47 protein-coding genes and 8 tRNA genes (2 of these 55 cut by a window edge) are annotated in these 57671 nt (G+C 39.6%); 17 read left to right on the top strand and 38 right to left on the bottom strand.

Annotated elements, in window-relative coordinates:
- From nadD to DK865_RS05465, 8 genes are all read right to left on the bottom strand, one after another.
- A protein-coding gene (nadD, locus tag DK865_RS05500) for a nicotinate-nucleotide adenylyltransferase (protein ID WP_023581142.1) crosses the window boundary here: on the bottom strand, positions 1–423 show its 5' portion. It extends 249 nt beyond the left edge of the window; the window shows 423 of its 672 coding nt (coding positions 1–423); the start codon lies at positions 421–423; its stop codon lies off the left edge, out of view.
- Positions 416–1450 (bottom strand): DNA polymerase III subunit delta, encoded by a 1035-nt coding sequence (holA, locus tag DK865_RS05495; RefSeq protein WP_109391401.1) that lies wholly within the window; start codon positions 1448–1450, stop codon positions 416–418. Before holA ends, nadD begins: the two co-directional genes overlap by 8 nt.
- Positions 1447–1995, bottom strand: coding sequence for an LPS assembly lipoprotein LptE (gene lptE, locus DK865_RS05490; RefSeq protein WP_036912038.1), 549 nt, complete (start codon positions 1993–1995; stop codon positions 1447–1449). The genes holA and lptE overlap by 4 nt, the downstream gene beginning before the upstream one ends.
- Positions 1996–2007: 12 nt before the next feature.
- Positions 2008–4590: a leucine--tRNA ligase gene (leuS, locus tag DK865_RS05485; RefSeq protein ID WP_109391400.1), complete on the bottom strand. Its 2583-nt coding sequence runs from the start codon at positions 4588–4590 to the stop codon at positions 2008–2010.
- Positions 4591–4916: 326 nt separating this feature from the next.
- Positions 4917–5642 carry an amino acid ABC transporter ATP-binding protein gene (locus tag DK865_RS05480; protein ID WP_023581145.1) on the bottom strand — a complete coding sequence of 242 codons (726 nt, stop codon included), beginning with the start codon at positions 5640–5642 and terminating at the stop codon, positions 4917–4919.
- Entirely contained in the window at positions 5643–6317 is a 675-nt protein-coding gene (gene gltK / locus DK865_RS05475; protein WP_006537724.1) for a glutamate/aspartate ABC transporter permease GltK, read from the bottom strand.
- On the bottom strand, positions 6317–7057 hold the full coding sequence (locus tag DK865_RS05470) for an amino acid ABC transporter permease (RefSeq protein WP_069370058.1): 741 nt from the start codon (positions 7055–7057) through the stop codon (positions 6317–6319). Before DK865_RS05470 ends, gltK begins: the two co-directional genes overlap by 1 nt.
- A 114-nt stretch (positions 7058–7171) precedes the next feature.
- A complete protein-coding gene (locus tag DK865_RS05465; RefSeq protein ID WP_036912042.1) occupies positions 7172–8065 on the bottom strand; it encodes an amino acid ABC transporter substrate-binding protein in 894 nt (297 codons plus the stop codon).
- 365 nt (positions 8066–8430) lie between these two features.
- Here DK865_RS05465 and DK865_RS05460 point away from each other — a divergent pair, with 365 nt between their 5' ends.
- From DK865_RS05460 to DK865_RS05445, 4 genes are all read left to right on the top strand, one after another.
- Complete coding sequence (locus tag DK865_RS05460; protein WP_036912045.1) at positions 8431–8820, top strand: hypothetical protein; 390 nt, start codon at positions 8431–8433, stop codon at positions 8818–8820.
- Between the two features lie 84 nt (positions 8821–8904).
- Positions 8905–10944, top strand: coding sequence for a protein-disulfide reductase DsbD family protein (locus tag DK865_RS05455; protein ID WP_109391399.1), 2040 nt, complete (start codon positions 8905–8907; stop codon positions 10942–10944).
- Positions 10944–11675, top strand: coding sequence for a DsbA family protein (locus tag DK865_RS05450; protein ID WP_023581150.1), 732 nt, complete (start codon positions 10944–10946; stop codon positions 11673–11675). The genes DK865_RS05455 and DK865_RS05450 overlap by 1 nt, the downstream gene beginning before the upstream one ends.
- Complete coding sequence (locus DK865_RS05445) at positions 11675–12178, top strand: protein disulfide oxidoreductase (RefSeq protein WP_109391398.1); 504 nt, start codon at positions 11675–11677, stop codon at positions 12176–12178. Before DK865_RS05450 ends, DK865_RS05445 begins: the two co-directional genes overlap by 1 nt.
- Before the next feature lie 86 nt (positions 12179–12264).
- On the opposite strand, the gene lnt is transcribed toward DK865_RS05445, so the two are convergent.
- The 5 genes from lnt to miaB form a co-directional block, all read right to left on the bottom strand.
- A complete protein-coding gene (lnt, locus tag DK865_RS05440; RefSeq protein WP_036912051.1) occupies positions 12265–13791 on the bottom strand; it encodes an apolipoprotein N-acyltransferase in 1527 nt (508 codons plus the stop codon).
- 7 nt (positions 13792–13798) lie between these two features.
- Complete coding sequence (corC, locus tag DK865_RS05435; RefSeq protein WP_023581153.1) at positions 13799–14680, bottom strand: CNNM family magnesium/cobalt transport protein CorC; 882 nt, start codon at positions 14678–14680, stop codon at positions 13799–13801.
- 71 nt (positions 14681–14751) lie between these two features.
- A complete protein-coding gene (gene ybeY, locus DK865_RS05430; protein ID WP_023581154.1) occupies positions 14752–15219 on the bottom strand; it encodes an rRNA maturation RNase YbeY in 468 nt (155 codons plus the stop codon).
- A complete protein-coding gene (locus DK865_RS05425; RefSeq protein WP_036912056.1) occupies positions 15212–16273 on the bottom strand; it encodes a PhoH family protein in 1062 nt (353 codons plus the stop codon). Before DK865_RS05425 ends, ybeY begins: the two co-directional genes overlap by 8 nt.
- 28 nt (positions 16274–16301) lie before the next feature.
- A complete protein-coding gene (miaB, locus tag DK865_RS05420) occupies positions 16302–17732 on the bottom strand; it encodes a tRNA (N6-isopentenyl adenosine(37)-C2)-methylthiotransferase MiaB (RefSeq protein ID WP_023581155.1) in 1431 nt (476 codons plus the stop codon).
- Between the two features lie 205 nt (positions 17733–17937).
- On the opposite strand from miaB, the gene ubiF reads away from it, so the two are divergent.
- Entirely contained in the window at positions 17938–19125 is a 1188-nt protein-coding gene (gene ubiF / locus DK865_RS05415) for a 3-demethoxyubiquinol 3-hydroxylase (RefSeq protein WP_023581156.1), read from the top strand.
- A 54-nt stretch (positions 19126–19179) separates the two neighbouring features.
- Here ubiF and fghA read toward each other — a convergent pair whose 3' ends face one another.
- The 14 genes from fghA to nagB all read right to left on the bottom strand — a co-directional run bounded on the left by fghA (position 19180) and on the right by nagB (position 26315).
- The gene (gene fghA, locus DK865_RS05410) at positions 19180–20010 is read right to left on the bottom strand and encodes an S-formylglutathione hydrolase (protein WP_109391397.1); all 831 of its coding nucleotides are present in this window, start codon (positions 20008–20010) and stop codon (positions 19180–19182) included.
- Between the two features lie 53 nt (positions 20011–20063).
- Positions 20064–21176 (bottom strand): S-(hydroxymethyl)glutathione dehydrogenase/class III alcohol dehydrogenase, encoded by a 1113-nt coding sequence (locus tag DK865_RS05405; RefSeq protein ID WP_023581158.1) that lies wholly within the window; start codon positions 21174–21176, stop codon positions 20064–20066.
- A gap of 18 nt (positions 21177–21194) precedes the next feature.
- Complete coding sequence (gene frmR, locus DK865_RS05400; RefSeq protein WP_023581159.1) at positions 21195–21470, bottom strand: formaldehyde-responsive transcriptional repressor FrmR; 276 nt, start codon at positions 21468–21470, stop codon at positions 21195–21197.
- A 271-nt stretch (positions 21471–21741) separates the two neighbouring features.
- Positions 21742–21826, bottom strand: a tRNA-Leu gene (locus DK865_RS05395).
- A 50-nt stretch (positions 21827–21876) separates the two neighbouring features.
- Positions 21877–21951: transfer RNA gene (locus tag DK865_RS05390), tRNA-Gln, on the bottom strand.
- Between the two features lie 5 nt (positions 21952–21956).
- Positions 21957–22033, bottom strand: a tRNA-Met gene (locus tag DK865_RS05385).
- Positions 22034–22065: 32 nt separating this feature from the next.
- A tRNA-Gln gene (locus tag DK865_RS05380) sits at positions 22066–22140 on the bottom strand.
- A gap of 41 nt (positions 22141–22181) precedes the next feature.
- Positions 22182–22256, bottom strand: a tRNA-Gln gene (locus tag DK865_RS05375).
- Positions 22257–22297: 41 nt separating this feature from the next.
- A tRNA-Gln gene (locus DK865_RS05370) sits at positions 22298–22372 on the bottom strand.
- A 27-nt stretch (positions 22373–22399) separates the two neighbouring features.
- Positions 22400–22484 (bottom strand) — tRNA-Leu (locus DK865_RS05365).
- Between the two features lie 8 nt (positions 22485–22492).
- Positions 22493–22569, bottom strand: a tRNA-Met gene (locus DK865_RS05360).
- 408 nt (positions 22570–22977) lie between these two features.
- Positions 22978–24210, bottom strand: a complete 1233-nt coding sequence (gene nagC / locus DK865_RS05355; RefSeq protein ID WP_109391396.1) for a DNA-binding transcriptional regulator NagC — start codon at positions 24208–24210, stop codon at positions 22978–22980.
- A gap of 13 nt (positions 24211–24223) precedes the next feature.
- On the bottom strand, positions 24224–25384 hold the full coding sequence (nagA, locus tag DK865_RS05350) for an N-acetylglucosamine-6-phosphate deacetylase (RefSeq protein ID WP_109391395.1): 1161 nt from the start codon (positions 25382–25384) through the stop codon (positions 24224–24226).
- 124 nt (positions 25385–25508) lie between these two features.
- The gene (gene nagB, locus DK865_RS05345; protein WP_069370072.1) at positions 25509–26315 is read right to left on the bottom strand and encodes a glucosamine-6-phosphate deaminase; all 807 of its coding nucleotides are present in this window, start codon (positions 26313–26315) and stop codon (positions 25509–25511) included.
- Between the two features lie 479 nt (positions 26316–26794).
- On the opposite strand from nagB, the gene nagE reads away from it, so the two are divergent.
- The 4 genes from nagE (at position 26795) to DK865_RS05325 (ending at position 34125) form a co-directional block, all read left to right on the top strand.
- Positions 26795–28837 carry an N-acetylglucosamine-specific PTS transporter subunit IIBC gene (gene nagE, locus DK865_RS05340; protein WP_036912062.1) on the top strand — a complete coding sequence of 681 codons (2043 nt, stop codon included), beginning with the start codon at positions 26795–26797 and terminating at the stop codon, positions 28835–28837.
- Between the two features lie 197 nt (positions 28838–29034).
- Positions 29035–30702: a glutamine--tRNA ligase gene (glnS, locus tag DK865_RS05335; RefSeq protein WP_109391394.1), complete on the top strand. Its 1668-nt coding sequence runs from the start codon at positions 29035–29037 to the stop codon at positions 30700–30702.
- Positions 30703–31338: 636 nt separating this feature from the next.
- Entirely contained in the window at positions 31339–32733 is a 1395-nt protein-coding gene (chiP, locus tag DK865_RS05330; protein ID WP_109391393.1) for a chitoporin ChiP, read from the top strand.
- Positions 32734–33285: 552 nt separating this feature from the next.
- On the top strand, positions 33286–34125 hold the full coding sequence (locus tag DK865_RS05325; protein WP_109391392.1) for a DUF817 domain-containing protein: 840 nt from the start codon (positions 33286–33288) through the stop codon (positions 34123–34125).
- Positions 34126–34209: 84 nt separating this feature from the next.
- On the opposite strand, the gene fur is transcribed toward DK865_RS05325, so the two are convergent.
- The 4 genes from fur to ybfF form a co-directional block, all read right to left on the bottom strand.
- Positions 34210–34656, bottom strand: coding sequence for a ferric iron uptake transcriptional regulator (gene fur, locus DK865_RS05320; RefSeq protein WP_023581171.1), 447 nt, complete (start codon positions 34654–34656; stop codon positions 34210–34212).
- Between the two features lie 189 nt (positions 34657–34845).
- A complete protein-coding gene (gene fldA / locus DK865_RS05315; protein WP_109391391.1) occupies positions 34846–35373 on the bottom strand; it encodes a flavodoxin FldA in 528 nt (175 codons plus the stop codon).
- Positions 35374–35646: 273 nt separating this feature from the next.
- The gene (gene ybfE, locus DK865_RS05310) at positions 35647–35955 is read right to left on the bottom strand and encodes a LexA regulated protein (protein WP_036912278.1); all 309 of its coding nucleotides are present in this window, start codon (positions 35953–35955) and stop codon (positions 35647–35649) included.
- A gap of 149 nt (positions 35956–36104) precedes the next feature.
- Entirely contained in the window at positions 36105–36899 is a 795-nt protein-coding gene (gene ybfF / locus DK865_RS05305) for an esterase (protein ID WP_023581172.1), read from the bottom strand.
- A 460-nt stretch (positions 36900–37359) separates the two neighbouring features.
- On the opposite strand from ybfF, the gene seqA reads away from it, so the two are divergent.
- From seqA to DK865_RS05280, 5 genes are all read left to right on the top strand, one after another.
- Positions 37360–37911 carry a replication initiation negative regulator SeqA gene (gene seqA / locus DK865_RS05300; protein WP_023581173.1) on the top strand — a complete coding sequence of 184 codons (552 nt, stop codon included), beginning with the start codon at positions 37360–37362 and terminating at the stop codon, positions 37909–37911.
- 74 nt (positions 37912–37985) lie between these two features.
- On the top strand, positions 37986–39626 hold the full coding sequence (gene pgm, locus DK865_RS05295; protein ID WP_036912068.1) for a phosphoglucomutase (alpha-D-glucose-1,6-bisphosphate-dependent): 1641 nt from the start codon (positions 37986–37988) through the stop codon (positions 39624–39626).
- Between the two features lie 146 nt (positions 39627–39772).
- Complete coding sequence (locus DK865_RS05290) at positions 39773–40255, top strand: YehS family protein (RefSeq protein WP_036912071.1); 483 nt, start codon at positions 39773–39775, stop codon at positions 40253–40255.
- 554 nt (positions 40256–40809) lie between these two features.
- Positions 40810–41016, top strand: coding sequence for a YbfA family protein (locus DK865_RS05285; RefSeq protein ID WP_036912074.1), 207 nt, complete (start codon positions 40810–40812; stop codon positions 41014–41016).
- A gap of 221 nt (positions 41017–41237) precedes the next feature.
- On the top strand, positions 41238–41981 hold the full coding sequence (locus DK865_RS05280; RefSeq protein WP_023581176.1) for a type 2 GTP cyclohydrolase I: 744 nt from the start codon (positions 41238–41240) through the stop codon (positions 41979–41981).
- Positions 41982–42042: 61 nt separating this feature from the next.
- Here the strand turns inward: DK865_RS05280 and DK865_RS05275 are convergent, their stop codons facing one another.
- The 6 genes from DK865_RS05275 to DK865_RS05250 form a co-directional block, all read right to left on the bottom strand.
- Positions 42043–44118 carry an SWIM zinc finger family protein gene (locus DK865_RS05275; RefSeq protein WP_036912077.1) on the bottom strand — a complete coding sequence of 692 codons (2076 nt, stop codon included), beginning with the start codon at positions 44116–44118 and terminating at the stop codon, positions 42043–42045.
- Positions 44115–45272 (bottom strand): VWA domain-containing protein, encoded by a 1158-nt coding sequence (locus DK865_RS05270; RefSeq protein ID WP_109391390.1) that lies wholly within the window; start codon positions 45270–45272, stop codon positions 44115–44117. The genes DK865_RS05275 and DK865_RS05270 overlap by 4 nt, the downstream gene beginning before the upstream one ends.
- Positions 45259–47841, bottom strand: a complete 2583-nt coding sequence (locus DK865_RS05265) for a DUF5682 family protein (protein ID WP_036912080.1) — start codon at positions 47839–47841, stop codon at positions 45259–45261. Before DK865_RS05265 ends, DK865_RS05270 begins: the two co-directional genes overlap by 14 nt.
- Before the next feature lie 99 nt (positions 47842–47940).
- Positions 47941–49050: an ATP-binding protein gene (locus DK865_RS05260; protein ID WP_023581179.1), complete on the bottom strand. Its 1110-nt coding sequence runs from the start codon at positions 49048–49050 to the stop codon at positions 47941–47943.
- Positions 49051–49075: 25 nt separating this feature from the next.
- Positions 49076–52804, bottom strand: a complete 3729-nt coding sequence (locus DK865_RS05255) for a DUF4132 domain-containing protein (RefSeq protein WP_109391389.1) — start codon at positions 52802–52804, stop codon at positions 49076–49078.
- A gap of 375 nt (positions 52805–53179) precedes the next feature.
- The gene (locus DK865_RS05250) at positions 53180–54310 is read right to left on the bottom strand and encodes a multidrug effflux MFS transporter (RefSeq protein WP_109391388.1); all 1131 of its coding nucleotides are present in this window, start codon (positions 54308–54310) and stop codon (positions 53180–53182) included.
- 100 nt (positions 54311–54410) lie between these two features.
- On the opposite strand from DK865_RS05250, the gene DK865_RS05245 reads away from it, so the two are divergent.
- The gene (locus DK865_RS05245) at positions 54411–55172 is read left to right on the top strand and encodes an AraC family transcriptional regulator (protein WP_023581181.1); all 762 of its coding nucleotides are present in this window, start codon (positions 54411–54413) and stop codon (positions 55170–55172) included.
- A gap of 80 nt (positions 55173–55252) precedes the next feature.
- Here the strand turns inward: DK865_RS05245 and DK865_RS05240 are convergent, their stop codons facing one another.
- On the bottom strand, positions 55253–56536 hold the full coding sequence (locus tag DK865_RS05240) for a citrate synthase (RefSeq protein ID WP_023581182.1): 1284 nt from the start codon (positions 56534–56536) through the stop codon (positions 55253–55255).
- A 622-nt stretch (positions 56537–57158) separates the two neighbouring features.
- On the opposite strand from DK865_RS05240, the gene sdhC reads away from it, so the two are divergent.
- Together sdhC and sdhD are read left to right on the top strand one after the other, a co-directional pair.
- The gene (sdhC, locus tag DK865_RS05235) at positions 57159–57539 is read left to right on the top strand and encodes a succinate dehydrogenase cytochrome b556 subunit (RefSeq protein ID WP_129586864.1); all 381 of its coding nucleotides are present in this window, start codon (positions 57159–57161) and stop codon (positions 57537–57539) included.
- On the top strand, positions 57533–57671 hold the 5' end (the start) of the coding sequence (gene sdhD, locus DK865_RS05230; RefSeq protein ID WP_006537664.1) for a succinate dehydrogenase membrane anchor subunit. 206 nt of this gene lie beyond the right edge of the window; only the first 139 of its 345 coding nucleotides appear in the window; the start codon lies at positions 57533–57535; the stop codon falls past the right edge of the window. Before sdhC ends, sdhD begins: the two co-directional genes overlap by 7 nt.

The raw sequence follows: 57671 nt of genomic DNA, 5'->3' as shown, positions 1-57671 counted from the left end.
AACTAGCAAATGGCATACATCCAAAAGTTTATCCCACTGATGCCACGTATTAATTGAAAGCAATGAATCTTGACCAATAATAAAAGCTAAGGGTTGCTTATCACCAATTTCTTTTCTGAAGTCCCTTAATGTCTCAATAGTATAAGAAGGTGTTGGTTTCTCAAGCTCTCGAGTATCGACTTTAAATGAAGAATATGGCTCAAGAGCAAGTTGCACCATTTCAAGACGTTGCTGAGAAGATGCCTCGGGTTGAGGGCGATGAGGAGGAATATTGTTAGGTAGCCAAATCACTTCTTTTAAACCAATTAATCCTGAAAGTGCTTCAACTGGACGCAAATGCCCATAATGAATAGGATCAAATGTGCCACCATATAAAGCGATGGCTTGGTTAATTAAAGGTGTTGAGTGATGGGTTCTAGGCATGACTTACAAATCCTTCAGGTAATGCTTTTCCACAAAGTAATAAGCCCAGGGCACTAAGAGAGGGCCAAACAGTCTGTCCATAATCTTGCTTAATCGTAATTTCAATGGTTGCAAGTAATCGTATTGCTGTCAGCAATTGATGTTCAGATAAACGTTGTAGTGCGGCTGTGAATATTGGGCGCCGGTTCTGCCAAATTCGATGTTTATCAAATATCGTTTTTAATGACGCTGTTTTAGATTCACGATGTAGCATAATCAGCTGCATCAATTCACGTTGTAAAGTTCTGAGTAAAATAACCGGTTCAGCGTCTTCTCTTTTGAGTTGTTGCAAGATATGCCATGCACGTTGTGTTTTCCCTGCAAGTAATGCATCGACCCAGTGATAAGGGGTAAAATGAGATGCATCATTGACCGCTGCTTCCACTCTTGGGAGCGTTAACTTACCGTCAGGATACAACAGAGAAAGGCGTTCGATGGCTTGTGCTAGTGCCAGTAAATTTCCTTCATAACAGTAGCAAAGTAACTGATTACCTTGTTCATCCAGCGCTAACCCTTTTTGTTTTGCTCGGCGCGCAACCCAATTGGGTAATTTATCAAGTTCTGGAGTCAGACAAGAAACATAGGTTCCATGTTGGCTTAGTGTTTTAAACCATTCACTATTTTCTTGTGCTTTTGTGAGTTTATTGCCACGTAAAATCAACAATAAATCTTGATGTAATTCTTGAGATAGGCGAGTGAGTTTCTCTGACATTGCTGCATTGGGACCATTTTCAGGTAAATGCAGTAAAAGAGATTGTCTTTGAGAAAAAAGGCTTAGCGATTGACAAAGCGAGTAAATTTCATTCCAGTCCGTATTATTATCAAGGGTAAATTGATAATGTTCGATAAATCCTTGGGATTTAGCCACGGATTGAATAGCATCTTGAGACTCTTGGAGTAACAGTGGTTCATTACCCCAGAGTAGGTAACTTTGGCGCAGCCCCTCTTGGAGCTGCGCATTCAGTTGTTCTGGATATAAGCGGATCATTTGGCTGGTGAGATTATCTGTTTTGCCTGCTCAGCTTGTGCCGCTTTTTGGCGTTCAGCGTTGTGAACCACCAATAATTTACGCACTAATATTGCTGTCGCTTGTTCACGCATCTCTTGCTTGATAATGTCATTTTCAGCATCTTTCGCTAATGCTTCTAATGGGTTATCGAAGAATGGACGTGAAACCTGTGATGAAATTGGGTAAATCGTACCATCAGGCATAATCACTTGTGCATCAAGCAAAAATGTTAACTGACGTTCTGCTGATTTACCGTCTTGATACACAGAAACGGTCTCTTTACTTTCTGATGAACCGACAATTTTAAGAATAGGGATATTGGCTGTTGGATTTTCAACGAGCTGAACACCACTAAGTCTAAGTTGTTGACGCATGACACGAGATAATGGGCCATAAGGGTCACTAGAGCTAAGATAAAGCGTTTTTAATTCTGCTGGAACCTGAGTTTTACCTTGAAGGTGAAAACCACAGCCAGCGGTGATTAACACCGCTAAACCGAAAAATAGCGAAAGTAGATATCGCACTAGGCCTCCTTATCAGCCAACAACGATGTTCAGTAATTTTCCTGGCACATAAATGACTTTACGAACAGTCACATCTTCCAAGTATTTAGCAACACTGTACTCTTTTGTCGCCATTTCCTGAACATATTCTTTTTCTGAATTAGCCGGAACAGTGACTCGACCACGCACTTTACCATTCACTTGAACGATGATCAGCTTGGTGTCGTCGATCATCGCTTCTTCATCAGCAACTGGCCATGGTGCAACATCAACGTCCTCTTTTCCACCTAATGCTTGCCACATAACAAAACAAGCATGAGGGATGATTGGAGAAAGCATACGAACAATGGCTTCTAAGGCTTCTTGCATTAAAGCACGATCTTGTTCCGTTTCTTGTGTTGCGCGAGTTAATTTATTCATTAACTCCATAATGGCAGCAATCGCAGTGTTAAAGGCTAAACGACGACCTACGTCATCAGATACTTTTGCAATTGTTTTATGTAAGTCACGACGTAAGTCTTTTTGTTCGTCTGTCAGTGCAGACAGATCAAGAGACTGTGTCGCTCCTTTTTGAGTGTGTTCGTGTACTAGACGCCATAAACGACGTAAGAAACGGTTTGCACCTTCAACACTAGACTCTTGCCATTCCAGTGTTAATTCTGGTGGAGCAGCAAACATCATAAATAAACGAACTGTATCGGCACCATAACGTTCAACCATAGTTTGTGGGTCGATACCGTTATTTTTAGATTTAGACATTTTGCTCATGCCAGCATAAGTCAATTCATGACCTTCGCTGTCAGTCGCTTTAATGATGCGATTTTTCTCATCACGTTCAACAATAGCTTCTGCAGGAGATACCCAATGACGAGCACCGTCTTCACCTGTGTAATAGAACGCATCCGCTAATACCATGCCTTGACACAGTAAGCGTTTTGCAGGTTCATCTGAGTTAACTAAACCAGCATCACGCATCAGTTTATGGAAGAAACGGAAATACATTAAGTGCATGATAGCGTGTTCAATACCACCAATATACCAGTCAACAGGTAACCAATAGTTAGCCGCTTGCGGATCTAACATGCCTTTATCGTAATCAGGGCAGGTATAACGAGCGTAATACCAAGAAGATTCCATAAAGGTGTCAAAAGTATCAGTTTCACGTAATGCGGGCTGACCATTAATTGTGGTTTTTGCCCACTCAGGATCTGCTTTAATTGGGCTGGTGATCCCGTCCATTTTAACATCTTCTGGCAGGATAACGGGCAGTTGATCTTCAGGAACAGGAACAACAGTACCGTCTTCTAACGTTGCCATTGGAATTGGCGCACCCCAATAACGTTGACGAGAAACCCCCCAATCACGTAAACGGTAGTTAACTTTACGCTCACCAACACCCATTTGTGCCAGTTTATCTGCAATTGCATTAAAGCCAGTTTGGTTGTCTAATCCAGAGAATTCACCAGAGTTAATCAGGCTATTTTTCTCGGTTAATGCGCCTTCAGATAAGTCAGGTTGATTACCTTCAGCATCTGCAATAACAGCTTTAATTGGTAAGTTGTATTTAGTTGCAAATTCCCAGTCACGTTCATCATGACCTGGAACAGCCATGACAGCACCTGTGCCGTATTCCATTAATACAAAGTTAGCAACCCAAATAGCGACTTTCTCTTTTGTTAATGGATGAATAGCATAAAGACCCGTTGCAATCCCTTTTTTCTCCATTGTTGCCATATCGGCTTCTGCCATTTTCATGTTACGGCATTCATCAATGAAGTGTTGAACATCAGGATTATTTTGAGCTGCTTTTTGCGCTAATGGGTGACCCGCGGCAACTGCAACATAAGTGACGCCCATAAATGTATCAGGACGTGTTGTATAAACGGTCATTGTGTCGTTGCTGTCAGCAACATCAAATTTAATTTCGACACCTTCTGAGCGACCAATCCAGTTACGTTGCATGGTCTTAACTTGTTCTGGCCACTCATCTAACGTATCTAAATCGTTTAATAGCTCTTCTGCATACTCAGTAATTTTGATAAACCACTGTGGAATTTCTTTACGCTCAACAGGGGTATCACAACGCCAGCAACAGCCATCGATAACTTGTTCGTTGGCTAAAACCGTTAAGTCGTGTGGGCACCAGTTAACAGCCGAGGTCTTTTTATAAACTAAGCCTTTTTCATATAACTTAGTAAAGAACCACTGCTCCCAGCGATAATATTCTGGTGTACAGGTTGTGACTTCCCGATCCCAATCATAACCAAAACCCAGTTTCTTTAACTGGTTTTTCATATAATTGATATTTTCGTAAGTCCACGGCGCTGGCGCGGTATTATTTTTTACAGCGGCACCTTCTGCGGGTAAGCCAAATGCATCCCAACCGATAGGTTGTAAGACATTTTTACCTTGCATACGTTGATAACGGGAAATCACGTCACCAATGGTGTAGTTACGGACGTGTCCCATGTGTAGTCGGCCAGAAGGATAAGGTAGCATTGACAGGCAGTAATATTTTTCTTTGTTACTATCTTCTGTCACTTTAAATGTATTGTTCTTTTCCCAGTGTTCCTGGATAGTTTGCTCTATATCTTCAGGACGATATTGTTCTTGCATGGCACCGATAATCCTATGGTGAATTAATGGCTACCGGAGGGTAACCGCTATTATGAAATTAAGACTTGCATAGCATAGCTGATTTTGTCTAATAGCCACAACTATTGATCTCAATGAAAGCCACTGTTTGCATAACTTTTTCAATACAATTGCGAGATATCTTGGAAAGAGTTAACGCAAAAAGATAATAAATGCGTATTTTATGAAAAAATAATCGCGATATTGCGAAAAAAGAAGATTGTTTGATATTTAGTTGCGAGGTTAATCGAAATTATTATTTTGGGCTGACGTGCTAAAAAAGCACGCCAGCAGAGGGGATGTGAGGTTTAGTGTAGAATTTTAGCAAGAAAATCTTTTGCTCGCGCTGATTTTGGATTATCAAAAAAGTCATTTTTAGGTCTATCTTCCACAATTCGACCTTCATCCATAAAAATAATACGGTCAGCAACTTTTTTAGCAAAACCCATTTCATGGGTCACTACCATCATCGTCATACCTTCATTTGCAAGCTCTACCATTACATCAAGGACTTCATTAATCATTTCAGGATCAAGCGCTGATGTCGGTTCATCAAATAACATTGCAATTGGGTCCATACATAATGCGCGAGCTATGGCGACACGTTGTTGCTGACCACCTGAAAGTTGAGCGGGATATTTGTTGGCATGGCTTGCTAATCCTACGCGCTCTAATAGCTTTAACCCTTTCTCTTTTGCTGCCTCTTTCTCTCTATTAAGCACTTTAACTTGTGCCAGCGTCAGATTCTCAATAATAGAGAGGTGAGGGAAGAGTTCAAAATGTTGGAATACCATACCCACTTTTGCTCGTAATTTAGCAAGATCAGTGTGTTTATCATTGACTTTGATTTCATTAACAAGGATTTCGCCTTGTTGTATAGGCTCTAAGCCATTCACTGTTTTGATCAGTGTTGATTTACCTGATCCAGAAGGCCCACAGACAACAACAACTTCCCCCTTTTTAACTTCAGTGGAACATTCAGTCAGTACTTGGAACTGACCATACCATTTGGATACGTCTTTTAGGGAAATCATCTAGGTAGTCCTTTTTTTAAGAAAGTTCACTAACATCGAAGCGGCGAAGCTAATGACAAAATAAACAAAACCAGCAAAGAGGATCATTTCAACTTGTGTACCATCTCGTTCTCCAATATTTGCCGCTGTTCTGAAAAAGTCAGTAAGACTTAAAACATAAACTAAGGATGTATCTTGGAATAATACAATGCCTTGAGTTAGTAAAAGCGGGATCATGGCTCGAAAAGCTTGAGGTAGGATCACTAAACGCATTGTTTGTGATTTGGTCATACCTAATGCGAGTGAGGCTGAAAATTGTCCTTTGCTAACACTTTGAATACCTGCTCTTATAATTTCAGAGTAATAGGCTGCTTCAAATAAAGAGAACGCTATCATTGCTGAAATTAAACGGATATCACTTTTCGGTGAAAGTCCTAGAACATTTTGTAATATGTTAGGCACAATTAAATAAAACCACAGCAATACCATGACTAATGGAATAGAACGAAAGGTATTCACGTAAGCGGCAGCAAACCAGCTAATAGGCTTGAAGGTAGACAGACGCATAACAGCAAGCACTGTTCCCCATAAAATACCGACCACAATCGCTGTGATAGTGATTTTTAGTGTGATAGCCATTCCATCAACTAAAAATGGTAGGCTTGGAACAACAGAACTCCAGTCAAATTCGTACATTATTGACCCCCTGTTGTGCCAGGTAAGCGAACGCGTTTTTCAAGCCAATGCATTATTAGCATAATGATGACATTGATAAATACATAGGCGAGTGTGATTGCTGTGAATGACTCATACGCTTTGGCTGAATAGTCGAGAAGTTTATTCGCTTGTGCCGCCATATCGATAAGCCCGATAGTAGAGGCAATCGCTGAGTTTTTCACAAGATTGAGCATTTCGGATGTCATTGGTGGAATAATGACTCGGTATGCATTGGGTAATAAAACATAACGATAAGTTTGGGGTAAAGTTAAGCCCAATGCTAAGCCCGCGGCTTTTTGACCTCGAGGTAATGAGTTTATTGCGGCTCTCACTTGTTCACACATACGCGCTGCGGTAAATAAACCTAAGCAAAGTGCTGATGAGACAAAAAATTGCACATTTGGCGCTAAGTCCATTTTAAACCAATCGCCAATAGATTGAGGTAATAGTTCAGGAATAACGAGATACCACGTAAAGAATTGAACAATAAGTGGTACGTTACGGAATAACTCAACATAAACAGTGCCTAAGCTTGAAAGCCAGCGATTAGGGACGGTGCGTAAAATTCCGAATAAAGAACCAACAAGAAAGGCAATAACCCAAGCGCATAGAGATAAGGCAATAGTGACTTGGAAGCCAGAAATCAGCCATCCTAAGTATGTGGTGTTTCCGAATGGGGCTTCTTGGAAGAATATCCCCCAATCCCAATCAATCGACATGATTTCACCTCCGGTGAAAAAGAGGGGCAGGGAACGGCTGCCCCAAACTTCACTGATCTGTCTGTCCAACAGATACTTTATAATTATGTATTTTGCATCAACTACTTATGTTTTTTAATTCAATGCCTTATCATTTGGTGATGCAAATAATGCTTTCATTTCATCAGAGATGGTGAATTCTAGGTTAAGATTTTTAGGGGGGATTGGTGCATTAAACCAGCGATTGAACGATTTTTCTGCTTCACCCGATTTTTGTGCTTTAGCGATAGTTTCATCAATTAACGCTTTGAATTGAGTGTCATCTTTACGCAACATACAACCATAAGCTTCTTCAGATTGTGGGGTTCCTACAATTTCCCACTCACCCGGTTTTTTCGCTTTAGCACGTTCACCAGCCAGTAATGCGTCATCCATCATAAAGGCAACAGCACGACCGGATTCAAGTGTACGGAATGAGTCTCCATGGTCTTTTGCGCTGATAATGCGCATATTCATCTTTTTCTCATCATTTAATTTATTGAGTAACATCTCAGATGTTGTGCCTGATGTTACGACAACATTTTTACCAGACAAGTCAGCAAAATCTTTAATTCCACTGTCTTTTTTCGCCAGTAAACGTGTACCGACAATGAAAATAGTATTAGAGAAGCTAGCTTGTTGCTGACGAGCTTCATTGTTGGTTGTTGAACCACATTCAAAATCAAATGTACCATTTTGTAATAATGGAATGCGATTCTGAGAAGTAATAGGAATGAGGCGAACTTGTAAGTTTGGTTTGCCTATTTTGTCTTTTACAGCTTGCACAATTAGGTTGGAATAGTCTTGAGAATAGCCAACCACTTTCTGTTGATTATCATAGTAAGAGAAAGGAACAGAGGATTCTCTGTGTCCAACAATAATAATATCATTGTCATTGATTTTCTTTAAGGTGCCAGTGAGTTCTTCTGCCTGCACAGCTCCTGCAGCCCCTAAAATCATTAATGATAATGCTAGTTTACGCATGCGCATAATAACTCCTGTCGTGGTGATAAGTGATATTTGTGTTTTGCTTTGTGTTGCTTTTTTGTTTTAATTTGTTTTGATAATGTTAATAGATAGAACAAATAACATACCGTTGGGAAGTGCAATTTGTGAAATACGAGAGGTATCTCTCAATAAAAGAATGAAATCAAATATAGTTGATTATTTTTTTGGAAGTTGTTTTCAATATTTAAAATTATTGTAGTAGAAACCTTATAGAAATAAAGGGTAAAGATGGAAATTTGAGATAATGCGAAAAATAAACTAAGTAGGGATTTGTAAAGTTTGTCTTAAGGAGTTGTTTGTCTGTAGATTACCGCTAAGATAGCGGGTCATATTGATGAGGAACATCTATGAGTAATTGGCGGTCAGGTCGCTGGCTAGTGGTAATAACAGTTTTGCTGATTTTGTGTTGTATTGTTCAGCGTTCATTAGGTGCCCACATCATTAGTGAGCGCTTAGCAACGGCTGTTGCTCAAACACATTACCCACTATCAACACCAATTGCCGATGAGAAGAGCGGAACAGAGCACACTTATTCATTATCTACCTGTGAGTTAAGCGCCAAATCATTATTATCTGTTCCTCCATTAACAATAGAACCATTTTTTCATTCATGGGCTGTATTGCTATTGTTAAGCATGGCTGCCATCTATGTTTCGCGTCAGCGTAATCAGAAAAAACACCACCATCCACCTCCTCCAATCAGACTTCACCTTCATTATTGTATTTTGAGGGATTAGAAATTTCCTTTTAGCTAAAAGACTGCGCGTCTATTTTGGACGTGGCTCTATGTGTAGCGTTGTAGGAATTTTTAGGGAGTTGTTATGTTTCGTTCTTTTGTTATGGCGTTGATATTAACGCTATTTACTTTATCTACTTCTCAAGCCGCAGATACAGGCTGGTTAACTACGCCTGATAATTCTCATGCACAAGTTAGGGCGACAGCACAAAAGTCCCCAGCAGGTAACGTAAAAGTTTTACTTGAGGTACAACTTGAATCTGGATGGAAAACGTATTGGCGTTCTCCTGGAGAAGGTGGTGTAGCCCCTGAAATTAATTGGTCGCAAGATGTGAGTACAATGAATTGGCATTGGCCTTCGCCTTCAGCTTTTGATGTGGCCGGTATTCACACGCAAGGTTATGATAAACAAGTTATTTTCCCCATTGAGTTATCCGCGGTTCATGCTGATCGTTTAACGGGTGTTTTAACTTTATCAACATGCAGTAATGTCTGCATTCTGACTGACTACACTTTAGATTTAGATCTTACCGAACCTGTGCCTGCTGATTTTGAATGGCAATATAATCAGGCAATGGCCAAAATTCCTGTTGGAACAGGATTAATTTCTTCAGTTTCTTCGGAGTATCACAATAGTCAACTCACTATCTCCTTACAAAGAGAGCAAGGTGCTTGGGTTAAGCCTAATATTTATCTTGATCCCCCTGAAGGTATGCTTTATGGCATTCCAAAATTAAATCATCAAGATAAAAACCTATTTGTCACCGTTGATGTGACTGATGATTGGGGTGATGCTACCGGTGATATCTCAGGTAAGGTGCTTTCCTTTGTTATTACTGACCAAGATTTTTCTCGTCAAGTTAATGACACCATAGGGCATGGAAAAGAGGACATTATTCCACCGTCCAGTTCAGGTGTTGGGCTTTGGAGTATTCTTGCTTTTGCACTATTAGGTGGCTTAATTTTAAATTTGATGCCTTGTGTATTACCTGTGCTTGCGATGAAAATGGGATCAATTTTACATCTCGAAAATCGGGATAAAGGCGTTATTCGCAAGCAGTTCTCGGTTTCTGTTTTAGGGATTTTAGTCTCATTTTGGGCGTTAGCTCTGTTTATGACAGGCTTACGTTATAGCCAAGAAGCCTTAGGCTGGGGAATTCAATTCCAAAGTCCTTGGTTTATTGGTTTTATGGTATTAGTGACTGCTATTTTTACTGCAAATCTATTTGGATTATTTGAATTGCGTTTAAGTAGCAATATGAATACCAAGATGGCAACAGCGGGTGGACAAGGATATAGTCGACACTTTTGGGAAGGCGCATTTGCGACTTTACTTGCGACACCTTGTTCAGCGCCGTTTTTAGGAACCGCCGTCGCTTATGCACTTATTGCCCCTCTTAATGAACTATGGCTTATTTTTACTGCTCTAGGGATTGGAATGAGTTTACCTTGGATCTTAGTGGCAATATTTCCATCTATTGCCAAAGCACTACCAAAACCAGGTAAATGGATGAATCGTCTAAGAGTGGTTTTAGGCTTTATGATGCTGTTGTCCAGTATTTGGTTAGTTACATTACTTATTCCACACCTAGGAATGCCAATAGTTATGGCTATTTTCATTGCCATTACTTTGCTTTTATTGTTAGCAATTGCACGACATTATGGCAAAAAAACGGTATTTATTTCGGCTGTTATTGCTCTCTTTTTAGGTGGAGGCACCTATCTATTTGTGAAGCAACCAGCAAGCCAAACACTTGCAGGTCAAGATACGATAAATTGGCAACCTTTATCAGAAGAAGCGATACACCAAGCATTAGCCGACAATAAACGCGTATTTATTGATGTAACCGCAGATTGGTGTGTAACCTGCAAAGCAAACAAATACAATGTATTATTGCGAGATGAGATCCAAGAGGCACTTTCAGCGCCAGATGTTGTCGCATTAAGAGGGGATTGGACTAAACCCTCTGAGAAGATCACTCAGTTTTTAAAACAACGTGGTCAAGTCGCAGTACCTTTTAACCAAATTTATGGGCCTTGCCATAAAGATGGCGTGGTTTTACCCCCTATTTTAAATAAAGATTCAACATTGACAGTTCTTTCTGAGGCTAAAGGAGCCCAATAATGAAAAAAACACTTTCTGCACTGGTTATCTCTTCGTTACTTTTTGGTGCAAATGTGCAAGCTGCGGCGTTAAGTGCTGATCAGGAAAAAGAAGTTCGCGCGCTGGTTCGTGATACGTTAATCAAAAATCCAGAAATTTTGGAAGAAGCTATCACGGCATTACAAGCTCAAAAAGCAGATGAGCAACAAGCTCAATTCCGTACAGCATTAAATGCAGAGCATGATGCATTATATAATGATGCAGCAAGTCCTCGTATTGGTGCAAAAGACGCTAAGTTAGTGTTGGTTTCTTTTACTGATTATAACTGCCCTTATTGCAAACGCTTCGACCCATTATTAGAACAAATTACAAAAGATTATCCTGAAGTTGCTGTGGTCATTAAACCACTGCCATTTAAAGGTGAAAGTTCAGCAAAAGCCTCTCAAGCTGTGCTTTCAGTTTGGAAAGAAGATCCAAAAGCATTCTTAGCATTACACCAACGTTTAATGCAGAAGAAAACAATGCTAGATAACGCAAGTATTGATGATGCAATGAAAACAACCAATACAAGTAAAGTGAAATTAACAGATGAAAGCTTAAAGGCGTTACAAAATAACTTAGATCTTTCTCGTAAGTTAGGCATTCAAGGTACACCAGCAACGGTTGTTGGCGATATGGTTATCCCAGGTGCTGTTGATTACGCTCAACTAGAAGTGATTGTGAAAGAGCAACTGGCTAAAGTGAAAAAATAATGCGTAGTCGCTTACGAAAGTGGAGTAAAGAACTGCTTGTTCTGGTTGTCATTTTCGTTATAGCTTCTTTTGCTATGGATTGGTGGCGACAACCTACGCCACCGTCTTTAACAAATTTACCGGAGCTTTATACTGTTGATAATAAAGTTGTTTCTTTAGCTGAATTAAGTGCTGAAAAGCCCTTATTAATCTATTTTTGGGCAACTTGGTGTGGCGTTTGTAAGCTAACAACACCCGCAGTAAATTCGTTAGCGCAAGAGGGTTATAACGTGACATCTGTTGCGATCCGTTCTGGTGATAATGCAAAGTTAGAGCGCGGTATTCAGTCTAAAGGACTGCTCTTTCCTGTAATAAATGATAGTCGAGGCGATATTTCTCAGCAGTGGGAAATTAGTGCAACACCTTCATTTGTTATTGTTTATAAAGGGGAAATGGTGGGCTTTACGAGCGGTTGGTCATCTTCGTGGGGATTAAAACTACGTTTATGGTGGGCGGGTTTTTGAACGGCACACAAGCAATCATTTTAAGCTTTAATCGTTTAAAAATAACGGAATTCATTACTCTATGAATTCCGTTATTTTATTTTGCTTTACTCAATTCGGCGCTTAATAAAGGCGATGATAAAAAAGAATCCAACGATTATCCACAATGGTGTATTTCCCCATTTGTAATAAGGGGTTAACCCCGTTGTTGGGGTGATTTTTTCCGCTAAAGCACCTTCTTCAAACTGAGGAAGTTGAGAAATGACATCACCATTGGCAGCAATAAATGCAGTAATACCGTTATTCGTTGAGCGTAATAACGGTCTTCCTAACTCAAGAGAACGCATTCTCGCCATTTGAAAGTGTTGCCAAGGACCAATTGAATTACCAAACCATGCATCATTAGAAATCGTTAATAAGAACCGTGTATCCGGTTTAAAATTAGCACGGACTTGTTCACCTAAAATAATTTCGTAGCAAATAGCTGCGGTTATTTTGGCATCATTGACAGTAAGCTGAGGCTGCACATATTCACCTTGGCTTAATGATGACATCGGTAAATTAAAGAAAGGTGCAAGTGGGCGTAATAGTGATGCTAATGGTACATATTCACCAAAAGGAACAAGGTGATGTTTGTTATAGCGATCGGTTGCTGGATATTGATAAGCATAATGTTCACCTAATGTGATGACACTATTGTAGAAACGATAACCTTCTAATGTGGGTCGGGCATCAATAATTCCCGTCATTAAATGGGTATCTTGTTCTCTTAATTGCTTATCCAATTCTGCTAAAAAGCGTTGTTGCTGAATTTCAACATCTGGGATCGCAGATTCAGGCCAAATAATGAGATTTGCATTGCCAATAAAAGGGCGACTTAAGGTGAGATAGGTTTTTAAGGTGCTTTCTAATGTACCCGGTTCCCATTTTAAAGATTGTGCAATATTCCCTTGGATTAATGCAATTTCTTGCGTTTCATCAGGCAAAGGTTGATACCATTGATAGGACTTAAAGCTGATAGGTAATACTAATAAAAGCAGTGCAACGACAAGGCTGTAAATTGATTTACGATAGATTGTAAAGGCAATTAAACCACTAATCATGGTTAAGAGCAGCGTTATCATTGTGACACCAAAAATAGGTGCAATACCTTTTAATGGACCATCAATTTGGCTATAACCAAACTGTAGCCACGGAAAGCCTGATAATACCCAACCTCTTAAAAACTCAGTGATTTGCCATAGTGCTGGGGCGGCAAATACAAACCGCCACAGGGTTGGTTTTGGAAAAAATTTATTTAGCAATCCTGCAAATAACAGCGTGTAGAGTGATAAATAGAGTGCTAATAAAATCACTAAAAAGATATTTATCGCAAACGGCATACCACCAAAATCAGCAATACTGACGTAAACCCAATTTACACCGCTACCAAATAACCCAAATCCCCAAGCAAAACCAAGGAATGCGCCTTGACGAGTTGTACGATGAGTGATTATCAGTAATAAGCCAAGTAGTGAAATTAACGCCGCAGGCCAAAAATCAAATGGCGAAAATGCTAATGTGCCTATGGCACCGAAAAAAACCGCCAGAAGGGCGCGAACCCACTGGCGGTTTAAGAAAGAGATCTTATTCATTGATATCCTATGCATCATTACCTAGTTCAGGGATTGGCGCATCATCGGGGATATGCACATAAACCTGAATGATTTTACGGCTATCTGCCATAACAACTTTAAATTGGTAATTATCAATGGTAATAGTTTCACCACGAGCAGGAAGGTGACCAAAGGCTTGCATAACTAAACCGCCAATCGTATCAACTTCTTCATCGCTGAAATGTGTACCGAACGCTTCATTGAAATCTTCTATCTGGGTTAAAGCTCGAACTGAGTAAGCGTGACGACTTAACGGACGGATATCAATATCATCCTCATCATCATACTCATCTTCAATTTCGCCTACGATAAGTTCAAGAATATCCTCAATTGTGACGAGTCCAGATACGCCCCCGAATTCATCGATCACAATCGCCATATGGTAGCGTTGGGAGCGGAACTCTTTTAATAGGCGATCAACCCGTTTGCTTTCAGGCACAACAACAGCAGAGCGTAAGACTTTATCCATACTAAATGGCTCTGCGTCAGTACGCATAAACGGCAGTAGATCTTTTGCCATTAATAAGCCTTCAATATGATCTTTGTCTTCGCTAATGACTGGGAAACGGGAATGTGCTGAATCAATAATCACATCTAAACACTCATCAAGGGTTTGATTGCGTTTTAGTGTGACAATTTGCGACCGAGGGATCATGATGTCCCGAACGCGTTGTTCAGCAATATCCATTACCCCTTCAAGCATGTCGCGGGTGTCAGGATCAATTAATTCTTTCTGTTCAGAATCGCGGATAAGCTCCATCAGATCATCACGGTTTTTAGGTTCACCGTGGAACCACTGATTAAGCAGTGTGAGAAACCCTTTCTTAGGACCAGGGTTATCGTTACTCGAAGATTGGTCGTCGCTCATGGCGTTTTAACTATTTTTCCTCATTGAATGGTTAATTAGATATAGTATTTATCATAAAAATAAGAGAACTGTTACTCTTTTTCAATCAAATAGGGATCTGCATAACCTAAATTTTGTAAGATTTCTGTCTCTAAACCTTCCATTTCTTCGGCTTCATCATCTTCAATATGATCGTAGCCTAAAAGATGCAGACATCCATGAATAACCATGTGTGCCCAATGCTCTTCAACAGTCTTACTCTGCTCAACCGCCTCTTTTTCTACCACTTGGCGGCAAATAATCAAATCACCTAATAACGGCAATTCAATTTCAGGTGGTGCCTCAAAGGGAAAAGAAAGCACATTAGTCGGTTTGTCTTTTCCACGATAAGTGAGATTCAGTTCGTGACTTTCTGCTTCATCAACAATACGAATAGTCACTTCACTTACAGGTTGAAATTGCGGTAATACCGCTTCTAACCATGTCATAAATTGGGCTTCAGTCGGAAGCCCTTGGGTATTTTCGCTTGCTACTTGTAAATCAAGGATAACTTCACTCATGATTTTCTCTCTGAAGCTTCTCTTTTTCTGCTTTGATAGCTTGGCGGCGTTTTTGATCTTCCGTTTCCCAAGCTTCATAAGCGATAACAATTTTGGCAACCACGGGATGACGAACAACGTCCTCACTGTGGAAAAAGTTAAAACTTAAGTCATTAACATCAGATAAAACTTCAATGGCATGACGTAAGCCTGATTTATTGCCTCTTGGCAGGTCAATTTGGGTGATATCCCCAGTAACAACTGCTTTAGAGTTAAAGCCAATACGCGTTAAGAACATTTTCATCTGTTCGATAGTGGTGTTTTGGCTTTCATCAAGAATGATAAAGGCGTCATTTAATGTCCGTCCACGCATATAGGCGAGAGGCGCGACTTCAATGACATTACGCTCTATTAGTTTCTCAACTTTTTCAAAACCTAACATCTCAAATAACGCATCATAAAGTGGTCGTAAATAGGGATCGACTTTTTGACTTAAATCGCCCGGTAAAAAGCCCAGTTTTTCACCCGCTTCAACCGCAGGACGCGTTAATAAAATACGGCGCACTTCTTGACGCTCAAGAGCATCAACAGCGGCAGCAACAGCCAGATACGTTTTCCCTGTACCCGCAGGCCCAATACCAAATGTAATATCATGGGTTTGGATATTGGCAATATATTGTGCCTGATTCGGTGTTCGAGGTTTTATCACACCTCGCTTAGTTCGAATATTGGTTGATTTTCCAAATTCAGGAACATGCTCATCACTTTGCTCAAGCACACGGCTTTCTTTGATTGCAAGGTGAATTTGTTCAGGATCGATATCGGGGATCACGCCTTTAATTGGCGAGGTTTCCACATACAGGCGACGTAAAATTCCTGCTGCTGCATTGACACACAATGATTTTCCCGTGAGTTTAAAACGGTTATCACGATGATTAATCTCGATACCTAAACGGCGCTCAAGTTGCTTAATATTATCGTCAAATGGACCACATAGGCTCATTAAACGGGCATTGTCAGCTGGCTCTAAGAAAATTTCTTGGGTCGCTACCTGTGCATGTGCTATTACTGTCACTGATTATCCTTTTGTTAAATCTGATCAATTAAGGTTGGTAAACACCTACCCCTAATTCATCTTCTTTACGAGTACGAGCGATTACAGATTCTGGAGATTCGTGAATACGTAAATCCATTTGATCTTCTGTTCTGATAACTTTACCGCGTAATGAGTTGGCATAAACGTCAACAATCTCAACATCAACAAATTTACCAATCATATCTGGCGTACCTTCAAAGTTAACCACACGGTTATTCTCAGTACGACCTGAAAGCTCCATCACATTTTTACGTGAAGGTCCTTCAACTAGAATACGCTGTACGGTGTTTAACATTGCACGGCTAAAGTTCATCGCTTGTTGATTGATGCGCTGTTGTAGCAGATATAAACGTTGTTTTTTCTCATCTTCAGTGACGTCATCAGGTAAATCAGCGGCTGGTGTACCTGGACGTGCTGAATAGATGAAACTAAAGCTCATATCGAAATTAACATCTGCAATTAATTGCATCGTTTTTTCAAAGTCGTCTTGGGTTTCACCCGGGAAACCGATGATAAAGTCTGAGCTTATCAGAATATCAGGACGTGCTTTGCGTAGTTTGCGAATGATGCTCTTATATTCAAGTGCAGTATGGTTACGCTTCATTAATGTTAGAATGCGGTCAGAACCACTTTGCACTGGCAAATGTAAATAGCTGACTAATTCTGGTGTATCTTCATAAACCGCCACAATATCGTCAGTAAATTCGATAGGGTGGCTGGTAGTAAAGCGAATGCGGTCAATACCGTCAATTGCGGCGACTAAGCGAATTAATTCAGCAAAGCTACAGATTTGACCATCAAAAGTCGCGCCACGATAGGCGTTAACATTTTGACCTAACAAGTTTACTTCGCGCACACCTTGTGCAGCTAATTGAGCAATTTCAAAGAGCACATCATCACAAGGACGGCTAACTTCTTCACCGCGAGTGTAAGGAACTACGCAGAAAGAGCAGTACTTGTTACAGCCTTCCATGATGGAGACGAAAGCAGAAGGACCTTCAGCACGTGGCTCTGGTAAACGGTCAAACTTTTCGATTTCAGGGAAGCTGATATCAACAACAGGGCTTTTAGTCCCTTTAACCTGATTAATCATTTCAGGTAAACGGTGTAAAGTTTGTGGCCCGAAGATAATATCGACACACTGCGCACGTTGACGGATGTATTCACCTTCTTGAGAAGCAACACAACCGCCGACGCCAATGATAATATCGGGTTTATTATCTTTAAAATATTTCCAACGTCCTAACTGATGAAAGACTTTTTCTTGTGCTTTCTCACGGATAGAACAGGTATTTAGCAGTAGAATGTCCGCATCTTCGGCGACATCGGTTAACTGATAACCGTGGGTGCTTTCGAGTAGGTCTGCCATTTTGGATGAATCGTACTCATTCATCTGACAGCCCCAAGTTTTAATGTACAGTTTTTTTATCGTCGACATTGTGTAAATCCGGTATTTTCAGTGAGACAATAGCTAATCATTGGAAAACGTTGCGTGTAATAAGCCAATAAGGCGGTTATTGTAGTCATTTGTGTGGTCAGTGACTAGAGCAAGTCGGCGCTAATTCTCTATGGCGTTTAGTTTAATAGAAATAAACTGAAACAGCGCTTACCTATTATTTAAAGTAATGAGTTATGGCATAACAATGATGAGTAATGTAAAAAACGATTTTGATGCAATCATCGCGGGTGGCGGGATGATTGGCGCTGCTGTTGCAATTGGGCTGGCGCAAGAAGGATTGCGTGTTGCAATGATTGAACGACAGTCTCCAGCACCTTTTGATGCGTCATCTCATCCTGATATCCGTATTTCTGCGATTAGTTGCGCGTCCGTTAGTCTATTAAAACAATTAGGTGCATGGCAACATGTTTTAGCTATGCGTTCTGCGCCTTATCTTACCTTAGAAACATGGGAAGAAGAAAATGCCCATGTGGTTTTTGATGCTAAAAGCTTAGGTTTACCTGAATTAGGCTATATGGTTGAAAACCGAATTTTGCAATTAGCGCTTTGGCAAGAGGCTGAACGTTATAGCAATATCACTTTATTATGTCCAAATAGTCTAAGTAAAATGACGTATTTAGATAATAAATGGAAAGTAACCCTTTCTGATGGCTGTGAAGTGACCACTAATTTAGTCGTCGGTGCGGATGGCGCGAATTCTCAAGTCCGCCAATTTGCGGGGATTGGTAGCAATGGTTGGCAATATCGTCAATCTTGTATGCTGATCACCGTGAAAACAGAGTTGCCTCCTGAAAAAGGAACATGGCAACGTTTTTACCCGTCAGGGCCCCGTGCTTATTTACCCCTTTTTGATCATTGGGCCTGTTTGGTTTGGTATGACTCGCCTGACAGAATTAGAAAACTGCAAAATATGTCGATGACGCAGTTAGAAAAAGAAATTCAACATGCGTTCCCTGAGCGTTTAGGTAAAGTAACGCCTATTGCAGCAGGTTCATTCCCATTAACGCGTCAGCATGCAAGCCGTTATGTTGACAAAGGTATTATTTTGCTGGGGGATGCGGCTCACACCATTAATCCTTTAGCGGGACAAGGTGTTAATTTAGGTTACCGTGATGTGGATTGTTTCTTAGATTTAGTGGCTGATGCCAAAAAACATTTTGAGCCTTGGGATTCAATGGCGGTATTGAAGAAATATCAGCGTCGTCGTATGCCTGATAATTTAGTCATGCAAGCAGGTATGGACGTATTTTATCACGCCTTTAGCCATCAACTACCAGGTTTAAAAGTCGTTAGAAATATTGGTCTTTTAGCCGCTCAACATGCAGGAAAAGCGAAAGAAGCAGCATTACGTTATGCGTTAGGTATTAAGTAATTAGAAATGCGATGATCTGAGTTGGATATCAGCAATAAGATCATCGCATTGTTGTTACGCTTTTAAATGTTTGGCATGAAAAGCAACATGCTCACCAATAAAACTCGCCACAAAATAGTAACTGTGATCGTAGCCTTGATGTAAACCCAAACTATAAGTGAACTGCTTTTCATCACAGACGTTAGCAAATAGCTCAGGTTTTAATTGTTCTTGATAGAAGGGATCATCAAGACCGACATCAACACGCATCGGTAGCGGATTTTTCACTTCATTTAATAATGCAATGGTATCGTATTGTTTCCATAGTGCTGTATCTTCCCCTAAATACGCGTTGAAGGCTTTTTTGCCCCAGGGGACTTGTGATGGTGCAACTATCGGTGAAAATGCCGACATACTGCGATAACGCTCTGAATTTCGCAATCCAATCATTAATGCACCATGCCCCCCCATCGAATGCCCACTAATGGCACGTTGATGAGTCACTGGAAAATGCGCTTCTATCAGTGTAGGAAGTTCATCAACAATGTAATCATACATATTGTAATGAGTATTCCATGGCGTTTGTGTTGCATTGAGGTAGAACCCTGCGCCTTGCCCTAAATCATAAGCACTATCATCAGCAACACTTTCACCGCGAGGGCTGGTATCAGGTACAACTAAAATAATGCCATGTTGTGCCGCAAATTGTTGAGCGCCTGATTTAGTAATAAAATTTTGTTCGTTGCAGGTTAAGCCTGATAACCAATATAAAACAGGGTATTTTTGCTCTTCAGCCATAGGAGGAAGATAGATGGCAAATTTCATCTCACAATTTAACGTCTTTGATGTATGTTGATAGACTTCTTGCCAACCACCAAAGCAGGCGTGACGTTCAATCCTTTCCATTTTGACTCCTTTAAAAACAAAAACAAATCGACGAGGCATCGGTTTGAGGATGATTAATCGAAATGAATAACCGTTCGGATTGATTTACCTTCGTGCATTAAATCAAAAGCTTCGTTAATTTTTTCTAATGGTAGTTTATGGGTAACAAAAGGCTTAAGTTCGATATCGCCTTTCATTGCATCTTCAACCATACCGGGTAATTGGCTACGGCCTTTAACACCACCAAATGCTGTGCCTTTCCATGAACGACCAGTCACGAGTTGGAAAGGGCGCGTTGAGATCTCTTGCCCAGCCCCGGCGACACCAATAATAATCGATTGACCCCAGCCACGATGCGCACTTTCTAATGCCGCTCTCATGACATTAACGTTACCAATGCATTCGAAAGTATGATCAATACCCCATTGCGTCATTTCAACAAGGACTTGCTGAATGGGTTTGTCATAGTCATTAGGGTTCAAGCAATCTGTTGCGCCAAATTGGCGTGCTAATGCAAATTTTTCAGGATTGGTATCGATAGCAAAAATACGACCCGCTTTTGCTTGTCTTGCACCTTGAAGAACGGCGAGACCAATGCCTCCTAAACCAAACACAGCAACAGAGTCACCTTCTTGCACTTTTGCTGTATTGTGAACCGCACCAATACCAGTTGTTACGCCACAACCTAATAAGCAAACTTCTTCGTGATTAGCTTCTGGATTGATTTTTGCCAGAGATACTTCAGCCACTACAGTGTATTCGCTAAAAGTAGAGCATCCCATATAGTGATAAATAGGTTGTCCGTTATAAGAAAAACGCGTTGTCCCATCAGGCATTAACCCTTTACCCTGCGTTGCTCTGACTGCAACACATAAGTTGGTTTTGCCTGATTTACAGAATAAGCATTCGCCACATTCAGCGGTATACAGAGGAATAACGTGATCGCCCGGTTTAACACTGGTGACACCTTCACCGACTTCGACAACCACACCGGCACCTTCATGACCAAGAATAGCAGGGAATACACCTTCAGGATCATCGCCAGAAAGTGTAAATGCGTCTGTATGGCAAACACCTGTGTGACTAATTTTAATGAGCACTTCACCCGCTTGAGGTGGCATTACATCAACTTCAACGATTTTTAAAGGTTCTCCTGGTCCAAATGCGACCGCAGCACGAGATTTCATGGTGTATCCTTTTTGTTATTAACGCAGGTAAGTGCGGATAAGTGAAATGGCATCATCAACGGAATTTTTTTGATCTTCAGAAGAAGCGACGGCATCCATAAGACCTTCACGTAAATGACTTTCTAGCACACCTGCCATCAAGCCATTGATAGCGCCTCTGATGGCGGCAATTTGTTGTAATACCTGACCGCATTCATTTTCATTTTCAAGTGCAGTTTCTAATGCAAGAAGCTGGCCTTTTATTTTTCTTACGCGAGTTAACGCGGCTTTCTTTTCTGCTGGTGAGTGTGGCATACATAATCCTTAGATATACTATAGGGGAGTATAGTATTTAGGAGAATGTATGTACAGAGAGAGCAATAAAATGTGGAGTGATGAGAATAAATAAAAAATGATGCTGTAGAGAACCTGAGTTTTTGAACGCAAGGGAAGCAAAGGAATAAGAAAGAAGAGGGGAGAAATGATGTTTAGAGAACAGATTGGAAAAAGAAAGAGACAAAAACAAAAAAGACCCGCGATTGCGAGTCTTATCTGTTGATTTCGTGATAAACACGTTAGTAATCAATGGTGCGGGAGGCGAGACTTGAACTCGCACACCTTGCGGCGCCAGAACCTAAATCTGGTGCGTCTACCAATTTCGCCACTCCCGCAACAACTTGGAGAAAAAAAGACTCGCTCTGCGAGTCTCTCTTTTAAAATATGGCTGGGATACCAGGATTCGAACCTGGGAATGCCAGGATCAAAACCTGGTGCCTTACCGCTTGGCGATATCCCAAAAAATGGTGGCTATGACGGGATTCGAACCTGTGACCCCAACATTATGAGTGTTGTGCTCTAACCAGCTGAGCTACATAGCCGTATTGAATCTCGCTATCTTTCTTTTGAAAGATGGCTGGGGTACCAGGATTCGAACCTGGGAATGCCAGGATCAAAACCTGGTGCCTTACCGCTTGGCGATACCCCATCCGCTAATTCAATTGTCAACACGCTTATTTATCAGAAATATGGCTGGGATACCAGGATTCGAACCTGGGAATGCCAGGATCAAAACCTGGTGCCTTACCGCTTGGCGATACCCCATCCGCTAATTCAATTGTCAACACGCTTATTTATCAGAAATATGGCTGGGATACCAGGATTCGAACCTGGGAATGCCAGGATCAAAACCTGGTGCCTTACCGCTTGGCGATATCCCAACTGATAAATTCTTGACGAGGTTAAAATGGTGCGGGAGGCGAGACTTGAACTCGCACACCTTGCGGCGCCAGAACCTAAATCTGGTGCGTCTACCAATTTCGCCACTCCCGCAAAAAAGATGGTGGCTATGACGGGATTCGAACCTGTGACCCCAACATTATGAGTGTTGTGCTCTAACCAGCTGAGCTACATAGCCATCTTTTTTTGCATAACCTTCGTCGGCGTTGCGGGGCGCATTATGCGTATTACAGACAAATCCGTCAACTGCTTTTTGCATTAATTTTCGAGAAACGTGTCCGTTTGCTCGATGGTTAATCATTTTGTCGAAAAAAGATCCAAAAAACAACCTTGTTGATGAAAAATATCTCAAAGAATAAGGTGCAATGGTGTGTGAATAAAAAGAAAAAACAAAGCAGTAAGAGAAATGAGATTAAGTTAAAAAGGAAAAAGATGAAGAATAATAGGTATAAAAAAAGAAATGAGGTGAAAAACTCACGCTACATTTCTTTTTGTGGATATTAGTGATTGAATTTTAGACTTATTTCACAATACAGGTCAGAAAAGTATACATTCAACTCAAAAAGCATAATTTATCGACAATAAATTACTTTTCTAAGAGCTGTTGAAGTAATTCTCCATTGAGCATTGCGCGTTTAGTCAAGGCAAAAGCCCCTATGGCAGAACGATGATCAAGCTCTGATGTGACGACAGGAAGCTCTTCTCTGAATTCTTTTAATACTTGTGTATTAATACAACTTTGAATCGAGGGAAGTAAAACTTCAGCCGCTTCAGTCAATTCACCCGCTAAAACCACTTTTTGTGGGTTAAACAGGTTAATCGCGATCGCAATCGCTTTACCTAAGTGTAGACCCACTTGTTTGATGGTTTCGACGGCTAACGGGTCATTTTTAACTGCCGCTCGGCAAATATCTTGGATTTGGCACTGTGTTGGTGATAAATACTGGCTTGGATAGCCTTGCTCTAATTGATAGCGCACTTTGGCTTCGATAGCCGTATTAGATGCAATTGTTTCTAAGCAACCAAAATTGCCACAATGGCAACGTTCACCTAAAGGATCGATTTGAATATGACCAATCTCTCCGAGGTTACCGCGCTGGTTGAGCAGAATTTTATTATTAATAATCACACCCGCACCTGCACCACGATGTATCCGGACGAGTAGTGAGTCTTCACAATCACGCGTGGCACCAAAATAGTTTTCAGCGAGAGCAAGGCTTCGAATATCATGTCCCGCATAACAAGGCAGATTAAAGCGTTTTTCTAAACTATTTACCAAGGCCCAATTATCTACTTTCATATGAGGCATATAACGAACAATGCCTTTATTTGGATCAACAAGACCGGGTAAGATCACGGAAATTGAAATAAGCTCACGAATGCGACGATGATTTTGTTTAATAAAATCATCAATGGCATTGATGAGCAGGGCTTCAACTTCATTTTGAGTGCTCTGTTCTAAAGGGTAGTGTTGCTCAATGATGACTTTACCGCTCAGATCGTAAAGCGCGACAGTGGCATCATTACGCCCCAATCGGACACTGACTGTATTAAAATTACGGTGTTCAACAATAATAGAAATAGCGCGACGTCCACCTGTTGATGCCTGTTGATCAACCTCTTTGATTAAACCTCGTTCAAGCAACTGACGAGTAATTTTTGTCACACTGGCGGGCGCTAGTTGGCTTTGTTCGGCTATTTGGATACGGGAGATTGGCCCGTGTTGATCAATCAGTCGATACACAATCGCACTGTTAAGTTGTTTAACAAGATCGATATTGCCAATTTGCGTTTCAGTGTTGTTATGACTCATCAGCATATACATCCATTAGTTATTCAGTTATTTCGATACCATTGACAAACGTTGTGCAAAGATTGAAGTCCTTGTCGAAAGAAGTGAGGTTAGCAATTTTTCCAGCCTCAATTGTCCCCAATTCTTTCTCCATTCCAATTGCACGAGCAGGATAAAGTGTTGCCATCCGCAATGTTTCATCTAATGGAATACCTACATGGATCACACTATTTTTAATAGCACCAATCATGGTTAGTGATGATCCACTTAATGTGCCATCGGCATCGACACAAAGGCCATTACGATAATAGATGGTTTTACCTGCAAAAACGAAGCTATCCATCTCATTTTTACTAGGATCAAGTCCCGCTGGCGCAGTTGCGTCTGTGACTAAAAGTAGTTTGTCACCTTTCAGACGCTTACTGTTACGAATATTTGCCCATGAAACATGTAAACCATCGGCAATGATACCAGCATAAACTTCCGGTGTATCATAAATAGCACCTACAAGTCCCGGACCTCTGCCTGTAATATAAGGCATAGCATTGTAAAGGTGGGTCGATAATGAGATGCCATTACGGAATCCTTTACGGGCTTCTTCATAAGTCGAATTTGAATGACCCGCAGAAACAATGATACCTGCTTTGATTAATTGACGAACATACTTTTCATCAACCATTTCTGGCGCAAGGGTGATTTTGGCGATAACATCAGCATTATCGCACAAATAGTTAATCATCTGTGCACTTGGTTGACGAATGAATTGTGGATCATGAGTTCCTTTTTTAATCACATTGATATAAGGACCTTCTAAATGTAATCCCAACACTTTATTTTCATGTTTCTTCATATAAGCACGAGTTGCTTCAATGCCTATTTTCATCAATTCATCAGAACAGGTAATTAACGTTGGTAAATAGCTAGTGCAACCTAAACGTTCATTCGCTTTTTGCATAATGTCTAACGTTTCAACGGTGACATTTTCAACGGTGTCATTAAATTGCACACCACCACAGCCATTAACTTGTAAATCGATAAAACCAGGAGAGACAATTGCACCTTTCATATCACGGGTCGTGATATCTTTTGGCAGTTGATCCAGTGGGCAAACCTGCTCAATACGGGAGCCGTTAATAATAATGGCGTGGTTTTCTAAACGGTCGTAACCTGTATAAATAACCGTATTTGTTAAGGCAAACATACCTTTGTCTCCTGATAAGGGAAGTCTATCTAAAAAGCCGATATCAGCCAGCAAATTCTGGCTGATAAGTAAGAGAGTTTAGCCTTTTCCGCTACTTAATCAGTAGGTACTTATTTTACTAAACTTAGTCTTGGTATTTCTGACATTCTTGCGCTTCAATCTGTTGAAAATAACGCAATGTTTTTACTCGTAATTCCATGGTTGCAGGATCATCACACACTAAAATGGCTTTAGGGTGAAGTTGAACACAGGAAATCGTCCATAAATGGTTCACAGCGCCTTCTGTTGCTGCATGTACCGCTTGTGCTTTATTAAAACCGGTTGCCAAAATCATTAATTCTTCAGCATCTAATAATGTGCCTACACCAACCGTCAGAGCATATTTAGGAACATGATTAACATTATTGTCGAAGAAACGTGAATTTGCTAAACGTGTGTCTTCAGTTAGCGTTTTCATTCGAGTGCGTGAAGAGAGTGATGACGCAGGTTCATTAAATGCGATATGACCGTCGTTACCTACACCGCCCATAAACAAATTGATTTTGCCATAAGACTTAATTTTAGCCTCATAACGTTCGCATTCTGCTTGTGGATCTTCTGCATTACCGTTTAATAAATTGATATTTTCATCTTTAATATCAATATGATTAAAAAAGTTTTCATACATAAATGTACGATAACTTTGTGAATGATCTGATGGAATACCAACATATTCATCCATATTGAATGTCACAACGTGTTGGAAGCTGACCTTTCCTGCACGATGTAATTCAATTAACTCTTTATATGTCGCCAATGGCGTGCCACCAGTCGGTAAACCAAGTACGAAAGGGTGTTCTGCCGTTGGATTAAATGCGTTGATCTTCTCAACGATGTAATTTGCAGACCACTTACCAACTTGTTTTGCCGTGGATAGGGGGATTAACCTCATAGTAACCTCATAGAAAAAAGACAAATCTGATAACTCAGTAACGTGTTATTTCATCGTGTAATTATCAGTGGCTCATCTATACTCGTCATCCTTCAAGTTGCAAGGGTGTTGGCTACGCTCAGCTACCCGAATCACATACATGAGTATACTCATCGGGATATCTTTGTTTGCCGCCTACCTGCAACTCGAATGATTTAGAGTGTATAACACGAATTTCTTTTCATTTTTAGCTGATGATCGAAATGTCCCGCCAAAAGATATTTTTAATCATAAAATAAGCTTTCTGACTTAGCCAGCATTTCAGCTAAAAATTATACGATATTGGTGACTTAAATCACAAATTATGACTAATTAATTTGCGATACGAAATAAATTTTTTAGACTAAAAATGGAATTAAATAATTAGCTCATCAATTTTATTATAAAATATGAATGAGTATGAATAAGATCCCGCATAGGGGCTATCCAAGGGGGAGTTTGTGAATATTTTAAGTTATCTGCAGAAGATAGGACGGGCGCTGATGGTGCCTGTTGCTACATTACCTGCAGCAGCAATTCTGATGGGGATTGGCTACTGGATTGACCCAGTAGGCTGGGGTGGCGATAACGCGCTTGCTGCCTTACTTATCAAATCTGGTGCTGCTATCATCGACAATATGTCAGTCTTGTTTGCTATTGGTGTTGCTTATGGTATGTCGAAAGACAAAGACGGTGCAGCCGCTTTAACAGGATTTGTTGGGTTCTTAGTCGTGACAACACTTTGCTCTCCAGCTGCGGTGTCAATGATCAAAGGCCTACCTTTAGAAGAGGTTCCAGTTGCTTTTGGTAAAATCAATAACCAGTTTGTTGGGATCTTAGTTGGTGTACTTTCTGCCGAGCTTTATAACCGCTTTAGTAGCGTTGAACTGCCTCGCGCACTGTCGTTCTTTAGCGGCCGCCGTTTAGTTCCTATCCTAACCTCATTTTTAATGATCATCGTCGCCTTTATTTTAATGTATATCTGGCCTGTGATTTATGGCGGATTAGTCAGCTTTGGTGAAAGCATTAAAGATATGGGGGCATTAGGTGCGGGTATCTACGCATTCTTTAACCGTTTATTAATTCCAGTTGGCTTACACCATGCGTTGAATTCTGTATTCTGGTTTGACGTTGCTGGTATTAACGATATTCCTAACTTCCTCGCAGGTCAGCAAGCTATCGATTCTGGCTTAGCGACAGTAGGTGTAACAGGTCGTTATCAAGCAGGTTTCTTCCCTGTAATGATGTTTGGCTTACCGGGCGCAGCTCTTGCGATTTATCATTGCGCACGTAAAGAAAACAAAGCAAAAGTGGCGGGTATCATGATTGCTGGGGCATTTGCTGCTTTCTTTACCGGTATTACTGAACCACTTGAATTCTCCTTTATGTTCGTGGCACCAGTGCTTTATGTTATTCACGCATTCTTAATGGCGATTTCTGTTTATATCGCGGCAAGTATGGAGTGGATTTCAGGATTCGGCTTTAGTGCAGGTTTAGTGGATATGTTCTTATCTTCACGTAACCCACTGGCTGTTCATTGGTACATGCTGATTGTTCAGGGTATTGTTTTCTTCTTTATTTATTATGGTATTTTCCGTTTCACTATCACTAAATTCAATCTGAAAACACCTGGTCGTGAAGATGATGTAATAGGTGATGAAACTGCGGATGGTTATGATGAAGATATCAAAACAGCGCCCGCAAATAGTAAAGAAGGTGTTCAGCAAGAAGCTCGTCAATATATCGCGGCTATCGGTGGTTCTGATAACTTAACGGGTATTGATGCGTGTATTACCCGTTTACGTTTAAATGTAAAAGATGCCACGATTGTTAATGATGCCTATGCAAAACGCTTAGGTGCATCAGGTGTTATTCGTTTAAACAAACAAAGCGTTCAAGTGATTGTGGGGACGCGTGCTGAATTAGTTGCTAACGCGATGCGTGATGTATTGACTCAAGGGCCAGTGCCGGCTTATGAAGCATCTTCTACTGCAACAGTATCGACTGAAAAAGCACCTGTAAAACAAGCCAACACAGATGCAAAAGTATTACTCGAAATGATTGCACCTTTTAATGGTGAAGTTGTGGCATTGAAAGATGTGCCTGATGAAGCGTTCTCTAGTGGTGTGGTTGGTGATGGTATAGCAATCAAACCAACCTCTAACATCGTGATGGCACCTGCGGCAGGTACTGTTGTTAAGATTTTTGATACAAACCATGCATTTTGTATTGAAACTGATAATGGTGTTGAAATCATCGTGCATATGGGGATTGATACCGTTGCGTTAGGTGGTAAAGGCTTCAAGCGTTTAGTTGAAGAAGGTACAGACGTTAAAGTTGGTCAGCCTATCTTAGAATTAGATCTTGAATATCTAAACGCGAATGCTAAATCGATGATAAGCCCTGTCATTGTTAGCAATATCGATGATTTTGATAAGATTGCTGAACAAGTTGCAGGCGTTGTGGTTGGAAATAAAACCGTTATCTACAACGTGCTAAAATAAATTTTATATAGATATTTAATCCTCTATAAAGAGATGGTTAAATAAGACGATAAAACGGGGAGTCTTTCGAACTTCCCGTTTTTTTATCTCTATTTTGATAAATATCTCAGGGGTGTATTTAGCTAAGGTATTTATGAAACCTGCTTATTGGATTATAGTGGGTTAATTATGCGTTTTGCTTTGAGGAAAAAATGACCATGAATGAGGCAGATGCCCGCCCAACGAACTTTATTCGTCAAATTATTGACGAAGATCTGGCTACCGGGAAACATGATAGCGTTCAAACGCGTTTCCCACCTGAACCTAATGGCTATCTTCATATCGGCCATGCGAAATCAATTTGCCTGAATTTTGGTATTGCTAAAGATTATCAGGGAAAATGTAATCTACGTTTTGATGATACCAATCCAGTAAAAGAAGATATTGAGTACATCAACTCAATTCAAAAAGATGTTCAGTGGTTAGGTTTCCAATGGGAAGGTAGCATTCATTACTCCTCAGATTATTTTGATCAACTTTATCAATATGCGATTGAGCTGATTAATAAAGGTTTAGCTTATGTTGATGAGTTAAGCGCTGAAGAAATTCGTGAATACCGCGGTACATTAAAAGAGCCGGGTAAAAATAGCCCTTATCGCTCACGTAGCGTAGAAGAAAACTTAGCATTATTTGAAAAAATGCGTGCTGGTGGCTTTGATGAAGGTAAAGCGTGTTTACGTGCGAAAATTGATATGGCATCACCATTTATTGTCATGCGTGATCCTGTGCTTTATCGTATTAAATTCGCTGAACACCACCAAACTGGAAATAAATGGTGCATTTATCCAATGTATGATTTTACCCACTGTATCTCTGATGCTCTGGAAAATATCACACATTCTTTATGTACTTTAGAATTCCAAGATAACCGCCGTTTATATGATTGGGTGCTGGATAATATCACTATCCCTTGTCATCCTCGTCAATATGAATTCTCACGTCTTAACCTTGAATACACAGTGATGTCAAAACGTAAGCTGAATCAGCTTGTGACTGAAAACATTGTGAATGGTTGGGATGACCCTCGTATGCCAACGATTTCAGGCTTACGTCGTCGTGGTTATACCGCAGAATCTATTCGTGAATTCTGTCTACGCATTGGTGTGACGAAACAAGAAAACAACGTCGAAATGGCAGCTTTAGAATCTTGTATTCGTGATGACTTAAACGAAAATGCACCACGCGCAATGGCGGTTATCGATCCCGTTCGTTTAGTGATTGAAAATATGCCTGAAGGCGAAGAAATTCTTGTTGCGCCAAATCACCCGAACAAACCAGAAATGGGAACGCGTGAAGTCCCATTTAGCCGTGAGATCTATATTGATCGCGCTGACTTCAAAGAAGAAGCAAATCGTCAATATAAACGTCTGGTGCTAGGTAAAGAAGTACGCTTACGTAATGCTTATGTGATTAAAGCAGAACGTGTCGAGAAAGACGAACAAGGCGAAATTACGACCATTTACTGTACTTATGATGCAGAGACTTTAAATAAAGATCCTGCTGATGGACGTAAAGTAAAAGGCGTTATTCACTGGGTAAGTATTCCACATGCTATTCCTGCTGAAATCCGTCTTTATGACCGTTTGTTTAGCGTACCAAACCCGGCTGCAGAAGATGATTTCTTATCAACAATTAACCCTGAATCATTAGTTATTCGTGAAGGTTTTGTTGAGCGTAGCTTAAAAGATGCGGCTATCGAAAAAGCGTATCAATTTGAGCGTGAAGGCTACTTCTGTGCAGATAAGCTTTCAACCGCGGATAAACTTGTGTTTAACCGCACTGTGGGCTTACGTGACACTTGGGCGAAGATTTCTCAGCAAGGTTAATCTGATGTGCTTAGAGTCACATTAGTACTTTAATGAATAAAATGCTCGGTAATTATTTATCGAGCATTTTTTTTTAGCTATTCTACAGCTTAGTTCGTTTTGTTTTTCAGCGATTGATATTAAATAGCGGCTCATCTTAATTTGATTAGCCTCTTTTTTTCTTTTTTCGGTGATAAGTTTTCATTTATTTCATTTGAAATAGTTTATTCACTATCACTTTATTCTTTTGTTTTTTCATACCATCACGCTAAATAAAACTGTAATAAGAAAAGTGTGATTCATACCACATATTTTACATCGTTAAAAAAGGTCATTTATAAATACTGCTTATTATTCCTTTTTATAAAAACGAAATTTGAATCATTTAAAGATTGATTTATAAAGTGTATTTAAATCAATAAACTAGAATGGTTTCCTATCAATCCTTATAAAAGCAATAAAATGAAACGATCATTTGGTTATGTGCCCTTGGTCATATTTTGATAAAAATTCTTTTTTTTAGGTTGATAATTCGCGTCGCGAAAAATATGCTGTTTCTAACCTAATTTAGGTTTTTTCCCCACTTGGGGTTTTATATTTGGAAATAGGCATTGTGCTTATTTCTTTTTTAGTCAAAGTCAAAGAGGAAACAATGCTATGGTTATGCAACATGCTAAACCAGGCAGGGTGGCACTTGCCGTTATGGGCGCATTGCTTGTAACTGCACTACCTGCAAAAATGTCTCATGCTGAAGGGTTTATTGATGACTCAACCTTAACCGGTGGTCTTTTTTATTGGCAACGTGACCGTGATAGAAAAGAGTTAACACCAAATAGCCCTGATTACGGCAAATACAAAGCTAACTTACACCATTCTACTTTTAACGCTAATCTGGATTTCTCCTCTGGTTACCTTGGTGATTTTATTGGTCTTGATTTAGCTGCTTTTGGTGCGGCTGAATTGAATAACAGTGGTCCTGCAGCACCTAATGAAATCGGTTTTAGTGATGCCAAAAGTCGCTGGGATGAAAAATGGACTGGCGATCGCAGTGGCATGAGTGTTTATAAAGCGGCTGCGAAATTCAAATTAGGCAATTTTTGGGCTCAAGGTGGATATATTCAACCCAAAGGCCAAAGCTTATTACGCCCACACTGGAGCTTCTTACCAGGAACTTACCGCGGTGCTGAAGCGGGTGCTGTTTTCGATTTCGATAAAAGTGGTGAATTGTCTTTCTCTTATATGTGGACAGATGAATATAAAGCACCATGGTATCGGAATATGTACAACTTCCGTAAAGCTGATCTAGAAACCAATATCAGCTATCTTCACTCTTTTGGCGCCAAATATGATTTCAAAAATAGCCTAGTATTAGAAGCGGCATTTGGTCAGGCAGATGGTTATATCGATCAGTATTTTGGCAAAGTTTCTTATGATTTCCCAATTGCTGATAATGCATTAAGAACGTCTTACCAATTCTACGGTGCTAAAGATAAAGTGACTGGTGGTGGCGTTAATGATGTTTATGATGGGCTGGCATGGTTACAAGCACTGACTTTTGGTTATACCTATAATGTATTTGACTTCAAAGTCGAAGGAACCTGGGTTAAAGCTGAAGGTAATCAAGGTTATTTCTTACAACGTATGACGCCGGGTTGGGCAACATCTAATGGTCGCCTTGATGTCTGGTGGGATGGCCGTTCGGACTTTAACGCCAATGGAGAAAAAGCGCTTTATGCTGGCGTTATGTATGATCTGAAAAATTGGGATCTATCGGGTTGGGCGGTAGGGACTTCTTATATTTACGCATGGGATGCGAAGCCAAGTGGTAAAGCCATTTATGACCAAGGTCAGCGTATTAGAGAAAGTGCATGGAATGCGGATATTATGTATACGGTTCAAGAAGGTCGAGCTAAAGGTACTCTCTTTAAGCTTCACTATACCCGTTATGATAACCACTCTGATATTCCAAGTTATGAAGGTGGTTTTGGCAATATTTTCCAAGATGAAAAAGACGTTAAGTTTAACGTGATAATGCCATTCACTATTTTCTAATATCAAGATAAGGATAAAGTGTATTAATTGCACTTTATCCTAAATAAAACTAAAAAAACTAAATACGATTACGATAAGTAAAAATAAGTAGTAGAAGGTAGGGATGTGTTAATTAAGAAAAACCTTATAAATAAGCCTCGTTAATAAGGTGTAGTTGTTAGTAGCAGTAGTAAGAAGTCGATGAGTAGAAGCAAAAGAGTTGAAGTAAAAAGTAGTCATGAGTGGTGTTAAAATCGCAGTATGTAGTAAAAGTAATGAAGTAAAGTCGTCATGTCATGTCGTCTGAGATAAATGTGAGTGGGTTATGTTTATCTTCTGGCTTCAGTTATTTCGCAGAATTTGCGTAAGGTATTTACCCTAAGTAAAGGCAGTCAGAGTGGGTATCGTAGTGGGGGGTAAATACCTTTATTTTTTTATTCCTTTCTTTTTCGTCCTTTTCATCCTTGTACGTTTTTTTATTCTATGGCAAATTTCTTGCCATTCATTTTGTCTCACCTTATTTATTATTCTGCATTGAATGCTATTCGATAATGCAAGTTTTCAGGAAGAAGCATGTTAAAACGATTGGATGATTTTTTATTAGAGCCACCACTAAAGCCTTTTAAAGGTATAAAACGATTTATTGTTGAATTTCTTTTTTTTGGTGTGAAAGAAGCGCGTTCTTGTTTATTTGCGGGATTTTTCTTTTTTATTTTATTTGCAACACCAAGTAAGGGTGTCTTTGGCATACCTCGTTATGATGTGCTTCTTATTCTCGCTATTGCTTTTCAGTTATGGATGGTTTGGGGAAAGCTGGAAACATGGGATGAATTAAAAGCGATTTGTTTTTTCCACATTGTTGGCTTTGTGATGGAGTTATTTAAAACATCAGCGGCAATTGGTTCATGGAAATACCCTGATTTTGCTTATACGAAATTGTGGGAAGTTCCTTTATTTACAGGATTTATGTATTCGGCGGTAGGAAGTTATTTAATTCAAGCATGGCGTTTTTTAAAAGTTCGTATAGATAATTATCCGCCTTATTGGCTAGCAACATTAGTTGCTCTTGCGATTTATATTAATTTCTTTTCTCATCACTTTATCGGTGATTATCGATGGTACTTAACGGCGTTTATTTTAGGTCTTTATGCTCGTAGTGTGGTTTATTTTACGCCTTATGATACAGAGCGAAAAATGCCCTTATTACTTGCTTTTGTTCTGATAGGTTTCTTTATTTGGCTTGCTGAGAATTTCGGTACATTTTTTGGTGTTTGGCAATATCCTAACCAAATTGGTGCTTGGTCTGCTGTACATGCAGGCAAATGGGGCTCTTGGTCACTATTGGTCATTGTCACATTTACGATTGTGGTGCATTTAAAACATATCAAACACAGTATTAGTGTGGTGAAGTAGAGATATTTATATACCTAATATTGAGCAATAAAAAAGGAACTGTGAACAGTTCCTTTTTTTTACTGAGAGATTATCCAGAATGAATTATTTCTCATCATGTGCGTGGCTATCTTCTTTACAATTACCTTCAGCACAATGGCCATATAAATAAAGGCTATGATTGGAAAGTTTGATACCATGACGTTCAGCGATGTTTCTTTGGCGTAATTCAATTGCATCGTCTGTAAACTCGATAACTTTACCACAATCAAGACAAATTAGATGGTCATGATGGTGTTGTTGAGTTAATTCAAATACTGATTTGCCACCTTCAAAATTATGTCGGGTAACAATACCAGCATCATCAAATTGGTTTAAGACGCGATACACTGTTGCCAGACCAATCTCTTCACCGATATCAATAAGTTTTTTGTAGAGATCTTCAGCACTGACATGATGGCACTCAGGATCCTGGAGCACTTCCAAGATCTTTAAGCGAGGAAGTGTAACTTTTAACCCAGCATTTTTTAACGCTTTATTATTGTCGGTCATGCGGATTTAATCCTGTTGCTAATGGTGAATTTAATTTTTGTGCTCACAAATGGGTTTTATTCATTCATACTCGGGTGAATAAATAACCTCATTGATTATAGGCATGATATTTAAAAATAAACACCCCACCTATCACACTATCTTAGCACACCATTGAATAATTATCATTCTCAATATTGAGTATTTATATTATCCCAGAATTTCGTCTAGGCTCATTTCTTCTTTAATTTGAGCAACCCAAGCGTCAACACGCTCTTCGGTTAATTCTGGTTGACGATCTTCATCAATGGCAAGGCCGATAAAATGATTATCATCTGCAAGCCCTTTAGAGGCTTCGAAATGATAACCTTCTGTTGGCCAATGTCCTACGATAACGGCACCACGAGGTTCAATAATATCGCGGATAGTCCCCATTGCATCACAGAAATATTCTGCGTAGTCTTCTTGGTCACCACAACCAAATAGTGCAACAAGCTTACCATTGAAATCAATATCTTCTAGTGTTGGGAAAAAATCATCCCAATCACATTGTGCTTCACCATAATACCAAGTAGGAATACCTAGTAACAGAATATCGAACGCTTCGATGTCTTCTTGACTAGATTTTGCAATATCATGAACTTCGGCATTATCAGCGCCCAGTCTTTCTTTAAGCATTTTGGCAATATTTTCTGTGTTGCCAGTATCACTGCCGAAGAATATTCCTATGATTGCCATAAAGTGAGATAACCTCTTTTATTCTAAAATCGTTATATTTCAAATTGTAGCGTTATTGACTACGTATATTTTCACAAGTCACATACTTCTTGTATGTTTCTAGTGATTCATTCACTTGTCACCTAGCTACACTTCAAAATATTTAGAGTATATTTGTCTGTGTTTGAACAATTACTAGTGAAAGATAAGCATTGTGTTTTCATAATAGAAAACTAAAAACGTATTTTGACGAAAATAGCAGGCTAATTCTGTCGAATTTGTGTGGTTTATCTGCTAGCTATTCTTGTTTTGATGCATTTTTAAGGCGTGATTTTGCGCCAATTGCTCTAGTAATATTTCTTCAATAAGTTCACTGCGACTGACATTTCTTTCTGTCGCCAACTCATTGAGTGCATTTACAGCATCTTCATTTAATTTTAACTCAACTCGACGTAAGCCATTAACTCTATCACGTCTTAATTGATTACGTTTATTAATTCTAAGCTGTTCATCCCGAGAAAGCGGGTTTGTTTTAGGTCGCCCAGGTCTGCGTTCATCTGCGAACAAATCCAGTGTGGTGCGATCAGTTTGTTCTTTTGCCATAAATTTTGCTGTGAAAGGGCGTATACCAATGACTAAATTGCGAAACGCCCAATAATACCCCACATAGTGATGTCTCGCCACTGCTTCCTGAGTTTAAGCTATTGTGATTTGGTCTTTTTATCAACAGACGCTATTTTTAAGCACAATAATTATACATTCTCCTCAGCTTTCTCTAAAAAACGACGAATGGCCTTAATAACAGTATCCGGTTTTTCTGAATGTACCCAATGTCCTGTGTTTGCGACCACAAAGGCGGTTGCGAGAGGAAATTGGCGAGCTATGTTTTCACGATACTCATCTAAAATATAAGGTGATAAACCGCCACGAATAAATAATACAGGATGATGCCAAGCTGGTACCTCTTGCCAGCCAATAATATCTGAATAGGCATTTTTTATTGCAGGTAAATTAAATAGCCACTCACCATTTTTGAATGATTTGAGTAAAAATTGGATCACACCTTCCTCTTTAATAAAAGGGCGCATGATTTCCACGGCATCTTGACGGCGTGTCACTTGAGCTTTTGTTACGGCTTCAAGGGCAGCAAAAATGTTGTCATGGCGGCGAACATTATAAGCAACGGGTGACATATCAATCACAACAATATTGGCGATACGTTCAGGGGCTAATGCGGTCATCGCCATCGCAATTTTGCCCCCCATTGAGTGACCAATAATAATGGCTTTTGAGATCGCTAAACTATCAAGTAATGCAAGCACATCTTGCGCCATATCTTGATAATTCATACTTTCGTTATGAGGAGAGTGTCCATGGTTACGGACATCAATCTGTATCACCGTATTATCTTGACGAAGTGCACGACCTAACACGCCTAAATTATTGAGATCACCAAAGAGTCCATGGATCAAAACGATAGGTAAATGAGATGCAGGTGTCGTTTCAGGTTGGTGTAATTGATAATTTAATAATGTATTGAGTTTCATATTCATGACCAAGATGATTGCGATTTTCTTCTATGATGACATGCACAAGAGGCTAAGCCAACTTATCGCAATAATTTGAATGAGTAATGAAGCTCAGAAATAATTGATAAGAGAAATTTATAAAAAACTATAAAACCGCCATTGTATAGATATATATTCCAAACTTATTTAAAAAGTTGAAATCTTGACATTGCTCAAAAATAAATAATTGGAATTTTATATTATTTTGGGGCTGGGGTGGTGTGATATCGCAGAGTTTAAAACTGACTTTGGGTGAATAAGTTCAAAGAATAGAAGATGATACCAAGATAAACAATAGGATAAATACCGAACTTAGCCTTTAAAACGGTAGGATCTTGAATAGATCCTCTTTAAGTTATTGAAATTTTACCTATTTTGTTTTTAAAGATTATATCTTATAATCCTAATTACTTTTTTTTGAAAACAGTACTGGGTAGCAATGAAAAAGATAGAAATTGATGACGAACTTTACCGCTATATTGCTAGCGAAACTAGACATATCGGTGAAAGCGCTTCAGATATTTTAAGGCGTCTACTGAAGCTCGATGCCAAACAACCCGTACAACCAGTCGTTGTCACTGAGTCAGTACAAGCATCTGTTATTAAACAGGAAGCTGAACCTAAATCGATTACACCAGCAAAAAATCCGATCCGTGAAATGCGAGAACTGCTGTTATCTGACAGTTATGCAGAAAAAACAAAATCAGTTGATCGTTTTTTACAGATCCTTTCTACGTTATATAGCCTAGATAGCGCTACTTTTACTCAATCTGCTGAAACAGTACATGGACGAACACGTATCTATTTTGCTGGTGATGAACAAACATTACTCGATAGTGGACGTCATACAAAACCGCGCCATATTTCAGGCACGCCGTTTTGGGTTATCACTAACTCGAACACAGAGCGTAAGAGAACGATGGTACAAAGCATCATGCAGGATATGCAATTCCCTGCAAATGAGATTGATAAGGTGTGTGGAACTATCTAACCACTATTGTTAATTGATGCATTGCAAAGGCTTTTGTGTAAAGCGTGATTGTGATGTCAAATAGGAGAAGATTTGTGGCAATTCATCCAAGAGCAGGGCAGCATACTCGTCAAAGTGATCTTATTAATGTGGCGCAATTAACGTCTCAATATTATTCACTTAAACCACAAGCTAGCAATAACGCTCATCGTGTGAAGTTTGGTACATCTGGTCATCGTGGAAGTGCGAATCGCCATAGCTTTAATGAAGCACATATTTTGGCAATTGCACAGGCTATTGCTGAAGTACGTGCGAATAATGGAGTAACAGGACCATGTTATGTGGGTAAAGATACCCATGGACTGTCAGAGCCTGCATTTATTTCTGTTTTAGAAGTACTTGCTGCCAATAAAGTTAAAGTGATTATTCAAGAAAATAATGGCTATACACCAACACCGGCAGTCTCTTTTTCTATTTTGACATACAACGAAGCACATCAAGATATTGCTGATGGTATCGTGATCACGCCATCTCATAATCCACCTGAAGATGGCGGTATAAAATACAATCCATCAAATGGTGGTCCTGCTGATACTGATTTAACTTCAGTTATTGAAAAGCGTGCCAATGAACTGCTTGAGAACAATTTAGCAGGGATCAACCGTCTTTCTTATGATGAAGCATTAGCAAGTGGTTATATTCAAGCACAAGACTTAATCATGCCTTATGTCAAAGCGTTAGGTGACGTTGTTGATATGGAAGCGATTAAGAAAGCGGGCTTAAAATTGGGGGTTGACCCATTAGGTGGTTCTGGTATTGAGTACTGGAAACGCATTGGTGAATATTATGGACTTGATCTTGAATTAGTTAACGATCAAGTTGATCAGACATTCCGTTTTATGACACTTGATCACGATGGTGTTATTCGTATGGACTGCTCCTCACCATGGGCAATGGAAGGCTTATTACAGCTACGTGATAAATTTGATTTAGCCTTTGCTAACGATCCTGATTACGATCGTCATGGTATTGTGACACCTTCTGGTTTAATGAATCCTAACCACTATTTAGCGGCTGCAATTAACTATCTTTTCCGTCACCGTCCACAATGGGCGAAAGATGTCAAAGTGGGCAAAACACTGGTTTCAAGTGCAATGATTGACCGTGTTGTGGCAGATTTAGGTCGTGAACTAGTTGAAGTGCCTGTTGGCTTTAAATGGTTTGTTCAAGGTTTATTTAGTGGTGAGTTTGGCTTTGGTGGTGAAGAGAGTGCGGGTGCATCTTTCTTACGCTTCAATGGTAAACCTTGGTCGACCGATAAAGACGGTATCATTTTATGCCTGTTAGCTGCTGAAATGAAAGCAGTAACAGGTAAAGATCCGCAAGAGCATTACAACGAATTAGCACAACGTTTTGGCTCGCCAAGTTATAACCGTATTCAAGCATCAGCAACCCATGAACAAAAAGCGCTGTTATCACGTTTATCACCTGAAATGGTCACAGCAAGCACCTTAGCAGGTGATCCAATAACTGCACGTTTAACACATGCATCAGGTAATGGCGCCTCTATTGGTGGTTTAAAAGTCATGACCGATTACGGTTGGTTTGCGGCTCGTCCTTCTGGTACTGAAGAGGCATACAAGATTTACTGTGAAAGCTTCCGTGGTCCTGAGCATCGTGAATTAATTGAAAAAGAAGCTATTGAAATAGTAAATAATGTTTTTGCTAATAAATAAGTGAGTACGATAAACTATTTATAGAGAATACACTCTACCTAAAGGGAGAGTGTATTTTTTTAATGATTGAATATTTTTAGATCACAGCATTGATATCCATCATTGAGGTTGATTTAGAATTAAAAATAGAGTGGATAATCAATACAATGCAAAATAATTTTGTTTTACGAAGTGTACGTTACATGCTAGATCTCAGTGATGCACATGTTGTTGAAATCATGAAACTGGCTGATTTCACAGTCACAAAAGAGTTAGTCAATAGTTGGCTGAAAAAAGACGATGATCCTGAGTTTGTTGAGTGTGACGATAATGCGATGGGGCATTTTTTAAATGGTCTGATTTTTTATCGTCGTGGCAAAGATGAAAATTTCCCAGCACCTGAAGTAGAAAAGCGCATAACCAATAATATTATCTTAAAAAAGCTGCGCGTCGCTTTCGAATTAAAAGATGTTGATCTTCTAAAGATTTATGAGCTTGCAGACTTCCGTGTTTCTAAGCCAGAACTCAGTGCGGTATTCCGCAAGCCTGGGCATAAAAACTACCGTAACTGTGGCGATCAACTCGTGAGATATTTCCTTAAAGGATTAACCGAAACCCTACGCGGTAAAGGTAAAACGGTTAAGAAATAAATAGGTATATCTTAATTAAAATTATCTCCCTCTTTGATAGAGGGATTTTTTTCAAAAAAATGCTTTGTAATATGAGAACTCGTATTTAATCTTGAATTTGGTTGGTGTACATTGTACATTTATTGAAACCTCAATGTTTACTCAGCAAATCAAGCAATTGGCTACCGATGAAGAATAAGAACACTTCAAATTTAAAGAGTTAGCCAGCATCTAATTTCTCTAATTTTTTTGTTTACTGCTAAACTTATTTTGTTTAGCAGTAAACCCCATTCTTGAATATCTCATATCTCCTCACTGATTTGATTTTTCTCCTCTCTGATAATATATGACTGAAATTATTTATTACGAACTTAATTAAGTAAAAATACTGTTCTTGCTTTGTTAATAATTATGTCATTTATGTTTTATTTTTGTTTCTATTCTGAAATTTAATTACATATCAAGCAAAATAAAGGTGATTTTTCGCACAAATTAAGTGGTCTGATCAGTAGTAAAGTTTCATTAAATGAGGTAAAATTTCAATCAATAAATTAATCTGTATGCAGGAGAGCACTATGCCAGCTTATAACGAATATACAAAAAAACATGTTTTAGCCCGCCGTACTGGTGCTGTTGCGCTAGGTGTTGTGGCATTTCCTGTTATGATTTTTCATCCTAAACGCGCACAATTTTATAGCTATATACACCGTGTATGGTCTAAAACAAGTGATAAACCTGTTTGGTTGGCAAAATCAGAAGTGGCACTAAATAGTCACAAATAGCCGAATATTAAGATAACGCCTGCAAAAGTAGGCGTTATTTTTATCCTACTTTAAGTATTTTCTAATGTGACCTTCTTGTTTTTCTTTCACTTCAAATAATCTTCAATTTTTACGTTACAATAAACAGTATTAAATCATTTAAACGAAGGCTATTAACCTAATGCTATTTATCTTATTGTTATATAAATAGTCGCATTCGTGATAACAGGGAAATAAATGAAATGAAGAATACTGATCTGGAATTAGTGATTAATGAGAAGTTAAGCATTGAGAACTTTCAAGATTATGCGCCTAATGGACTTCAAGTCGAAGGACGCCCTCATATTCAAAAAATAGTAACGGGTGTCACGGCAAGCCAAGCATTACTTGATGAAGCTGTACGATTAAATGCAGATGCGATTTTAGTACATCATGGTTATTTTTGGAAAAATGAGCCTGTTGTTATTCGTTCAATGAAGCGTAATCGCTTAAAGACATTACTTTGTAATGACATTAATCTTTTTGGTTATCACTTGCCGTTAGATGCTCACCCAATCTTAGGTAACAATGCTCAATTAGCGTTAAAAATGGGCGTTAAAGTTGAAGGTGAAATATTACCGTTAGTACCTAAAGGTGTGTTTGATTTACCTTTAGCGCCTCTTGAATTAAAAGCACGTTTAGAAAAAGCGTTACAACGCAATGTATTGCATTGTGGTGATAATGCACCTGAAACGATTCGTAATATTGCTTGGTGTACGGGAGGGGGACAAGGCTTTATTCAAGATGCGGCAGAGCAGGGGGTAGATGCTTTTGTGACCGGCGAGGTTTCGGAACAGACTATTCATATCGCAAGAGAAATGGGGGTTCATTTTTTTGCAGCAGGACACCATGCGACAGAGCGTTATGGTATTAAAGCATTAGGCGAATGGCTTGCTCAAACACATCATTTTGATGTGACGTTTGTTGATATTGATAATCCAGCATAAGTCGATTTACTCTTATCTGATAAGCTATCTCTCTAATTAAAGAGAGATAGCTTTTTACTTTTTATTGCTCATTAAGCTGAATGGGTAACGGGCTTTGTAATTGTTGCAGATTATCGCATAACCAAATTAACTGTAGTAAAGCCTGAGGATCACGTGTCGTTAATGTCAGATAACGAGCTAATGGGTTGGCAATTAATGTCATTCCTAAATCGTCAGCAGTATGTTTGCTTATTTCTAACTGCTCTTTTTGCATTTCAGAAAGTAATTCTCTTCCAGTACAGGCTTGGGCTTCTAATACGGACAAAATAGGGCGACAAAATTTTTGTGCTAACGTCGGTTCACTATGATGCATTGCCGTTTGTTGCTTACGTTTCGCCATATATTCTTGAATACGGTTAATAAACTCTGATTGTTTTTTCTTACGCGGAAATTGGTCAAAATCGAGATAAAATAGCTCAATGCCTTTTGTCGTTTTAAGCCAAATGGTCGTTGGCAATAAATCTATATTTAAATCACGTCGAACAGGTTGCACAGTGACCGCAACTATCTCTAATTCTCGCTTAGTGAGATAACGTAATTCTTCCAGATTATTTTGCATTGTTCCTTCCCAATAAAGACGTAAGAAGGCTGAATTATCATGATGATCTGAAACATCCCAAATAACGCACTGCTCTATTTCATACCAAATTAAAGGCTTATAGCTTTTGATATGTAAGACGAGAGGAGAAAGAAATCCTTCAGGTTGATTAGCAAAATAGTCTGGTAATGCTTGCCAATTGTTGATCCCTAATTCAGTTTGTAGATTGTGATAATCCGTAATATCAAGAAAGTCCGTTTGGTTTTGTGCAAAGCTTTCGCCAATAGTCGCCAGTTTTCCTTCATCAGAAATACGAGGCTCTTGCAATAAAAAAGGACGACGCATTAATTTATCGGATGTTTGTTTCCATAACGATAAACTATTCCAAACACTATAACGGTTAAACAGAGTATCCAGTTGATTAGGGCGTGCTTGTGTCGCTTGTAAGAGCTGTTTTTCTTCTTTATCCCAAAAGGTAAAGGTTGCACCTAATGCACCACTTTGTGCTGTCCACCAGTTTGCACCAACAGGGATCAGAGAGAGGCTCGTTTTTTTATCGTCATATTGACGACGAAGTTGTCCTCGTAACACTTTTAACTGTTCAGGTGTCGCATTGGATAATTGGAATAGATAGGCTGAAATATGTGCCAACAAGCGCAAGACATTGCTTTCATCCATTGTGAAATGTCTTTCTGCCAATAACTTAACTTGGGTGCTTAATGTCCGCAAATACGACGCTAAACGAGGTAAACCTTCTGCTCGAGCCGACATATTCAATAAGTGCAACTGTGTGGCACTGCTTAAACTGATATGTGATAGCCCTTGGCGCAATAAATCATAAATAAATTGTTCAACCGTCGTAATTAATGCTAATTCTTCTTCATTGAGAGGGCGTTTCGAAGATTGCACAATGATTAAATCTTCAGGCCAAACCCATGGTTGAGCATGTTGTTCAAATAGTTTAGCCACAATTGCAAGGTGGAATGCTTTTTTCTGTGAGTCAGAAAAAGGCGATAACATGCCATCGTAACCACTACCTTGTAAGAAAATAACAGGCTCATCAACATCAGGGAGTTGAATCTTTAACTGTGTTCCTGTGTCTTCTAAATTTAATGTTGTTGTTTCCCACTGCTCAACTAATTTAATTGCCGCACGACAAGCGGGTTTTCCTGTTTTTTTGATTAATGCTTCTGGCTCAAGAGTCAATAAGGTGGGTAACAGAGGAACAATTTCAACGGGATCAGTAATGGTTTCTGATGATGTTTCATTACTATTATCATCATTTGAATTATCTGCACTATTATTGGCTTGTAGCCATAAAACGGCGGCTAAAATATGTTTACAACAACCAGATGCAGAACAATCACAACGGGCTTGTTGGATACCCGCTTCGTGTAAAACAACATGTTGTCCGTCACTACTGAACTGCCCTGTATTGGCATCAGTGAGAGAGACTTTTTCGTTATCAACATCTTTTCTTGCGCGTCTTAATAATCCTGCATTAGCAAATACAGTGAGCGCATCTTCATCGTAATGAAAGTAAACAGTTTGCCAACTCATTGCATTACCTCTGCCAACCATTGTGCGAAATGTTCAGGTGTTAACGCGGCAACTTGCATGCCTCTATCCGCGAGTTTTTGTGCAATTGCAGAGTCATAAACAGGTTGAGCTTCATCATCAAGTGCCGCAAGCCCTAATAATTTAACTTGTTGGCTATTAAGGCGTTGTGTGCAATCTAATAAGCGATTTAATGATCCACCTTCTTCAAAGTCACTGATAAGTGAAATAACGGTGCGTTTAGGATTTTTGACCAAACTTTCACAGTATTGCATTGCTCCAGCAATATCAGTACCGCCTCCCAATTGGACTGTCATTAAAACTTCAACAGGATCGTCTGCTAAATGTGATAAATCGACAACTTGAGTATCAAAAACCACTAAAGAGACATTAACAGCAGGTAAAGAGGCTAAAATACTGGCACAAACCGCGGCATACATAATTGAGCTGGACATTGACGCACTTTGGTCAACACAAAGAATCACATCCCACGGAAAGTGCTGTTGCATCCGTGAGTTAAAATAGGGAGTTTCAATCACTAAACGGCGATTTTGAGTATCGTAATGTTTTAAATTCGCCGCGATGGTTGCGCGCCAATCAAAGTTACGACTATTGGGGACTAAAGAGCGTCTAAAACGGTTACGACGACCTGTTAACGATTGGCGAAAGTTATTACGAATTTGACGTAAAATATCATCAACCACTTTACGAATAATGGTTTTAACCGCGTCTCGCGTTTCTTCACTCATACGTCCACGTAAGCTTAATAATGTTTTAGCTAACGCTTTTGTCGGCTCCATCGCTTTTAACGTATTGGGATCTTTAAGAAAGCTACTGATTTGATAACGTTCAATCGCTTGTGATTGCATACGTTCAAATGTGCTATTAGGGAATAGCTTACGCGCTTGATTTAGCCAGTTTACCGCAGTAAGTTGCGATGCATCGAGTGATCCATGACGACCTCGTTCTTGGCGAAGACCTCTGCGTTGATATTCTCGGCGATAGAGAAAGTCGAGTGTGCGTTCAACTTTTAAATCATCAGCATTAAAAGTTGCTTGCCCAAGAGCATCATCAGCATATTGACCTAAAATCAGGCGCCAGCGTTTTGCTTGTTTTATTTTATCTTCTTCAGGCATATCGTCATTATGCTGACTCATGAGTCGTATCTCCTTTCTCTATTTTCTTAGCATCAAACCAAGAAGTCATGCCTTGTTCCATTATTCGCTGTTGTAATTTTTGATTGAGTTTAGTGGCTTCAAGCATCTGTTTAGCACTAAATTCTGACTGCCATAAAGATAACGCTTGTGTATCTAAACCAATATCGTTGGCAATATATTGTGCAAGCTCCGCATTTTGCTTGGGATTAAGTTGGCTAAAGGCAAAACGCAGATCAGGTAAGATCTGAATAAATCGTTCTTCATCCCATTGCTGTAACAAGGTATTTAAGTGATCAACTAATAGCGGTAGGCGAATAACCAGCTCTGGTGCCGTTCGCATCATACCGACGAAATAACCAATAGCATGTTCGGGAGAACTGCCTGTACTAAAGGTCGTATTTAGCGCGGTGACTAATGTATTTTCGTCAATATATGAGCCTAAATAACGTAACGCATCTACGGCACCTTTTAATAAAGGTACGGTATCTAATTGACCATCAAGGCGATTGAGTTGCTGATAGAAATCACTTTTATAATCATGCTGATTATTGAGTGACGGCATAAATTCAATCAATTCACGCAAAGAGAGTAGCGCTTGTAAATTACTTTCTTGTTGTTGCTCATCACCCTGAGCCAATTGTTCTAAACAAAAGAAAGCTTGTGGAATAACTTGATGTAGACGATTTTCAAGTGAAAGCTCATCAGTAATATCAAGATATTGGCGACCTCGCCATAAATGGATCAGTTTATGTCCACATTGAGTGAGTGACTCAAGACGAAAATCTTGCTGAATATAGCTATCTAACAGTTTAAAGAGTGAGGGTATGCGCTGATGAAGCCCAATTAATGCCGCTTGAATTAATAACGTGACAGCACTTTGGCTTGAACGGCTTTGCCCTTGTTCCTCTAGCTGTTTTTCCATTGATAACAGCTTATTTAGGGCAATGGCTTCAAGTTGAGAGCCTTTCTCTGATAATGAAATCAGCTCACCTTCTACATTGGGGGTCCAAGCGTATTGCCACTCTTCAAATAACAGATCTAATTGATGACCAGAAAGAAAATCAGGACCGTTTACACGGTGTGCAAAATGGATCTCTAAGAAAGCCAATAAATGTAAAAAGCGACTTCTTAAGCGATGTTGCGGGTTACGGTAAACATCACACTTAGTTGTTTTTGTTAAAGTATCATCAAGTTTGAAGCGAAACGCTCTGGCGCGTTCATAGGTTTCATTGACTAAAGGAGGTGTGGCTGTTCCTAATGGGATCTTACCTAAGAGATAGCCAGAGAAGCAGGTTTTAATTTCAGCCCATAATTCGCTTTGGCTATCATCTAAGCTGCCTTTAATAAAGGCACTTTGTAAACCATCAAGCAAGTCATAGCGACCGGTACCGGCGTGATCTCTGAGTAAAGCGAGGCGTAAACTCTGTTCAGCCGCGAGTTTTACTGTTAAATAGCTAGGTGGATTATCAAATTGTTTTTCTCTAATCGCCTGAGCCACAGAGCTTAGAAAAGCAATCCCCATTTTATTGCGATAAACTTGGGTTGGCTGCTTTGCCGCATCATTATTTTCTAATTTATCATGATGTTGTTGCATTAAGCTTTGCCAAGCTTGTTGATAAAATGCCGGAGAAGGCATGCCCGAAGCATAACCGTTAAGTGCATCTAATCTGTCAAAACTGTAGCGAATAAGCCAAGCTTGTTCATTTTCGCCCATTTTTTGCATTTTAGTGAATTGCTTTTGTTCTGTGCTGGCGAGGGTAAATGATTGCGATTGTGGATCTGCCAAGCCTTCAATTAAAGCAAGCGTATGAAAACCCCCTGTCACGATAAGAATTTTGGCATTAGGCTCTTGCTGTTTTATCGTTTTAATGTGCGTCAGCATATGGGCTTCACGTTGTGAAGAGCCTTCAGCCTCAAGGACTTGTGGTTCATAGTCAAGACGAGCAAGGGCGCACCAAACAAAGGTGTCATTAAACAGTGTTTGCCAATCCGCCAAGGCTTCAATATGACGTAATTCAAAAAGATGCTCCCAAACATCATCATGATCACGACAGTGGCATTTTTTGGCTAATTGCGCGATAAACTGGCTATGGGCTAAATAACGTTCTTTCTGTAAGCTACGACTTTGTGAGTCGCTATATTCTTCGTTATTAACTTGAGCTGCCCAAGGTAAATCAATAAAGCGTGTTTTTGCATTAACGCGCAATCCACCACGTAATGCTTGCCATTCTGGTGAATATTCACAAAAAGGGAAGTAGGCGGAGTGTAGCGATTTCTCACGGTCTTCTTGTTCACCATCGTTATGTAAATACTCGGCTTGTCCCATAATGGCGATCGGCGGAAGTGTGTCTTTATCGTTTAAACTTGGGATCAGTGAGTTAAACGTATCCGGGCCTTCTATCAAAATATAGTCAGGCTTTACTGAATCAATAAGTGATAAAACACCGTAGGCACAAGCAGGGCTATGGTGGCGTACAGGGGCAAAATAGAGATGTTGTTGCTGTAACGACGTCCATTTCAGTCGTGCTTGGTCAATTCTTTCTGGTAAAGGTATTGAAGGTAGCGTCACCGTGTCGATCCCTTTTCTGGGTGAAAAGGCAGAGTGAGTGAACTCTGCCTTTAATGGATAAATAACGTATTTTAATGCGTAGCCATAAGTCTTAGCGTTTTATTGCCAAAACTCTTTTGATGCATCAAAGAAAGCTTTCCACTCTTTACTGTTTCTTGCTCTCTCTCGTGCTACGTTGTCCATGTAATAACGAATACGCTTGATATCATCAGCATTGTCTTTTAATACAACACCGATTAATTGGCGAGCAATTGCACCCGCATTCATCACACCATCACCTAAATAATGCGCTTCTAAGGCACAAGCATAAGCAATGTTCACGGCTTCTGCGGTTGACATCACCGCATCCGGTGTTTTGATATTGCCACCATCTTTGGTATTACCTGAACGCAACTCTTGGAATGTAGTGACCAGCAATTCCACCACATCTGTGGGTACCGTGACTTCACTTGCTAAAGCGCCTAATTCATTCTCAAGTTGTGATTGGATCAAGCTAATTTCAAATGCAGGATCACGAATAGGTTTCACTGTCTCAAAGTTAAAACGGCGCTTTAATGCGGCTGACATTTCATGAACACCGCGATCACGTAAGTTGGCTGTACCGATAAGGTTAAATCCGGGTTTTGCACTAATACGCGCACCATCACCCATTTCAGGGATCATCAATTGTTTCTCTGACATCAAGGAAACCAACACATCCTGAATTTCAGGAGGGCAGCGGGTTATCTCTTCAAAGCGAACAATTTTGCCTTGTAGCATGCCTTGATATAACGGAGAACCGACTAACGCACGCTCTGTTGGACCTTCAGCCAATAACAATGCATAGTTCCACGAATACTTAATATGATCTTCTGTTGTGCCAGCCGTACCTTGGATCGTTAATCCTGAATCACCACTGATGGCGGCTGCAAAAAGCTCTGAAAGCATCGATTTTGCTGTGCCGGGTTCACCAACCAGCATTAAACCTTGTTTACCTAATAATGTGACAATGGCGCGATCGACCAATGCATCATCGCCAAAAAACTTAGGTGTGATACCTAATGCATCATCACCTAAAATAAATTGGCGTACAGCACGAGGAGAGCGAAGCCATCCTTGTGGTTTAGGATTATTAGCATCAGCTTTTGTTAAACGCTCTAACTCTTGAGCAAATCGAACCTCAGCGCTTTCCCTAATTGCTTGTTGATCTGCGGGTGCTTTTTTAGCCATATTCTTTCCTAATTATCCCTATCTTTTACCAAGGTGTTTTCTTTTCCCATTCAGGATCAAATCCTGCGCAAGCTTCAGCGACTTTTAGATAATCGGCATAGCTTTCTGCTAATAGAATCGGTGGTACATCTTTTAGCTCAACATTATTACGATCCCAGTAATCTTGCTGATTTTTCTCAAAGCTCAAATCGAATAAGACCGCTGGAATGTTTTCTTCTGGCACATAGCTACCACTGAAACCGATATTCACGTAGTAGTTTAAACTAGAGAAGAATTTGTAATAGTGTGAGAACGAGCCACCATCTTCTGCAGGGCCTCGTTGATAACCCATTTTGGTTAAAATACCGCGTAACGTGAAGGTGTCTGTGATCCAGCCTTTTCTATCTTCCACTTCAGTTTGCTTCAGATCTAATTCTGGGATCTTATGCTCCATCTGAGAGAACAAGAATTTCACTTTGTAATCTTTAAAATGAGCCATCCATGCTTTACGCTCATCTTCATTAACTAATGCTGCGTGAGCAAGCTGGATCAATGAATCATTTTGTAAAGTCACTTCATCATCTTCTAGATCAAGCAATGCACCATCATCAGAAGGGCGGAATGTATTGATAACCTTGCCATCTTTCACTTCTTGCCAAACCAGTTGTTCAATCAGTTTATGCATGATTGGATGCGCTAAGATATATTCTTGCCAATCCGTGCTTAACCACTGACGTTGAGCACACATCGCTTCATATAAGCGCACACTTTGTAGTTCGATAACTTGTTTAAGTTCTTTTTTGCTTGAAGTGAAGAGTTTTTTCGCTTCTTTGATAAGCTCTGGATCATCATTTTTACGCGCAGCAGGTAAGGCTTTAACTTCTTTCCCTTCAGGATTAAACAAGACTAATTTTTGTTTTGCATCCATCTTCGCAGTAAAGGTACGCTCACCGTATTCCAGCACTAATGTACCGGTATCATCAAAGCCCGCGGTTGGAATGGTTCTATCCGCTAATTCATCTGAACTCCAGCCATTACGTTCAGCAATTTGCGTGACTAAGTTACGCGCTTTTTCTTGCACTGATGCAGTACGATAACGACGAGATAATGACAGAAGAAGCTGAATGATAATCGGATCATTGCTTGATGCTACGGCATCAATCATCGCTTCAATTTGCGCACGACGCTGATAGTGATCACGCATATAGTTACGTAATACAGATACCGCAACATGACCTTCAATACCACAGATAAGCGCTAACATACCTTTATCACTGATTGCTGAGCCTAAATAACGACGTAATACCTCGTTTTTAATCTCTTCAATCACTTGCTCTAAAGTGTAGTTTTCATATTTAGCGTAATATTCAGGATAACGCTTCGCCCAGTTTTGATAATTGCTTAAACGACCCGGAGCTTCACGTTGTGCTTCTACCATCGCTTCTTCAAGTGTTGGTCCTTTAATATCTTGAGCAACAAAGGTGTGTAGAATAAAACTTGAAAGCTTATGTTGGCTATCGAGAGAGAGCAGGCCGATATAACGTTGTAATAACGCGTTTCCTCCTGGCATTTTTAGTTTTACTGCCAGAATAATCCACCAACGAATAATGGCTGGATCAACTGCTTTTTTGTTTTCCCATGTTAATGCCGGAATAGCATCAAAGTTAAACCAAGCAAGGCTTGAAGGTGCTTTAGCTTTAAGACCTTTTTCCGCTTCAGCTAATAAAGTTTTTGGTGATAAATAACTTGATATATCTTCACCAAGTTGCTCTAACGCCGTTAATAAAGAGGCACGTACTATTTCGCGCTTCTCTTTTTTCAATAAGGCATTTAGTGCAGGTAATGACTCTGGATTTTTTAAACGAGCTAACCAGTCAATCGCGGTAACGCGAATTTCTTGTTTCGCAGAAGATAAACCTTCTTGAGCACTTGTATGAATATTTGGCAGTGTTTCAAGTAAATTCTGCGCTGAAACGCGGTGCATTTTATTTTCACCTAATGCCAATTCCATAATTCGAGGCACGAATTGCGCTGGAATGGTAGGGAAACGACCTAATACTTTAATGCCTTGTGAAATTTCAAACTGGCGATAACGATGCTCACTTTGATTTGGCATTAAATTCAGGGCTTCAGCGATATAATCTGGATGTTGAGAGAAGAAAGGCCAAACTTGCTCTGGTTTACGGAAGCGTTTTAAACCATCCTCATAAGATTCTAAACATAATGCCGCTGTCAGTCGGGTTGCATTTTTAAAATTGCAACGTTGCAACACATCTTCAAGGTGACGTAATTCAATATCACTAAATAAGCGCTCAGGAATTTCGCCGTTAAAATAGTGAGAAGAGAAGTGATCGGCATGTTGGCGATTATTAACGATCACACGCACAGCATGGAACAGAGTATATTCAGGTAAATTTAAAACCCGATTTTTATGTTTAATGATTTGAATTTCATTTGATTGGATTGAGCCTTGTCCGCTATTTAATTTATCCACTAATGCGCGACACTGCTTTTCATTAATCTTAGACAAATCTTTATAATGGCGTTGTGCCCAATTATAAGAATGTTTAGCCGTTTTATTTTCTTCAATTTCACGCTCAGCATTTTCTTTGGCTTTGAGCAATAGCTCATTGAAGTTATTAACCATCATATCGCGAACGCTATCAGGTAATGGTGTATCTTCTAATGGCGTGAAATCAGGAAGCTCAATAGCCTCTACGGTATTGGCATCTTCTGCAACATTAAAACGTAACAAGGCGCTTTCAATACTTTTCATTACCGCTTTAGAGGTTTCATGTTTTAACGCTTCTTCAAGGACATCGCGGTTTTCACCTTGGCGTGCAAATAAATCGGCTGCTTGAGTACGTTGTTTTGGCGTACCATTCATTAAAACATGGGTAAGATTTTCTTTAACAATTTCAGGCGGTAAGGTGACTAAAATTGGCTCTGCGGTTTTTTTAACGCTTTTTAAGCTGCTGGTGGCAAGTAATACAATAATGTCGGCAAAAGTGTCGCGTAATACAGTATTTTTATTGAGGTAATTAATTAACTCAACTAAGCCATTTGCTGACAATTTTTCAACTAACTCTGTTCTGATAAAGTCTTGATGTGAAAGTAGGTAGTCTTTTAAATCACTTAATTCATAAATACGCTTAAGATTAGAGGCATAATATTCAGAAACTTCTTTTCTATCAAACACTGCGAATAAGGCATTTTCACCTGCAATATTGGCCTCTTTTTCGACCATATTAGCGATAAATTCCATACTCCAATGTTTACGATGCTCTAAATTGAGATTGCGTGCATTTTCATAAGTGTTGTAAAACACATCAATTAAAAGATACAGCACCCAAGTGGGGACTTCTTTTGTGATAACTTTAATATTGACATCTTGGCAAGCCGCCGCGAGAACCTTACCATAACGCGCAACTTGTTCTGCTGAAAAGCCATCGCCGACTTTAGAATAGAGTTTGTGTCGTGCGTTCAGCCCTTGAGTGATAACTTTATTATATTGGCCTGTATTCACGTTATGTGCATACCACCACTCTAACGTACCTGGTTTATCAAAATAAACGGCCGCTTTTGAAGCATCCAGCTTATTTAATTCGAAAAGGATCTCCGGATTTTCACCTGTAAGTACATAATTTAATGTACGTTTAGGCAAACTCTCATCAAATATTGCAAGCAACACCAGTGATTCTTGGAGATGTTTTTCGGTAATTGCGACGTCTTTTTTCCCAAAAAGTGGGAAAATGTCTAAGATTTTTTTTATCACGCCAGTTCCTTAAGCTATGTATGGATAAACAGTTTTTTTACCATGAAACAGCGTAACGAACAATTTGATTATTGTTATAATAAATAAAGGCAAGAGATAATATTGGTTAAATTTATAGAGATAAACACTAAATAAAGTCACTAATCTTTATTAATGTTCAACTTGTCCTTATATAAAAGGATATATCAGGAAAAAGTGCTAAAAACGAAGAAATGATAATAAAGGCATTTTTTGTGGAATTGAACAAGATTAAGAATTGTCTGTTAAGCAAAATAAGCGTTAACCCTTAGCGAAATTGATTAAAAAATAACAGCAGAAAATAAGATCAATTGTAAGAGAAAACCCCGTACCTTTAAGAGATACGGGGTAAGTTTATTATTTAGCCGTTTGGCGAGAAAAAGACAACAATAAGGAACCGATGCTACAAATGAGTAACGTTATCGCTAAACTTTGTCCCCATCCTGCCAGTGCAAGCCCACCACCAATTAACAGATAGTAAAACAAGCCTAATAATGCGCCCGCAGTACCTAAACGATCTTTATATTGTGCTAATGCAGTCGCTAAGATATTGGGAATAGCAATACCATAAGCAATAACGCTGGTCATCATTGGAATAATAAAGCTAATGTGGTTACGTAATACATAAACACCCACAGCACTGACTAATGCAATAAAACTCGCGAGTAAAACTAAATTTCCACATTGCCAATGACGGTTTAATAGTGCTTTATTCATATAAGAGCCAATCCCGACACCTATTGCCAATGCAATACCACTATAACCAAAGGTGCTTGCACTATAACCTTGTTTATCAAACATAAAAGGTGCTAATTGATAATAAGCAAAGAGGCTGATATTAAAAAAGGCAATTAATAATACTGTTTTAGCAATTTGCTTATCCTTAAGCATTTTTATTGCAGTTTCTCCTAACGGTGCTGTTTTAACTGTTTCAGGGCGACTTTCTGGTAAAGCAAAAGTACTCCATAACAGTAACATGACAGCAAGAAGGGCAAGGCCACTAAACACACCTTGGTAACCCGCATAACTTACTAATAATGAACCACTTAACATCCCAATTGCTGGACTGAGTGCGATAGCCGCTCCCATAACAGAGAAAACTTTAGCCAGTTCATCACCACTATACACATCACGCATAATAGTTTGAGTGCCCACTGAACCTACTGCTGCACCAAAAGCAGAAAGCATGCGTAATCCAAGTAAGACTGAAAAATCTTGTGTCATAAAAACGCCTAGACAAGCAACGGCATAAATAAACAATCCAGCTAACATTGTCGGACGACGACCAATGACATCACATAATCGACCCCATATAATGACGCCCAATGCAAACGCAAAGAAATAGAGCGAAAGTGTTTGTCCAGCCTCGTTTGCACTGACACGAAAGCCATTTGCAATATCAGTCAGTGCTGGGCTATAAATGGTTTCTGCAATTTGTGGAAACATCATTAATGCAATTGCTAACCATAAAGAGAGTTTTTTGTTCATCTTTTATCCTACATCCTTAAATCTTGATGGACAGAATACAGAGATAATGAATGTCTTGTTATAAACATAAAGACATATTATTTTTTAAATAGGACAAGTGATGGCTTGGCTTAATCAATACGACCGCTTTGTGCCAGAAGAGCATCTTGCATCAGTCGTTGGTATTGCCGCAGAAATGGGAAAGCACGACTCAGGATTTCATTCTCATGATAGAGGGCAGTTGTTATTTACGCAGTCAGGGTGTATGCGAATTACTTTGGCTTCCCGCGTTTCTGTATTACCTCCCATGAGGATTGCGTGGATACCCCCGAGACTCGAACATCGCGTCGAAATGTACGCCTCTGTTGGATATCGTTCAGTTTATATTAGTGAAGAATTTCATGATCATTTTCCCAATGAGAGTGAGATCTTAACAATTTCACCTCTTTTACGCGAAATATTAGAGCGAATTTCTATTGCTGATTTTGATACTCAGTGGGAAGAAGGGCGTTACGCCAATTTATTGGCTGTTTTCTTTGATGAAATCGCTCATGCACCGCGACAACCTAATCATTTATTTATGCCTAAAGATAGACGGTTAAGTCGTTTATCCTTTGATGATTTACCGCCAGCATTACAAGAAATGGCAAAGTATGTGGGGGCGAGTGAAAAAACGATCACACGCTTATTTTATAAAGAAACGGGGCTCAGCTATCAACAATGGCGCCAACAATGGCGATTAATGAAAGCCATTGAATTATTAGCTACCCATCATCGTTATATTGATATTAGTCAGATATTAGGATTTGCCAGTGACAGTGCCTTTATTACTTTTTTCAAAAAAATGACAGGGCAAACACCGCAAGAATATTTAAAAAGCTGATCGAATTTTATCGATATATTTAAAATATAAAGCCCCGATTTAAACGGGGCTTAGCAAGATAGATAATGAATAAAACTCAATTATTTCTTTTTAATTTCACTTTTGAACTCGCGCTCATCATAACCAGTATAAAGCTGACGAGGACGCGCAATTTTCAGACCATCTTCGTGCATTTCATTCCAGTGAGCAATCCAACCAATTGTACGTGCAATAGCAAAAATAACGGTAAACATATTGGATGGAATACCTAACGCTTTAAGGATAATACCAGAGTAGAAGTCAACGTTAGGATACAGTTTTTTCTCAATAAAATACGGGTCGTTTAAAGCAATACGTTCTAATTCCATAGCCACTTCAAGTAAGCTGTCATTGAGGTTTAGTTCTTTTAACACTTCATGACAGGTCTCACGCATTACTGTTGCACGAGGATCGTAGTTTTTGTAAACACGGTGACCAAAGCCCATTAAACGGAAGGAGTCATTTTTATCTTTTGCACGTTTAATAAATTCAGGAATATGTTCAACCGTTTTGATCTCTTCCAGCATACGTAGACAAGCTTCGTTAGCACCACCATGAGCCGGTCCCCAAAGTGACGCGATACCTGCTGCGATACATGCAAATGGGTTTGCACCCGAAGAACCCGCAGTACGCACTGTCGAAGTTGATGCGTTTTGCTCGTGATCTGCGTGAAGGATGAAAATTCTATCCATTGCGCGTTCAAGTACTGGGTTAACAACATACTCTTCGCATGGTGTTGCAAACATCATATGTAAGAAGTTACCAGCATAGGAGAGGTCATTTTTTGGATAAACGAAAGGTTGACCAATAGAGTATTTGTAACACATGGCTGCCACTGTTGGCATTTTTGATAGTAGGCGATAAGCCGTGATATCGCGGTGAACAGGATTACTGACATCCAATGCATCGTGATAGAACGCAGCTAATGCGCCAGTAACACCACATAAAACCGCCATCGGGTGAGAGTCGCGACGGAAACCATGGAACAGTCGAGTGATTTGTTCATGGATCATGGTGTGACGAGTGACGGTAGTTTTAAATTTATCGTATTGCTCTTGTGTCGGTGCTTCACCGTACAGCAGGATATAACAGACTTCCAAGTATGTTGATTCAGTCGCTAATTGCCCGATAGGGAAACCACGGTGAAGTAAGATACCGTTATCACCATCAATAAAAGTGATTTTTGACTCACAAGAGGCGGTTGAAGTAAAGCCGGGATCATAGGTGTAATAACCTTTGGAGCCGAGAGTACGAATATCAATAACTTTGGAACCGAGTGTAGGGGATAGAACGTCCAAGTCTACAGATGTTTCAGCAATCGTTAGCTTAGCTTTGTTATCAGCCATTTATAATCTCCTTAGCGCTTATATGTCTCCTAACAAAGTCGAGGGTATCTTCATAAAGATGCACTTCGATAGTGAAACTATAGTTGATGTAAGGTACCCAGCCGAGTTTTATTTAATGCCCGTAATGTCTAGGTCTATAGTGTGTCACTTATGTTAAGGAGCTTTTGATGTTATGTTTTTTAGGTGCTTTTTTATGCAATGCACTTAGAATTAGTACTGCTATCACTTTTACATAAGTTTGAGGTTTCTGGAAGCGTGTTTGCGCACAAAAAAAACATAAACATTAAAATAATACGGTGAATGTAATAAAAATGTTGTACATGTGTCAAAAATGATAATCATTTTTGCATCAGATGTATTAAATAGTGATCCCTCTCACTGTTCGAGGCAAATGTCGGGCACACAAGTTGTGTGGTAATTGTAATAAGTTTGTGAAGCACTTATACTGCGCGCAGGTCTCCGGAACCGTTGTTGTATGGAGAACCAGCGTAACGAATCCACACTTTTTGTAAAATAGACGGATTTAACATTTTACTTAAGATGTGCCTTTGTACCCCATTCGCTGTTTGATTTCCATCCAGGTCCGGAGGAAGGAAAAATTATAAAAGCTGTGTGGGCATAAATTGTGAAAAAACAAAGACCTGTCAATCTGGATTTACAGACGATACAGTTTCCACTCCCTGCTATCGCATCGATCTTGCATCGTGTCTCTGGGGTTATCATGTTAGTCGCAGTTGGCATCTTACTGTGGTTACTTGGCACCTCTCTCTCCTCTCCTGAAGGTTTTCAGCAAGCTGCTGAAATTATGACTGGCTTCTTCGCGAAATTTATTTTGTGGGGCATCCTAACGGCATTGGCGTATCACATTTGTGGTGGTATCCGTCATATGCTAATGGACTTCGGCTTTATTGATGAAACCTTGATTGTGGGTCGCAACTCAGCGGCTGCATCAATGGTTATTACCGTTATTTTATCAATATTGGCGGGGGTATTAGTATGGTAAGTAATTCTTCTACTTTAGGCCGTACTGGCATACAGGATTGGTTATTCCTTCGTGCCTCAGCCATTATTATCGTTTTATATGTTCTTTATCTTGTAGGGTTTATTGCTACAACAGAAATAACCTATGAGGTAT

Source organism: Proteus cibi (assembly GCF_003144405.1).
Classification (GTDB): domain Bacteria; phylum Pseudomonadota; class Gammaproteobacteria; order Enterobacterales; family Enterobacteriaceae; genus Proteus; species Proteus cibi.
This window is presented reverse-complemented; position numbering and strand designations above follow the sequence as displayed.

Coding starts and splice junctions, on each gene's coding strand:
- DK865_RS05460 (WP_036912045.1), top strand. CDS start 8,431: ATGAGTAATTGGCGGTCAGGTCGCTGGCTAGTGGTAATAACAGTTTTG.
- DK865_RS05465 (WP_036912042.1), bottom strand. CDS start 8,065: ATGCGCATGCGTAAACTAGCATTATCATTAATGATTTTAGGGGCTGCA.
- fldA (WP_109391391.1), bottom strand. CDS start 35,373: ATGGCAATCATAGGAATATTCTTCGGCAGTGATACTGGCAACACAGAA.
- DK865_RS05445 (WP_109391398.1), top strand. CDS start 11,675: ATGCGTAGTCGCTTACGAAAGTGGAGTAAAGAACTGCTTGTTCTGGTT.
- nagC (WP_109391396.1), bottom strand. CDS start 24,210: ATGCTGATGAGTCATAACAACACTGAAACGCAAATTGGCAATATCGAT.
- DK865_RS05480 (WP_023581145.1), bottom strand. CDS start 5,642: ATGATTTCCCTAAAAGACGTATCCAAATGGTATGGTCAGTTCCAAGTA.
- DK865_RS05260 (WP_023581179.1), bottom strand. CDS start 49,050: ATGGCTAAAAAAGCACCCGCAGATCAACAAGCAATTAGGGAAAGCGCT.
- DK865_RS05455 (WP_109391399.1), top strand. CDS start 8,905: ATGTTTCGTTCTTTTGTTATGGCGTTGATATTAACGCTATTTACTTTA.
- DK865_RS05470 (WP_069370058.1), bottom strand. CDS start 7,057: ATGTCGATTGATTGGGATTGGGGGATATTCTTCCAAGAAGCCCCATTC.
- glnS (WP_109391394.1), top strand. CDS start 29,035: ATGAATGAGGCAGATGCCCGCCCAACGAACTTTATTCGTCAAATTATT.
- nagA (WP_109391395.1), bottom strand. CDS start 25,384: ATGTTTGCCTTAACAAATACGGTTATTTATACAGGTTACGACCGTTTA.
- gltK (WP_006537724.1), bottom strand. CDS start 6,317: ATGTACGAATTTGACTGGAGTTCTGTTGTTCCAAGCCTACCATTTTTA.
- ybfE (WP_036912278.1), bottom strand. CDS start 35,955: ATGGCAAAAGAACAAACTGATCGCACCACACTGGATTTGTTCGCAGAT.
- corC (WP_023581153.1), bottom strand. CDS start 14,680: ATGAGCGACGACCAATCTTCGAGTAACGATAACCCTGGTCCTAAGAAA.
- DK865_RS05270 (WP_109391390.1), bottom strand. CDS start 45,272: ATGAGTCAGCATAATGACGATATGCCTGAAGAAGATAAAATAAAACAA.
- DK865_RS05280 (WP_023581176.1), top strand. CDS start 41,238: ATGAAGAATACTGATCTGGAATTAGTGATTAATGAGAAGTTAAGCATT.
- nagB (WP_069370072.1), bottom strand. CDS start 26,315: ATGAGGTTAATCCCCCTATCCACGGCAAAACAAGTTGGTAAGTGGTCT.
- DK865_RS05275 (WP_036912077.1), bottom strand. CDS start 44,118: ATGAGTTGGCAAACTGTTTACTTTCATTACGATGAAGATGCGCTCACT.
- lnt (WP_036912051.1), bottom strand. CDS start 13,791: ATGAATAAGATCTCTTTCTTAAACCGCCAGTGGGTTCGCGCCCTTCTG.
- DK865_RS05290 (WP_036912071.1), top strand. CDS start 39,773: ATGCAAAATAATTTTGTTTTACGAAGTGTACGTTACATGCTAGATCTC.
- seqA (WP_023581173.1), top strand. CDS start 37,360: ATGAAAAAGATAGAAATTGATGACGAACTTTACCGCTATATTGCTAGC.
- DK865_RS05250 (WP_109391388.1), bottom strand. CDS start 54,310: ATGAACAAAAAACTCTCTTTATGGTTAGCAATTGCATTAATGATGTTT.
- DK865_RS05285 (WP_036912074.1), top strand. CDS start 40,810: ATGCCAGCTTATAACGAATATACAAAAAAACATGTTTTAGCCCGCCGT.
- miaB (WP_023581155.1), bottom strand. CDS start 17,732: ATGTCGACGATAAAAAAACTGTACATTAAAACTTGGGGCTGTCAGATG.
- leuS (WP_109391400.1), bottom strand. CDS start 4,590: ATGCAAGAACAATATCGTCCTGAAGATATAGAGCAAACTATCCAGGAA.
- fur (WP_023581171.1), bottom strand. CDS start 34,656: ATGACCGACAATAATAAAGCGTTAAAAAATGCTGGGTTAAAAGTTACA.
- ybeY (WP_023581154.1), bottom strand. CDS start 15,219: ATGAGTGAAGTTATCCTTGATTTACAAGTAGCAAGCGAAAATACCCAA.
- DK865_RS05325 (WP_109391392.1), top strand. CDS start 33,286: ATGTTAAAACGATTGGATGATTTTTTATTAGAGCCACCACTAAAGCCT.
- DK865_RS05240 (WP_023581182.1), bottom strand. CDS start 56,536: ATGGCTGATAACAAAGCTAAGCTAACGATTGCTGAAACATCTGTAGAC.
- DK865_RS05405 (WP_023581158.1), bottom strand. CDS start 21,176: ATGAAATCTCGTGCTGCGGTCGCATTTGGACCAGGAGAACCTTTAAAA.
- holA (WP_109391401.1), bottom strand. CDS start 1,450: ATGATCCGCTTATATCCAGAACAACTGAATGCGCAGCTCCAAGAGGGG.
- DK865_RS05450 (WP_023581150.1), top strand. CDS start 10,944: ATGAAAAAAACACTTTCTGCACTGGTTATCTCTTCGTTACTTTTTGGT.
- fghA (WP_109391397.1), bottom strand. CDS start 20,010: ATGGAAAGGATTGAACGTCACGCCTGCTTTGGTGGTTGGCAAGAAGTC.
- chiP (WP_109391393.1), top strand. CDS start 31,339: ATGGTTATGCAACATGCTAAACCAGGCAGGGTGGCACTTGCCGTTATG.
- frmR (WP_023581159.1), bottom strand. CDS start 21,470: ATGCCACACTCACCAGCAGAAAAGAAAGCCGCGTTAACTCGCGTAAGA.
- ybfF (WP_023581172.1), bottom strand. CDS start 36,899: ATGAAACTCAATACATTATTAAATTATCAATTACACCAACCTGAAACG.
- ubiF (WP_023581156.1), top strand. CDS start 17,938: ATGATGAGTAATGTAAAAAACGATTTTGATGCAATCATCGCGGGTGGC.
- DK865_RS05245 (WP_023581181.1), top strand. CDS start 54,411: ATGGCTTGGCTTAATCAATACGACCGCTTTGTGCCAGAAGAGCATCTT.